The 57,671-nt window shown below is 32.1% G+C and carries 51 protein-coding genes and 9 tRNA genes (1 of these 60 running past the window's edge); 23 read left to right on the top strand and 37 right to left on the bottom strand.

Annotation, left to right across the window (positions count from 1 at the left end):
* The 6 genes in view from T329_RS0102725 to T329_RS0102700 are tightly spaced (at most 21 nt apart) and all read right to left on the bottom strand, a layout consistent with a single transcriptional unit that may run on beyond the window.
* A protein-coding gene (locus T329_RS0102725) for a dUTP diphosphatase (RefSeq protein ID WP_029608905.1) crosses the window boundary here: on the bottom strand, positions 1-332 show its 5' portion. 160 nt of this gene lie to the left of the window's left edge; 332 of the gene's 492 nt are visible here — the first part of the coding sequence; the start codon lies at positions 330-332; its stop codon lies beyond the left edge, outside the window.
* Positions 333-341: 9 nt separating this feature from the next.
* Positions 342-1,112, bottom strand: coding sequence for a Nif3-like dinuclear metal center hexameric protein (locus T329_RS0102720; RefSeq protein ID WP_029608904.1), 771 nt, complete (start codon positions 1,110-1,112; stop codon positions 342-344).
* Positions 1,112-2,608 (bottom strand): RNA polymerase sigma factor, encoded by a 1,497-nt coding sequence (locus T329_RS0102715; protein WP_029608903.1) that lies wholly within the window; start codon positions 2,606-2,608, stop codon positions 1,112-1,114. Before T329_RS0102715 ends, T329_RS0102720 begins: the two co-directional genes overlap by 1 nt.
* Positions 2,608-4,488, bottom strand: a complete 1,881-nt coding sequence (gene dnaG, locus T329_RS0102710; protein ID WP_029608902.1) for a DNA primase — start codon at positions 4,486-4,488, stop codon at positions 2,608-2,610. The genes T329_RS0102715 and dnaG overlap by 1 nt, the downstream gene beginning before the upstream one ends.
* A gap of 1 nt (position 4,489) precedes the next feature.
* Entirely contained in the window at positions 4,490-5,848 is a 1,359-nt protein-coding gene (locus tag T329_RS0102705; protein WP_029608901.1) for a glycine--tRNA ligase, read from the bottom strand.
* Between the two features lie 21 nt (positions 5,849-5,869).
* On the bottom strand, positions 5,870-7,285 hold the full coding sequence (locus T329_RS0102700) for a hypothetical protein (RefSeq protein WP_029608900.1): 1,416 nt from the start codon (positions 7,283-7,285) through the stop codon (positions 5,870-5,872).
* A gap of 222 nt (positions 7,286-7,507) precedes the next feature.
* Here T329_RS0102700 and T329_RS0102695 point away from each other — a divergent pair, with 222 nt between their 5' ends.
* From T329_RS0102695 to T329_RS0102685, 3 genes are read left to right on the top strand one after another with little or no spacing between them, the layout of a single operon-like run.
* Positions 7,508-7,858, top strand: a complete 351-nt coding sequence (locus T329_RS0102695) for a S1 domain-containing protein (protein ID WP_029608899.1) — start codon at positions 7,508-7,510, stop codon at positions 7,856-7,858.
* The gene (locus T329_RS0102690; RefSeq protein WP_029608898.1) at positions 7,858-9,099 is read left to right on the top strand and encodes a hypothetical protein; all 1,242 of its coding nucleotides are present in this window, start codon (positions 7,858-7,860) and stop codon (positions 9,097-9,099) included. The genes T329_RS0102695 and T329_RS0102690 overlap by 1 nt, the downstream gene beginning before the upstream one ends.
* 8 nt (positions 9,100-9,107) lie before the next feature.
* Positions 9,108-10,397, top strand: coding sequence for a glucose-6-phosphate isomerase (locus T329_RS0102685; RefSeq protein ID WP_029608897.1), 1,290 nt, complete (start codon positions 9,108-9,110; stop codon positions 10,395-10,397).
* Between the two features lie 20 nt (positions 10,398-10,417).
* On the opposite strand, the gene T329_RS0102680 is transcribed toward T329_RS0102685, so the two are convergent.
* The 3 genes from T329_RS0102680 to T329_RS0102670 all read right to left on the bottom strand — a co-directional run bounded on the left by T329_RS0102680 (position 10,418) and on the right by T329_RS0102670 (position 16,629).
* The gene (locus T329_RS0102680; RefSeq protein WP_029608896.1) at positions 10,418-14,122 is read right to left on the bottom strand and encodes a DEAD/DEAH box helicase; all 3,705 of its coding nucleotides are present in this window, start codon (positions 14,120-14,122) and stop codon (positions 10,418-10,420) included.
* Between the two features lie 122 nt (positions 14,123-14,244).
* Positions 14,245-15,558 carry a hypothetical protein gene (locus T329_RS0102675; RefSeq protein WP_029608895.1) on the bottom strand — a complete coding sequence of 438 codons (1,314 nt, stop codon included), beginning with the start codon at positions 15,556-15,558 and terminating at the stop codon, positions 14,245-14,247.
* Between the two features lie 342 nt (positions 15,559-15,900).
* Positions 15,901-16,629 (bottom strand): phosphotransferase, encoded by a 729-nt coding sequence (locus T329_RS0102670; protein WP_029608894.1) that lies wholly within the window; start codon positions 16,627-16,629, stop codon positions 15,901-15,903.
* A gap of 84 nt (positions 16,630-16,713) precedes the next feature.
* Between T329_RS0102670 and lepA the strand changes: the two genes are divergently transcribed.
* From lepA to hpt, 15 genes are all read left to right on the top strand, one after another.
* Entirely contained in the window at positions 16,714-18,507 is a 1,794-nt protein-coding gene (gene lepA, locus T329_RS0102665; protein WP_029608893.1) for a translation elongation factor 4, read from the top strand.
* Positions 18,508-18,563: 56 nt separating this feature from the next.
* The gene (locus T329_RS0102660) at positions 18,564-20,351 is read left to right on the top strand and encodes an MAG1210 family protein (protein WP_051630144.1); all 1,788 of its coding nucleotides are present in this window, start codon (positions 18,564-18,566) and stop codon (positions 20,349-20,351) included.
* 30 nt (positions 20,352-20,381) lie between these two features.
* Positions 20,382-21,050, top strand: a complete 669-nt coding sequence (locus tag T329_RS0102655) for a LemA family protein (RefSeq protein WP_029608891.1) — start codon at positions 20,382-20,384, stop codon at positions 21,048-21,050.
* Between the two features lie 165 nt (positions 21,051-21,215).
* Entirely contained in the window at positions 21,216-22,235 is a 1,020-nt protein-coding gene (locus T329_RS0102650; RefSeq protein ID WP_029608890.1) for a nicotinate phosphoribosyltransferase, read from the top strand.
* A complete protein-coding gene (gene plsY / locus T329_RS0102645) occupies positions 22,228-22,968 on the top strand; it encodes a glycerol-3-phosphate 1-O-acyltransferase PlsY (RefSeq protein WP_029608889.1) in 741 nt (246 codons plus the stop codon). Before T329_RS0102650 ends, plsY begins: the two co-directional genes overlap by 8 nt.
* 109 nt (positions 22,969-23,077) lie before the next feature.
* A complete protein-coding gene (gene efp, locus T329_RS0102640; protein ID WP_029608888.1) occupies positions 23,078-23,641 on the top strand; it encodes an elongation factor P in 564 nt (187 codons plus the stop codon).
* Positions 23,641-23,943, top strand: coding sequence for an MMB_0454 family protein (locus T329_RS0102635; protein WP_029608887.1), 303 nt, complete (start codon positions 23,641-23,643; stop codon positions 23,941-23,943). The genes efp and T329_RS0102635 overlap by 1 nt, the downstream gene beginning before the upstream one ends.
* A 61-nt stretch (positions 23,944-24,004) precedes the next feature.
* Positions 24,005-25,126, top strand: a complete 1,122-nt coding sequence (mnmA, locus tag T329_RS0102630; protein ID WP_029608886.1) for a tRNA 2-thiouridine(34) synthase MnmA — start codon at positions 24,005-24,007, stop codon at positions 25,124-25,126.
* 8 nt (positions 25,127-25,134) lie between these two features.
* On the top strand, positions 25,135-27,753 hold the full coding sequence (gene alaS, locus T329_RS0102625; RefSeq protein ID WP_029608885.1) for an alanine--tRNA ligase: 2,619 nt from the start codon (positions 25,135-25,137) through the stop codon (positions 27,751-27,753).
* Positions 27,746-28,174, top strand: a complete 429-nt coding sequence (gene ruvX, locus T329_RS0102620) for a Holliday junction resolvase RuvX (protein ID WP_029608884.1) — start codon at positions 27,746-27,748, stop codon at positions 28,172-28,174. Before alaS ends, ruvX begins: the two co-directional genes overlap by 8 nt.
* Complete coding sequence (locus tag T329_RS0102615) at positions 28,174-28,866, top strand: BC85_0335 family putative methyltransferase (RefSeq protein ID WP_029608883.1); 693 nt, start codon at positions 28,174-28,176, stop codon at positions 28,864-28,866. Before ruvX ends, T329_RS0102615 begins: the two co-directional genes overlap by 1 nt.
* A 58-nt stretch (positions 28,867-28,924) precedes the next feature.
* Entirely contained in the window at positions 28,925-29,413 is a 489-nt protein-coding gene (greA, locus tag T329_RS0102610) for a transcription elongation factor GreA (RefSeq protein ID WP_029608882.1), read from the top strand.
* 42 nt (positions 29,414-29,455) lie between these two features.
* On the top strand, positions 29,456-30,127 hold the full coding sequence (locus T329_RS0102605; RefSeq protein ID WP_029608881.1) for a deoxynucleoside kinase: 672 nt from the start codon (positions 29,456-29,458) through the stop codon (positions 30,125-30,127).
* The gene (locus T329_RS0102600) at positions 30,127-30,807 is read left to right on the top strand and encodes a deoxynucleoside kinase (protein ID WP_029608880.1); all 681 of its coding nucleotides are present in this window, start codon (positions 30,127-30,129) and stop codon (positions 30,805-30,807) included. The genes T329_RS0102605 and T329_RS0102600 overlap by 1 nt, the downstream gene beginning before the upstream one ends.
* 11 nt (positions 30,808-30,818) lie before the next feature.
* Positions 30,819-31,358, top strand: a complete 540-nt coding sequence (gene hpt, locus T329_RS0102595) for a hypoxanthine phosphoribosyltransferase (protein WP_029608879.1) — start codon at positions 30,819-30,821, stop codon at positions 31,356-31,358.
* Positions 31,359-31,395: 37 nt separating this feature from the next.
* Here the strand turns inward: hpt and T329_RS0102590 are convergent, their stop codons facing one another.
* The 18 genes from T329_RS0102590 to T329_RS0102505 all read right to left on the bottom strand — a co-directional run bounded on the left by T329_RS0102590 (position 31,396) and on the right by T329_RS0102505 (position 43,353).
* Positions 31,396-32,757: an FAD-dependent oxidoreductase gene (locus tag T329_RS0102590; RefSeq protein ID WP_029608878.1), complete on the bottom strand. Its 1,362-nt coding sequence runs from the start codon at positions 32,755-32,757 to the stop codon at positions 31,396-31,398.
* A gap of 109 nt (positions 32,758-32,866) precedes the next feature.
* On the bottom strand, positions 32,867-34,492 hold the full coding sequence (argS, locus tag T329_RS0102585) for an arginine--tRNA ligase (RefSeq protein WP_029608877.1): 1,626 nt from the start codon (positions 34,490-34,492) through the stop codon (positions 32,867-32,869).
* Positions 34,493-34,551: 59 nt separating this feature from the next.
* Positions 34,552-34,818, bottom strand: coding sequence for a 30S ribosomal protein S15 (rpsO, locus tag T329_RS0102580; RefSeq protein ID WP_029608876.1), 267 nt, complete (start codon positions 34,816-34,818; stop codon positions 34,552-34,554).
* Positions 34,819-34,987: 169 nt separating this feature from the next.
* Positions 34,988-35,860, bottom strand: a complete 873-nt coding sequence (locus T329_RS0102575) for an FAD synthase (protein ID WP_051630143.1) — start codon at positions 35,858-35,860, stop codon at positions 34,988-34,990.
* A 13-nt stretch (positions 35,861-35,873) separates the two neighbouring features.
* Complete coding sequence (locus T329_RS0102570) at positions 35,874-36,713, bottom strand: YcsE-related riboflavin metabolism phosphatase (RefSeq protein WP_029608874.1); 840 nt, start codon at positions 36,711-36,713, stop codon at positions 35,874-35,876.
* A 9-nt stretch (positions 36,714-36,722) separates the two neighbouring features.
* Complete coding sequence (truB, locus tag T329_RS0102565) at positions 36,723-37,565, bottom strand: tRNA pseudouridine(55) synthase TruB (protein ID WP_029608873.1); 843 nt, start codon at positions 37,563-37,565, stop codon at positions 36,723-36,725.
* Between the two features lie 37 nt (positions 37,566-37,602).
* Positions 37,603-40,161: a protein translocase subunit SecDF gene (gene secDF / locus T329_RS0102560; RefSeq protein WP_169734332.1), complete on the bottom strand. Its 2,559-nt coding sequence runs from the start codon at positions 40,159-40,161 to the stop codon at positions 37,603-37,605.
* 220 nt (positions 40,162-40,381) lie between these two features.
* Positions 40,382-41,353 (bottom strand): Holliday junction branch migration DNA helicase RuvB, encoded by a 972-nt coding sequence (gene ruvB / locus T329_RS0102555; protein WP_029608871.1) that lies wholly within the window; start codon positions 41,351-41,353, stop codon positions 40,382-40,384.
* Positions 41,325-41,936: a Holliday junction branch migration protein RuvA gene (gene ruvA, locus T329_RS0102550; protein WP_029608870.1), complete on the bottom strand. Its 612-nt coding sequence runs from the start codon at positions 41,934-41,936 to the stop codon at positions 41,325-41,327. Before ruvA ends, ruvB begins: the two co-directional genes overlap by 29 nt.
* Positions 41,937-41,977: 41 nt before the next feature.
* A complete protein-coding gene (locus T329_RS03870; protein WP_156933790.1) occupies positions 41,978-42,124 on the bottom strand; it encodes a hypothetical protein in 147 nt (48 codons plus the stop codon).
* A 299-nt stretch (positions 42,125-42,423) separates the two neighbouring features.
* Positions 42,424-42,508 (bottom strand) — tRNA-Leu (locus T329_RS0102540).
* Position 42,509: 1 nt separating this feature from the next.
* Positions 42,510-42,585, bottom strand: a tRNA-Thr gene (locus T329_RS0102535).
* A 95-nt stretch (positions 42,586-42,680) separates the two neighbouring features.
* Positions 42,681-42,756 (bottom strand) — tRNA-Val (locus T329_RS0102530).
* A 3-nt stretch (positions 42,757-42,759) separates the two neighbouring features.
* Positions 42,760-42,835, bottom strand: a tRNA-Glu gene (locus T329_RS0102525).
* A gap of 5 nt (positions 42,836-42,840) precedes the next feature.
* Positions 42,841-42,915 (bottom strand) — tRNA-Asn (locus tag T329_RS0102520).
* Between the two features lie 113 nt (positions 42,916-43,028).
* Positions 43,029-43,102, bottom strand: a tRNA-Gly gene (locus T329_RS0102515).
* 94 nt (positions 43,103-43,196) lie between these two features.
* Positions 43,197-43,273: transfer RNA gene (locus T329_RS0102510), tRNA-Arg, on the bottom strand.
* A gap of 5 nt (positions 43,274-43,278) precedes the next feature.
* Positions 43,279-43,353: transfer RNA gene (locus T329_RS0102505), tRNA-Cys, on the bottom strand.
* 296 nt (positions 43,354-43,649) lie between these two features.
* On the opposite strand from T329_RS0102505, the gene T329_RS0102500 reads away from it, so the two are divergent.
* Complete coding sequence (locus T329_RS0102500; RefSeq protein WP_029608869.1) at positions 43,650-44,480, top strand: LlaMI family restriction endonuclease; 831 nt, start codon at positions 43,650-43,652, stop codon at positions 44,478-44,480.
* Between the two features lie 26 nt (positions 44,481-44,506).
* Here the strand turns inward: T329_RS0102500 and T329_RS0102495 are convergent, their stop codons facing one another.
* From T329_RS0102495 to deoD, 9 genes are all read right to left on the bottom strand, one after another.
* A complete protein-coding gene (locus tag T329_RS0102495; protein ID WP_029608868.1) occupies positions 44,507-45,508 on the bottom strand; it encodes an NAD(P)H-dependent glycerol-3-phosphate dehydrogenase in 1,002 nt (333 codons plus the stop codon).
* A 13-nt stretch (positions 45,509-45,521) separates the two neighbouring features.
* On the bottom strand, positions 45,522-45,893 hold the full coding sequence (locus tag T329_RS0102490) for a hypothetical protein (protein ID WP_029608867.1): 372 nt from the start codon (positions 45,891-45,893) through the stop codon (positions 45,522-45,524).
* Positions 45,893-46,669, bottom strand: coding sequence for a 16S rRNA (adenine(1518)-N(6)/adenine(1519)-N(6))-dimethyltransferase RsmA (gene rsmA, locus T329_RS0102485; RefSeq protein ID WP_029608866.1), 777 nt, complete (start codon positions 46,667-46,669; stop codon positions 45,893-45,895). Before rsmA ends, T329_RS0102490 begins: the two co-directional genes overlap by 1 nt.
* Complete coding sequence (locus tag T329_RS0102480) at positions 46,656-47,423, bottom strand: TatD family hydrolase (RefSeq protein ID WP_029608865.1); 768 nt, start codon at positions 47,421-47,423, stop codon at positions 46,656-46,658. Before T329_RS0102480 ends, rsmA begins: the two co-directional genes overlap by 14 nt.
* A gap of 6 nt (positions 47,424-47,429) precedes the next feature.
* Positions 47,430-48,767, bottom strand: a complete 1,338-nt coding sequence (gene mnmE, locus T329_RS0102475; protein ID WP_029608864.1) for a tRNA uridine-5-carboxymethylaminomethyl(34) synthesis GTPase MnmE — start codon at positions 48,765-48,767, stop codon at positions 47,430-47,432.
* Positions 48,768-48,835: 68 nt separating this feature from the next.
* A tRNA-Gly gene (locus tag T329_RS0102470) sits at positions 48,836-48,909 on the bottom strand.
* Between the two features lie 71 nt (positions 48,910-48,980).
* Positions 48,981-49,643: a deoxyribose-phosphate aldolase gene (deoC, locus tag T329_RS0102465; protein WP_029608863.1), complete on the bottom strand. Its 663-nt coding sequence runs from the start codon at positions 49,641-49,643 to the stop codon at positions 48,981-48,983.
* Positions 49,644-49,651: 8 nt separating this feature from the next.
* Complete coding sequence (locus T329_RS0102460; protein WP_029608862.1) at positions 49,652-50,950, bottom strand: pyrimidine-nucleoside phosphorylase; 1,299 nt, start codon at positions 50,948-50,950, stop codon at positions 49,652-49,654.
* 2 nt (positions 50,951-50,952) lie between these two features.
* Entirely contained in the window at positions 50,953-51,660 is a 708-nt protein-coding gene (gene deoD, locus T329_RS0102455) for a purine-nucleoside phosphorylase (RefSeq protein ID WP_029608861.1), read from the bottom strand.
* Between the two features lie 381 nt (positions 51,661-52,041).
* Here deoD and T329_RS0102450 point away from each other — a divergent pair, with 381 nt between their 5' ends.
* Both T329_RS0102450 and obgE read left to right on the top strand, forming a co-directional pair.
* Positions 52,042-52,890, top strand: coding sequence for an HAD-IIB family hydrolase (locus T329_RS0102450; protein ID WP_029608860.1), 849 nt, complete (start codon positions 52,042-52,044; stop codon positions 52,888-52,890).
* A 23-nt stretch (positions 52,891-52,913) separates the two neighbouring features.
* Entirely contained in the window at positions 52,914-54,179 is a 1,266-nt protein-coding gene (gene obgE, locus T329_RS0102445; RefSeq protein WP_029608859.1) for a GTPase ObgE, read from the top strand.
* A gap of 33 nt (positions 54,180-54,212) precedes the next feature.
* On the opposite strand, the gene hisS is transcribed toward obgE, so the two are convergent.
* Positions 54,213-55,523, bottom strand: coding sequence for a histidine--tRNA ligase (hisS, locus tag T329_RS0102440; protein WP_029608858.1), 1,311 nt, complete (start codon positions 55,521-55,523; stop codon positions 54,213-54,215).
* A 106-nt stretch (positions 55,524-55,629) separates the two neighbouring features.
* On the opposite strand from hisS, the gene T329_RS03945 reads away from it, so the two are divergent.
* Together T329_RS03945 and T329_RS03675 are read left to right on the top strand one after the other, a co-directional pair.
* Positions 55,630-55,908: an amino acid permease gene (locus tag T329_RS03945; RefSeq protein ID WP_051630142.1), complete on the top strand. Its 279-nt coding sequence runs from the start codon at positions 55,630-55,632 to the stop codon at positions 55,906-55,908.
* A gap of 30 nt (positions 55,909-55,938) precedes the next feature.
* The gene (locus T329_RS03675; RefSeq protein ID WP_051630141.1) at positions 55,939-57,321 is read left to right on the top strand and encodes an amino acid permease; all 1,383 of its coding nucleotides are present in this window, start codon (positions 55,939-55,941) and stop codon (positions 57,319-57,321) included.
* Positions 57,322-57,671 lie beyond the last annotated feature (350 nt).

Here is a 57,671-nt window from a genome sequence, read left to right as displayed (position 1 = left end):
GCAATTCTGAATATTTCAAGAATTTGATCTGTAGGAAATTTTGAGACAATTTTAGGTTCAATAATTGGGTTTACATCAAGTTGGTAAGCGTATGAACCTAAAAAATGTAGCACGTCGGCAAATTCTTCTAAAACAGCATCATGATTGACATTTATATGTTTTTTTCAGTATTTAAAGCATTGAACTTCATTGGCGAATTCAGCAAATTCGACCAGCAAGGCTAAAGATCATTTAGCTTGTCATTCGGTGTGGTCAACATGATGCAAATCATCGCGGGAGTTAATAGCATGATCTAGCTCTTTTTGCATTCTAAATATTCTTGAAAAATCCATATTTAACTCCTAAAAATTCTTATATGGTTCCTGCATTAAAACAGGAATAATTGATAAATCGTTAAATTCACGGCTTAGTTGTTGACAAATATGATGCACAAAAACTTGTTCATCTAAATGCGAAACTTCTAGCACATCAATGTTGTGTTCGCGGTATAAAAGTCATTCATTTCATTTAATATCGCTAGTGATAATTAATTCAACCTTGTTTTGGCTTAATTCATAAGCTAAATCAGCTCCACCTGAGCCTGATAAAAACGCTATTTTTCTGTATTTTTTGGCTGTATCATTGACATTTGTACGCATTTGCTTAAGATTTAGTAAATGTTCAAATTTCATTTTTAGCTCACTTAAGCCAGTGAAGGCTTCAACTACACTTGGGTAAGGCTTTTTATACGAAACAATAGAATTGCCAAAACCTAGTTTTTTAGCTATTTGGTGCGAAGTTCCATTGGTATTATTGTCATAGTTTGTGTGCAAAGCTAATACACTGATGCGATATTTTTTTAATTGCTCGTAGATTTTTTTCTTGTAAGGAGCTAATTTAAACTCATCTTGTCAAGTTTCTGCGAATCTAAATGGGTGGTGAACAATTATTAAATTAGCTTTTGATTTAATAGCTTGTTGAAGCACATCAGTTGTTAAATCAATTGCAACAACTGCTCCTTTAATGGTTTCACTTAGGGCGAATTTAGGAGCAAAACCTACAGGGTCTCATTCTTCCGCGTTGCTCAGTGGGTATAAACCTAAAAGAAATGAAGTAACTTTTTTAATTTGCATTATCTAAAAAAATCCTTTAAATGTTTGCCTTTACGAGTGCAATTCTTAAGTTTTCTCAATATTTTGTTTTCGATTTGACGAATTCTTTCCTTAGAAACGTTACGTTCTTTGGCTAATTCTTCTAATGGAGTGATGCTATATTTATTACCATTTTCATCTACACCAACGCCATAACGTTTACAGATTAATTTTTTCTCGTCTGGGTCTAATGATTCATTTAAGATTTCATTTAACATGTCAACCAATTCTTCTTGTGAAGCATAATCAATTGGGTTGACAACACTTTCATCTTTAACAAAATCTGAAAATGATGAATCATTTTCTTTACCAATTTGCTTGTCTAGCGAAATTGGATCGATATTGATTTTACGAATGTATCTAACTTTTTCTGCTGTATAGCCTTGACCATATCTTGCTGCTATTTCCTCATCAGAAGGTTCGGTACCATTTTCTTGGTGCAATTCACGTTCAATTTTGGTGATTTTGTTGATAGTTTCAACCATGTGTACTGGTACACGGATAGTTCTAGCTTGGTCCGCAACAGCGCGAGTGATGGCTTGACGAATTCATCAAGTAGCATAAGTAGAGAATTTAAAGCCTTTGCTTACATTGTATTTTTGAACAGCCTTAACAATTCCCGAGTTACCTTCAGAAATTAAGTCAATAAAGCTTAAACCTCTATTTTTGTATTTTTTGGCATTATTGATAACCAAACGCAAATTACGTTTGATTAGCTTGTCACGCGCTCTTTTGCCTCTAAAACCACCTTTTTCCATCTCTAGGGCAAGTTTTTCTTCTTCTTCTTTGGTTAAAAGTTTACCGTATTTACCAATTCAACGCATGTATCATTTAACAATGTCGTTAGTTTCAGTTAGCTTGTTTCTTAGTTCGTTGGCTGAAACTGAGCCATCATCTTTTGAAAGGTCAATTTCTTCATCATCATATGTTTCAATTTCTAAATCTTCGTCAGTAATATCTTTTGAACTTTTACGTTTTGATTCTTTTTTAGTATTTTTTCTTTCTTTACGCTCAATTAGTTCTTCTTCATCTTCCTCAGCGTAACTTGAATCATCTGAATATTCATAATCATCACTAAAACCATATTCCGATGTGTAATCATCATCATAATCATCAATGTTGATTGAAGAGTCAATATCTTCATCTACGTCAAATTCTTCTTCTTGCACATCGGTACGTTTTTTAAAGCCTTGCTCGTCTTCATCACTTACTTCGGCGCTTTCGTCATCACCATTCTCGTTGATTTCGCCAATAATATCGTCTTCGCCAACTTCTTCTTCATCGCCAGCGTCAACATCATCAGCAATAACACCTCTTTCGTGTAGAAGCTCTAACATCTCGTCCATTAATTCGTCAGGTATTTCAACCTTAATTTCATCAAGATACTCATAAACTTGAGCTTGTGAAAGTTGTTGATTTTCTTCTTTTTTGGCGTGTTTTTCAACTAATTTAACGACAGTTTCTAATTCATTTGCCATTATTTTTTCCTCCTATTAATGCGTAGCATTGTTTGTGTGTGTTCCTCAAACATTTCGGCATTAGCTGAAATAGTTTGGATTAATTTAGGATTTTTCGTTGTCTCAATATATTTATCATCACATTCTCTTAAAGCGTTTGTATAAAGCAAATCTAAATTGATTTGTAAATTATGCAAATCTGCTTTATTTTGTGTAAAATCATTCATAAATTGTTCATATTCTTCTAAATATTCATTATTGTGAGTTAATTTATTTTTGCTGTCCTGCAATTGTTCAGCATTCATCTGACCAGATTTTAATTGCTCATAAATATCTTGCTTATAATCATCAAAAACTCTCAAATTCATTATGTCTTTAGATTCGCGCTCCAAAAATAAAGATATTAAATTAGGATGTTCAAGCAACACATAAAACAAGCGATCTACTCAGCCAAGGGTTATTTTTTTATTAGACTGAAGCGATTTATTTACAAGTGTATAGGTGTTAGGGTCAAATGAATCTTTTATGTCGCTTTGTGGCACATAATCAGGTACAAAATCATGTGCTAAAAATTCACCAGTATCAACAAAATCATATTCATTTGGTAAGCTGTATTCATCTGAGTCTGAATTGATATTTGCATCAAAATTAACTTCAAAATTAAAATCGTTTTTTATTCGCGAAGCATAAAAATGAGCAATATTTTGTTTTACGCCTTTTAAATACGGTTCAAAACTGCTAATAAAGTTTTGAATGCTATTTAAATTGTTATTTTGCCCAGCAACTAAATTGAATTGCGTTTTAAAGTAATCATAAATAAAATCTAATGCATTTGGAGCTTGCTTTAGTAAATCATTAAGATATTGGGGTCCATATTGAATAATAATTTCATCAGGATCTAAACGCGTTTTATTGACAACAATTTTAACGTCGTAACCATGTTCGATTAAAAATTTTGCGTTTTTTAGCGAAGCGTTTTGACCTGCTTGATCGCCATCTAAAAATATTGTGATTTGTTTATTATTAAGCAAACGTAAATGTTTAGTGGTGAGCGCTGTTCCCATTAGGGCAACGGAATTATAAATACCAATTTTATGCAGAGCTATAACATCAAAAAAGCCTTCAACAATTATTAGTGAATTTTGATCAAAATGAGACTTTGTTCTATAAAAATTGTATAAAAGTTCTGATTTTTGAAATAAATTTGACTCCGCTGAATTTACATACTTAGGTTTAATATCCTTTTGCAGAGCACGTGCACTAAAACCAACAATTTTACCTTCGCTATTTCTAATCCCAAATATCACGCGGTTATAAAAAAGTGCTAATTTATTTTCGGGATTAATTAATCCTGCCTTAACAAATAAAAATGGATTGGCTTCTAATTCACTTTTGAAAAAATTAAGGAAATTTTCGCCACTGGCGTAGCCAATATCAAAATCGTTTATTAAATCATTATCAAGTTTTCTACTTGTAAAAAACTCATTTAGTTCAGTATTTTTGAGTCTTTTGAACTCAAGTTTATAAAATGAGTTAACTTTTTCAAGTAAATCCAAAACTGCTAAATCTTGTTCAGTGTATTTGCTTTTAGGTTCATAAAACAGATTTGAACTTACTTCAATATTATGTTCCAAAGCGAGTTGTTTTAATGTATCAACATAGCTGGTTTTTTTGAATCTAGAAACAAAGCTAACAACATCACCTCCAACACCACACGCAAAACATTTGAATATTTGTTTACTTGAACTTACGTTCATTGAAGGTGAAGAGTCATCATGAAAAGGACATAAACAAACATAACTTTGACCTTTTTTAGACAAAGTTATGTATTTGCTAACTTCCTCAACAATATCTAGTTGAGAAACAATTTGTTCATGTAACGATTTCAGGCTTGAATTCATATTAAATGTAGTTTAAAATTTCGCTAATTTTTACTCTTTTTTGTTCCATACTATCACGATCTCTTAAAGTAACGCATTCGTCTTCAAGAGAGTCAAAATCAACTGTAATACATGTAGGAGTACCAATTGCGTCTTGTCTACGGTATCTTTTACCTATTGACGCAGTTTCATCATAAACAGCATCAATACCTTGAGCTAATAATTGCTCATAAATTTGTTGTGCTTTATCATTAAGTTTTTTAACAAGCGGAAGCACTGCGACTTTATAAGGAGCCAATTGTTTGCTTAATCTAAGCACGACTCTAGTTTCATTTTCTAAAACTTCTTCGTCGTAAGCTTCAATTAAAAGAGCAAACATTAATCTATCTAGACCCATTGAAGGTTCAATAACATAAGGAATATATTTTTCATTTGTGGTTGGATCTAAATACTCTAAACTTTCGCCAGTTGCCTTTTGGTGTGCACTTAAGTCAAAATTAGTTCTGTTAGCAATCCCTAATAACTCGCCTCAACCAAATGGGAACAAGTATTCAATATCACTTGTGGCTGAAGAGTAGTGTGAAAGCTCTTTTTCATCGTGTTTTCTAAGACGTGTGTTTTGCTCACTTAAGCCTAATAAACGAACAAAATCAACCGATTTTTGTACATAATAGTCAAATAGTTGATCTGCTTGCGCGGGATGACAAAAGACTTCAAGTTCCATTTGTTCAAATTCACGTGTTCTAAAAATAAAGTTTCCAGGTGTTACTTCGTTTCTAAAACTTTTACCAACTTGCCCTATTCCCATGGGCATTTTTGCACGCATTGCACGTTGAACATTTTTAAAGTTCACCATAATTCCTTGGGTAGTTTCTGGACGCAAGTAAATTTTTGATTTAGTTTCTTCAGTTACACCTTGTTTAGTTTCAAACATCAAGTTGAATTTACGAACATCACTTCATTTAGTTTTAGCACCCTCGTATTCGTGTAAATGTTGCTCTAAAAATTGCTTCATTTCTTCAAAAGTCAATGTTTCAGCAACAATAGTTGGGTCAATTTGTTCAATTAACTTATCAGCACGATATCTTTTGCCATTCACCTGGTTTTCAATTAATGGGTCATTAAAATTAACAACGTGACCAGATGTAACTCAAACTTGAGGATTCATTAAAATTTTAGAATCTAGTAAAAAGTTATTTTTTTCACTTTTAATAAAGAAACGTTTTCAAACAGCTTCAATATTGTCTTTAAGAGTTGCTCCTAGTGGGCCGTAATCTCAAGTATTTGCCAAACCACCATAAATTTCACTTCCTTGAAAAACAAAACCAGAAGATTTTAGGTGATTAATAAGAGTGGTAACGTTTTTGTCTTTATTTAGCATAATGCCCCCTAGTTTATTTAATTATTGGAATAGTGATGTATTTGTCAAGATTTCAAATGTTCTTAAACCAACAACGATTACTAATACTATCAACATAATAACAGCGATTGTAATTCATAATCAGTTTCATCTTGATTTTTCAGTTGAGACATAAGAACCTAAATATACTTGTTGATCCCCTTCAACCTCGTATGTTTCAACAGGATATTCAGTAATTTCAAAGTCGTTAATACTGATTTGAGAAGCTTCATCTATTGTTTGTTCAACAACTGCAGGTTCAGTGGCTTTTACAACTTCTTCTGAAACTAAAACTTCGTCTTGAACTTGTTCATCACATTTGCATGAATCATTTTGAGTTGCACAATTGCAGTTGTCGCCACATTTGCAATCTGAACATTCTTGTGAACATTTTTGTTCGCTCTCGTGTGATTGTTCACAGGCAGAAACTTTAAATCCTTGGCAAGTATTTTCGCAATCGTTCACACATGCATAAACTACGCATGATTGTTCTTTGCAACATTGTTGAGAGTCTTTTGACTCACAAGTTGTTTTTTCTTCTGCTAATTCGCATTCATCTTTTGAACATGATTGTGAGCAAGATGAAACATTAGCATGAGAGATGTTAGTTTTACCACAATCTAAATCACAGGCAGAAATGTATCCTTTTTTCTCATATGTTCATTCACTTGCTTCAGTGTCTTTAGCACATTCTTTTTCCTGTGCACATTTTGAGCCACATGATTGTTCTTCAGATTTATTTACAGTCTCATCAACGCAGGCTTTAATTTCGCAGTGAGCAAAATCAGTTTTTTGGCATGAACCTTCGCATGCTCCAACATATGAAGATTTATCGATTGCAAATTCAACATCAGCTTCTTTTTGTTCCAAAGCACATTCTGATTTACATGAAGATTCACAAACTTGTTCTTTTTTCAGTAAGTCTTGTTGAACATCCTCTTTAGTTTCTTCCGTTTGTACAATGTTAGTCAAAATTACATATTTGTAGTCGTGTACTGGTTCAAAGATGATGAATTGGTCGCCTAAAACCACATAAGATGTTTCATAAGCTATTGATTTGTATTGTTCATTTTCAGATTTGTAAGATGCTTGAGTTGTTGCAGAATCTTGTGTTGTATAGTCAATGCAAAGCAACGACAAAATATTTTTGAAGATATCTTTAAACTCTGCAAAAAGTGCGCTAGTTTGTTCAGTAAATCTATAGCTTTTAATTGTTAATAAATCGTCGATTAAATCTTCTACAAGGTTGTAGTTATGTTTAATTCTAAAGTAGTCGATTTGGCTAACTTGTTGGTGTTGTAGAGCTGAATTGATTGTTTTTAATTTTTGCACATATAGTGCAAATGAATCAAAAATTTCTTGTTGGCTTAGAGAAATGTAATAGCTAGTTCTTAATGGCAATGTAATTTCTTTTTTCATATATGTCCTTTTACTTAACTTAAGTATGTTATTGAATAAAATTTAATATTTAAATTATAATATAAAACTTAATTTTTGGCTCCCTTAGTTGTATACAATTTTTTGCCCTATAAACTCAGTATTTTTGAGTTAAACATTGACACTATTTCCACGATATTTTTTAGCTCACTGCTCAAAATCGATATTCAATTAAATCTAATAAAATGCTTTATAATTTAAACTATGAATAAAAAAGGCGATATCTTATTTGGCAAAATAATTCACATTTGTAACGATGGCTTAACAGTAATCACTAATAAAAAATATATATTTGATATTCCTAAAAAATTGGTTACTGATTGAGCTTGAAAAAATTTATACGCCGAATTTAAACTTAAAGACAAAATTAATTTTTACGTTGAAGAAATTGATCACAATAATAAAACTGGTGTAGGAAACTTTAAAGTTAATCACAGCTACTATGCTCGCTCACCTTTTAGCGAAGAATTAAAAGAAACCAAACATGGTTTTAAAACTTTATTTAAGTCTGTGCAAAATGAAATTGAATGCTGAAGTAAAAATCGGAGCCAATAATGCCCAAAATAAAATTACAAGCATATAATTATTATCCAGATTTTAATAATGAAAATTTGATTAAAAAGGGAGTTGACATTGTCAACGGGATAAATTGAAAAAATATTGCAGGCTTTGAAAATTTTGGTTTTCATGAATTAGCATTAAATTTTAGCTCGCAAAATATTCATGAAATTACTCAATTAGCTCAACAATTAAGTGATTTAAATATTGAAAATATTGTGATTTTTTCTGATTTAGAAGTGGAGCAAAATTTTAAAGCTGGCTATCATTTTGTTTTGGAAAATGATTTATTACAAAACAATAAAATAAATTATTTCTTTATAAATTCTGATAATCCAACCCACACTTGATTTGATCAATTAGCAAATTTAGCTTCACACATCGATCTAAATAAAACGGCGTATATTTTTGCAAAATTGAGTCTTTATACTCAGTCTTTTATTGAATTTATCAAAATTTTTGTAAATTTTGTGCAACAAAAAATAGGCTATTATCGTTGCTTAAACCAAATGTTCATTGTTGCTAAAGAAGCGTGCGAAGAGCAACTTTTATTCCTAGAAATTGATGAAGAAAACAAACTAATCATACCTAATATTTTGCATCAAAAATACTCATTTTTCAGTGAAATTAACCTGCTTTTGCTGTTTGTAAAAGGTATAGATATAAGTCAGGTTTTGGACGGATATACATCCGCAAGTATTGATTTTGCTTCCGATAGAATTAAGGATAATTTAGCTTTTCAATATGGTTATATTTGTTCAATGCTTTCGCAAGATAAAAATTCAGCACTGCAAATTGGGTCTGATGATTTACTAAAAGGAATTTTAGCATTGCATTCTCGCTTTAAAAATGAACATTATTTTCCACAACAAAAATGAAGTTCATTTACTATATTCCCGCAAGAAATCTATACTTATGCGCCTTATACAATTGGTATGAGTAATACATATTACGCATCATTTTTTGAGGTCAATAAATTGCGCCACGACTACAGAATTACCCCAGAATTAAATATTAACGATGGGGTTGAAAAATACAAGCAAAACCGTTTAAGCGAGTTTACTTTAATTAATAATGAAGGAATAGTAACCACTCTTTCGAGTGTTGCCAACGTACCTTTAATCAGAATTACTTTAGATAGCAACAACGAAGCTGTTTTGGGAGCTTTAATTTGCTTTTTGTACTGATCAAATATATTTGAATGTTATATTAAACAACTCAATCCATTTAAAAACTAAGGAGTTATATGAAACCGATAAAATTAAGATTAAACCACGCAGTCAATATTGATCAGTTAAGCAAATACCAAGATCGCGTAAGTAAAATTCATTCAGCTATCAAAAACAAAGAAGTTAGTGAAAAGGATTGATTGGGTTGACTAGAACTGCCATTTAAATTGAATAATGAAGAGTACAAAAAAATGGAATTTTTGAGTACAAAATGAAAAAATATGAACATAGAAACAGTAGTTGTTATTGGCGTAGGTGGATCTTATTTAGGGGCAGCTGCTGGATATGAGTTCATGTATGGATTTCCTTCGATTGATAAGCCTAAAATTGAATTAATTTTTAGCGGAAATAATGTGAGTTCAGAGAGTTTAGCTGCTCAATTAAGTTATGTTGAAAACAAGCGTTTTGCAATCAATGTGATCAGCAAAAGCGGTAAAACCTTAGAAACTGCTATTGCCTTTAGAGAATTTAGAAAATTGCTAGAAACTAAAGTTGGTGCAATGAGGGCTAAAGATTTGGTGGTGGTGACCACTGATGCCAACAACGGCGTGTTGTTTGATTTAGCTAATCAAAAAGGTTATGAAAAATTAATCATTCCTGATGATGTCGGTGGGCGTTTTAGCGTGATGTCACCAGTTGGTTTATTCCCGTTCATGTGTGCGGGTTTAAACACTCAACAATTATTGTTAGGCGCCCAACAAGCATTGAATGATAATTCATCAGATCAATTAGCTGCAAATGATGCTTATAAATATGCAGTTTCACGTTATTTAATGTACAAAAACAATTACAATATTGAGTTACTTGTGAGTTATGAGCCAAAATTAAGATTTTTCCAAGAGTGATGAAAACAATTATTCGCTGAAAGCGAAGGCAAGAATGGTCGCGGACTGTTTCCAGCTTCATCTCAGTTTTCTACCGATTTACATTCATTAGGGCAATTCATTCAAGATGGAAGTAAAATACTCTTTGAAACTAGTTTATTTGTCAAAAATCCAATGCATAATTACATATTAACTAAAGATGAAGAAAATATTGACAAAATTGCATATTTAGACGGCAAAGATTTACATAAGGTCAATTGAGCAATTTTTGAAGCCAGCTTGCAAGCACACTCACAAAGCTCAAAAATACCAAACATTGTTGTTGAATTCGACAAAATGGATGAGTACAATTTAGGATACTTATTCATGTTCTTCATGATTTCGTTGACTATGTCAGCGTACTTGCTAGGCGTTAATCCTTTTAATCAACCAGCCGTTGGTGTTTATAAAGCCAATATGGTTAAAACATTATCTAAAATATAAAAAGCCCGCGCGGGCTTTTTCTAGTCTTTATATTCATCTGCTTGCGAATCAAATATTGCATTCATTGCATCTAATTCGGCGGTTAGAGACATTTCATCATTTTCTGCTGTGTCGACTGAGTTATTTGTTGAATTATCTAATTGTTGCACTGGCGCTTGAACCTCAATTACTCTTGTTTTTTCAACAATAATTTTTTCGCTTTCCTTAACAACAATATTTTGGGTTGGTAAAGCAAGTGGAAGTGGCATTTTAGGTTCAATTTCTTCAATTGATATATCAATATCATTTGATGATGGAACATTTGGATCAACTGAATTTAAAGCCGGAACGTTTGACACTGTATTATCAGTCTTTTCGTCTAAATGTTGAACTGGATTTTCGTCAACTTCATCAATAGGTAAAACTGGTAAATTATCTTTTTGTACTGAAGAAGCAAGTTCAATAGTGTCTTCAGAAAAGACAATGTTTTCAACAGGTTCATCTGTTAAAGTATTATCATCTTCGTCAATTTCAATTTGATTTTGCTCTTCTTCATAATCTTCGATGATATTTGTGTGAACATTGCTTTGTTCTATATTTTCGACTAATGTTTGCTCAAATGGCTTATTATCAGTTGGTTCTAACTCAACTATTAAATCGTTTAACTGTGATTTAAATTGCTCTCATTTGATGCGATCTAATACATATAGATTGTAGTTTTTTGATTTGATAAAGTTATTCAAGTCATTAAATTCTAAATATTTTAATGGACTGTTTGCGTAGGCATAATCATCAACCATAATTGCAAATTTACGGCCATTATGACTTGTGATCATAAAATCAACATTAATTGTTCCTAAGGCAAAATCTTGAATTAGATTTATTCCACCTAAATTTGAGATTTTTTCAGTTAAATAATCATTAATTTCAGTAAATAGCTCCGATTTAGGGGCAATTGGTTCATCTAGTTCAATTTCACGTGTGCGCTGAATATCCATTGTTAAAAATTCTCTGCGCTCTTGTTCACTCAATTCAAGAAACTCAAGTCATTTTTTGAATGTTAAAACATCATCATTGTCTGTGGTCATAACCACATCTTGAGAATGAATAGATTTAACAACAATCATTTTGTCTTTGGCACGTGAAATGGCAACGTTTAAAGCGTTTTTACCGCCCGGGCGTCCAACATATGTAGAGTAAATTTTAGCACTAGAATCATAACCTAATGTTGCAATAACTAAGTCCGCTTCGTCACCTTGAATATTTTCAATATTTCTCAGTAATAACTGATTATTTCTCAGTGCTTTTTCTAGATTAGGCTCTTGTTCAAAAATACGTTTAGTGATTGATTCTTGTTGTTTAGCATTAAAGCAAAGAAGAATAATTTTGCTGTAATTGCTTAAATTTTGGTTCACTAAATCTAGAACAATTTGTTCTTCAACTAGGTTTTGGCTATCAATTCATTGACCATTAGCTTCGATAACCTCGATAGCGTTTTCATTTAAATTAGCGTTAGCTGAGTCAATTACATCTAGCTTTGAATTATAGAAATGTTTAGAGCTAAAAGTCATTAAAGCTGCTTGGTGTGAACGGTAATTTTTATTTAGTAAAATGCTATGCACACCTAAACCAATTCCATAATCAAGCAATGATTCTGTGATTCCGTACACTGACTCGTCATCGCTCACTCTAATTCCAAATCAATTCGAAGGCTTCATTTGTTGATCATCACCAGCTAAAACTTTTGTTTTAGCTAAATATAAAACAGGTAAACCTTTTTCAATAAAAATCTGACTTGACTCATCTAAAATAGCGTAATCAAACTCATTTTTTTCTCAAGCTGATAAATCAACATCTGGTGTAGCGATAATAACTGGGAAAAGTTTTTTGATAATATGAGCATATTTATTAATGAATTTATATGGCTCAGTTTTACCAATTCTTATAGTTAGTGCAAATTCACCATAGTCGGCTTTTTCTTGCTCACTTAATTTATCGTAGCGATCAACAATCAATTTGGCAACAAATTTTCTGATTTCATTTTGATCACTAATATTGTCTTTGTTTTCGGGTGGAAGTATTGAAATTAAGTGCAAAATGGCCTGGTAATCGCTAAATTCTAGATCTTTAGTGATGCCTTTAAGCTCAGATAGATTTATTCCATTAGTTCCAAAATTCTCAAAGATTATTTTTGCATACTTTAGCACTGCTTTGCGCTTACGAGAAAACAATTTTCAGCTCAGTTTATTTTTATGTAGCATTCATTTTTGTAGCTGTTTTAGTGTTTCAAAATTTAGCTCGGCTGGATAGCTTAAAAACTCAGGTAGACTTAGCAATACTTCTCAGTTATTTTGGTTTAAAAACGGCAAGAATTTATTGATTAATGGCAATACTTTTGCAATAGATTTGAAATTTACTTCATTAGCTAATTGCGCAATATTATTAATGTATTTAAGCTCTTGTGTGCTTAAAATCCTTAAGGCTTTAAGTTTATTAGGTTTGTTAAAATGTTCTAAGTAATCAATGTATTCACGTAAAGGTTTATAAAATGTTTTTTTACTTACATCAGCAACATTTAGCATAAACAAACAAAATTGTTTTAGCTCACCCATTCTATTTCTAATCACTTCTAATGCGGCTTTTTTTTGCGAACAAACTAAGGCAGTTTTGCCATAAATTAAAATATTTGCCAGTAAATTAACGATTGTTTGCGATTTTCCAGTTCCTGGTGGACCTCAAATCACAGTATTTTGCAGCAATGAAGACGCAATTGCTTTATCTTGGCTAAAGTTTGTTGGTGTAATTTTGAAAAGGCTTTTTTTAGGATCTAAAATAAAGTCTTCAATTCTACTTGTATAGACTTGCTTTTTAAATTCGACAGGAATAATTTTGTTTAGTTCGTCATTTTTAATTATTTCCATCATACGATTGCGGATATAGCCACCTGAAGGTTGGAATAAACCTAGAATGATGCCGGGACAAAATTCTAATGATTCATTAGTTATATTTTCGGGACTTAGTGGAGTAAATTCAGCGTTTATGTTAGCTATATTTGGATAAATTTGCTTTCATTCTTCTTTAATTTGCTCAAATAATTTTTTAATACTTAAATTTGAAATACTAATGTTTGTATTGATGTCAAAATTTGCATTATTCAGCAAAAATAATAGCTTTTCATTGGGTTTGATTTCACTTTTTGATGAAAGTTTGGGTCTAGAATTTTCAATTGTTAAATTCGCTTCCTTTAAAAATAAAGGCGCATATATTGATTTGCCATCAATATTTACTTTCACATACATAAATCCTATATGAATAGGTCAAATATTTGTTTGCTCATGAATTTCCTTGGCACGGTTTAAAAACATAGCTCATTTAACTGATTGTTTTTGATATTGCAAAATCAACTCATCTACAATTTTATTCACGTTTGATTTAAAATCTTTTTTAAGTTGACGCAACTTATAATCATTAATTTTTACATTGTTACGAGTCAGGATTTCAATAGCATTTTCATAGCTATTTGAAAGTTTAATTTGTTCAGCAACTAATTTTAATTTTTCTTCAATTATGTCAATATTAAACTCATTTTTTGTATAAATTTCATTAAAAAGCGCTTCGCCAAACAATTTATAAAAATCAAAAAAATAGGTGTTATCTACCTTGGTGAAAATTACTTTATCATTGGGACTAACATCAAGCAGATTATTAAGAATGGATTTGTATCTTTTTTCATTATCACTAAACATAACTTACTCCTATAAACATTTTCTAAATCAGTATTTATTATTTTATATTAATATCAATAATGACTTGAAAATTAATACAAAAAATTCAGGCATGTGCCTGAATTGATGGTATTTACTTTTTACTAAGCTGCTGCGGCTGGAGTTGCAGATGGTTGACCTTCAGTAGTTGTTGAACCACTTGCTGATGAACCTGGTTGTGCTTCGCTTCCTGGTTGTGAAGGTGTGGCAGGAGCTTCGGGTTGGGGTTGAGAAGCTACTGAATCAGTTGCACTTCCACCAATAAATATGAAGAATAGTTTATCTTGATCTTTACCATGTAAGTAAATGTGTTCAAAACTATATGTTTTGCCTTCAGTTACAAATTCATTTTGTGGCAAGTTAGTGATGGTTATTTGATCTTCACCTAATTTAAACACGCCTGTTAATCCTTGCTCGTCTTTAGATACAAATTTTAGATTTGATAAGTTTACAAGTCTATAAAGTTTTGCATCTTCAACATTAACACTTGAAAGTGTTTCAACAGGTACTTCAGGTTGTTCGCCATCATAGAATTTTATAAAATCGCCTTTTATGAATTTTAACCCTCTTCCATCTTCTGGTGTATTAACAACAGTTACAGTTAATCTAACTTTATTTCTTGCGTTAACAAGTTTATCAGATTCAAGTGATTTAAAGTTGTCACCTTCTAATTGGATAAAGTATGCGGCAAATCCGTCAGGAGTACTAATTACATATGTATCAGCAGCTTGGCCGGTAGAATCTTTAATTGTTGAAATAATTTGACCCTCAACAGTAACTTTTTGGCCATTTGTAAATGCACTAAAGTTAGATAGAGACGCCAATGCTAAGAAACCAGTGATTTCTTTAGTTACATCCATTGATTTGTCACCTTCTGTAACTGTTAGAGTAACAACTAATGTTGTTGGTTCATTTTCTTTAACCGCAACCGATTTTACAGCTGTTTTTAAGCCAGCTTCTGTAGTTGATGGGGTAATATCTGTTGTTTGAACTTCGCTTGCTTGTTTTGATTTTTTAAGTTCATCTGTAATTGATAATGTTATAAGTGAAGCATAGTCCTTATCTGAAGTTGCTTTAAATCCTTTAATTTCTTTAGTAATGATTGTACAATCGTCTTTGCCTTCACCAAATTTTACTTTAACGCCAACGTTAATTGCTGTAGCGTCATTTTTACTTACTTCAATTTTTTGAACTGATAATTTGTATTTTTTACCTTCTTTAAGAGTTAATGTTACATCTGTAGCTACAACATCTTTTGCTTGTTTAGAAGCCTTAATTGAATCTGCGACTGTAGCGTCGAAATATTTGCCAAAGTCGATTTTTTCTTTTGTGTGACCACATGCAGAAGCTATTAATGGTAAAGCAGTAAATGCACTTGCTGAACCAAGAGCTAATGTAAGTTTTAGAGATTTTTTCATATCATATTCCTTTCGAGTAATATAAATTATTATATAAAAACAATTTTAAAAATAAAGTTTTTGAATTTGTATTTTTCAGTAAAATAATTAATTAATATTTTTTCAAAAAATGCAGATTTTTCCCCATTTTTTGCGTTTTTAAGACAAAAACCAGCAAATATTAGTTTTGAATTTTTAAATTTGTTTTTTAAAAAAAATAAATATTTTTAATTTTTTGGCCAAAATTAATTTTTTTATTTCAAAAAAACTTATTCAACTATAAAAAAGTTGTATGGGGTAAAAACCTAATTACTTTTTTATTTTTAATTGATTCATTTATAAAAAAAGATAATGATTTGATCATTATCCATTTAATAATTTTTGCAGTTGAGAATCTAGTTCCAAAATCCGTTTTTCATATTTATCTGTATCAAAAGGAGGTTGAGTTTGAGTGTGAACTCATAAAATAACTAAATAATTAACAAGTATTTTGTGTCTTAATAAATATAGTGGAGAATATGAACCATATGCTTGTAAAAAAGCCTGTTCACATTCTGAATCCATACCAGAAGCTTCAATAATATAAGCGAGCTCAAAGTGCTTGTCACCCATTGTGGCATATTCTCAGTCTACAAAATAAATCTTTTCACTAGTTTGAATCATGTTAAAAGGTCACAAATCATTATGTAACGGTGTAGATTTATCCATTTTTGCTAAGGTTTGATTTATTGGTCGAAAGAATTTTTCTAGCACAGGAACTGTGCGTGACAATTCTTTCATTTGCCTACGGTACTGTTTAACTCTAGCGGCATGATTAGATGGTGGAAATTTTAGATTGCTTTGGTGAATTTGTCTAACTTGTTGAGCAATTATTGAAGCATTAGTTAGATTAATAGTGGGCTCAACACCTTCAATAAATTCTCACTTGATTAAATCAGTATCATTTGAAATTAACATGGGTACAAAATCAAAATTACTTAGCAATTGATAATCAATTTTATGGTTAAATCCATTATAAACTTTTTCTTGCACAAATACATTGCCCTCTTGAAAAGAACGATTTGTGTGCCCTTTTTGAATTCTTATTTTCATATTTACCTCGCAATATAATAAAATAATGTAAAATTTTTTTTATTATATACAATTTGATATTTATGTTTATTAATTAGGAGCCTTATGGATAAAAGTAAAATTAGAAACTTTGCAATCATTGCCCACATTGATCATGGTAAAAGCACGCTAGCAGATAGAATTTTAGAATTAACTAATACGGTGGCTAAGCGTGATCTAGAAGAACAAATTCTAGATACTATGGATCTAGAACGTGAACGTGGAATCACAATTAAGCTAAATGCAGTACAAATTCAGTATAAAGACTACATTTTTCACTTAATTGATACCCCAGGTCACGTTGATTTTACTTACGAAGTTTCGCGTTCATTAGCTGCTACCGAAGGGGCTTTATTAATTGTTGATGCCACTCAAGGAATTGAAGCTCAAACACTGGCAAACGTGTATTTGGCTCTTGAAAATAATTTAACCATTATTCCTGTAATCAATAAAATTGACTTGCCTTCTGCCGATGTAGAGCGTACTAAAGCGGAAATTGAACGTGTAATTGGCCTACCTTGCGATAACGCGGTAGCTATTTCAGCTAAAACTGGTATTAACATTGATAAAGTACTAGAGGCTATTGAACAATATATTCCTGCTCCTAAAGATGCTGATGATGATAAACCACTAAAAGCATTGATTTTTGACTCATATTTTGATGAATATAGGGGTGTGGTTATGCTTGTGAGAATCATGCAAGGTAAACTAGCTCGCAACGATAAAATTATGTTTATGTCTTCAGGTAAAACTAATCAAGTGGCCGAACTTGGTGTAAAAAGCCCTTGAGAAGTTAAAAAAGAATACTTGCAAGCTGGTGAAGTTGGTTGAGTAGCAGCTACTATTAGAGACGCAAGAGAAGTTAGCGTAGGTGATACAATCACATTAGTAAACAATCCTGCGGATAAACCTTTAGACGGTTACAAGAAAAAACAACCAGTGGTCTTTACTGGATTTTATCCAATTGATACACGTGATTACATGGAACTAAAAGAAAGTCTTGAAAAAATCGCTCTAAGTGATAGTTCAATTTCTTGAGAACAAGAAACATCTAAAGCACTTGGGTTTGGCTTTAGAGTTGGATTTTTGGGTATGTTGCATATGGAGATTTTGCAAGAAAGGCTAAATCGCGAACACCACATTGAAGTTATAGCAACCAGCCCCTCAGTAGAGTATAAAGTTTACAGAACAGATGGTACACTAGAAATGGTTTCTAACCCTTCGCTTTTACCAGACCGCACATACATTGACAGAATTGAAGAACCTTACATTTTTGCAACCATTATTGTTCCTGACACCTATATTGGCAATGTTATGGAACTGTGCCAAAATAAACGTGGCGTTTATCGTGATATGGAATCACTAGATGGCAACAGAAGCAAAATAACTTACGAAATGCCGCTAGCCGAAATTGTAGTTGACTTTTTTGATCGCTTAAAAAGCTCAACTAAAGGTTATGCTTCATTTGAATATGATCTATTTGGCTACAAAGAAACTGATTTGGTAAAGGTTGACGTTTTATTAAATGGGGATAAAATTGACGCTTTTACAATTATTACACACAGAGATAATGCATATCCTAGAGCCAGAGAATTGTGTCAAAAACTTAAAGATGCAATTCCACGTCAAAACTTTGAGGTCCCAGTACAAGCTGCAATAGGTGGAAAAATTATTGCTCGTGAAACAATTAAAGCGTATCGTAAAGATGTTACAGCCAAACTATATGGTGGTGACGTGACTCGTCGTCAAAAACTTCTAAAAAAACAAAAAGAAGGTAAAAAACGTATGAAAATGTTGGGTTCTGTAGAGGTTCCTCAAGAAGCCTTTCTTAAAATTTTGAAAACTAATATTGACAACTAATGAGAATAGCTCATTTTTTTTACAAAAAACAAATATAATTAGCTGGAAAGGAGATTATGGAAGAAATTAAATATGTTGATCAACCATTAAAGGAATATGACTCTTATAAAAGTTTACATACTGAAAAAACTAAAGAATATTTCGATAAATTGGTTGAAAAATCACAAATTAATGTTGAAGAAAACAAAGCTTTAAATAAAAAAATTGAACAAAACCAAGATAAAGCAAGTAAAGAAAGCTCAACTTTAAAAAAATTAAAATTCGGTAAAGCTGTAAATATAATTATTATAGTTTTGGCTGCTTTAACAATAATTGGCTCAAGTGTAGCTATTCATTTGATTAAATCGCAAACAGCTTTTACAAATTCTAGTTATCTTGGTCCATCATTAGCATTGTCTTTTAGCATTGTTATATTCATTGCCTTAATCATTGTGCAAATATTGGTTATTAATAAAAGAATCAAACAAAGAGCACAAATTTTAGCGCAGTTGAACGAAAAAATAAGTTCGCAAATTCAAAAAGCATATGAGCAACTAGCACCGCTAGTAGACATGTTTAAATTTGGAATGAAACTAACTATTTTTAATCAAACAATGCCTTTTGTTAAGTTAGACAAATATTTTTCAAATGAAAAATTAGCTAAACTTAAAGAAGAATACGGCTTTGTTCCTAAAGATAGCAACGAATCAATGGTAGTGGGGCTTCAATCTGGCTCAATCTATGGAAACCCATTTGTATACAAAAGAGATTTAAATCACAAACTAGGAACTAAAACCTACTATGGAAGCATAACAATTAGCTGAGTAACATACGTTTTAAACTCAGAAGGTCGTAGAGTGCCACACACTCATACCCAAACCTTAACTGCAAGCCTAGATAAGCCTTATCCATATTATTCAGGCAAAACAACATTGCTATTTGGTTCGCACGCCGCACCTGATTTATCATTCAAGCGCGAAGCCCAAAAAATACATGCTTTAACTGAAAAACAAAGAGCAAAATTGGTTAAAAATACTGAAAAAATACTGAAAAAACGTCAAGAAAAGCAAACTTCATTCACTGCTTTATCAAACACAAAATTCGAAACTTACTGAAATGCACTTGATAGAGATAATGAACAACAATACCGTTTATTATTCACGCCGCTAGCACAAAATAACATTTGCGAGTTGCTAACCGATAATGAAAAAGGATACGGTGATGACTTTAGTTTTAGAAAATTAAGAGAAATGAACTTTATTAGATCTGAAAGTCTTACTGATTTTGAGTTTATTGAAGATTTACAAAGACTTAAAGATTACAATTTTGATCGCATTCAAAATGAATTTAATAGACAAAATAGTGAATACTTTAAACATATTTACTTTTCATTAGCACCATACTTTTCAATTCCGATTTATCAGCAAACTAAATCATTAGATTTTATATACAAAGATTGATCAAAAGGTAAAATGAGCAAATATGAACATGAATACCAATTGAGCTTTTTAGATCGCGATCTATTCAAGCACAGAAAAGTTAAAACCGAAATCATTATGAAAACTCAATTTATTGACAATAAAGATGGTTTTGAGAACTTAAAAGTTCATTCGTTTGGTTATGATATTGTTCCGCGCACTGAATACGTATTGATGCGTGGAGGCGATGGAAAAATGCACAATGTTCCTGTTCATTGAGACGAATATATTCGTTACGATAACGAAGTTAAAGCCAAAATTCACCCAATGGAATCATTGATGTCAGATGAAAATTATGCTGAAGAATTCTTTGAATTTGACGGTAAACACCCAGAGCAAAGTGCAAGCAAATTAATGACACTCAACGCTCTAGTAAATGTAATATAATTAAAAACTATAAAGAAACTAAGGAGAAATATGTCACAACAATTAGACGAATTCAATGACCCAATTCTAGAACAAGGTCACGATATTAACGTAATTAACAAAAAATTACTTGTTAAAACTGGCGTTGGTTCAATCATTTTTGAAGTTATTTTATGATTATTTATTATTCCTGGCTTAATCTTTTTATTCAGAAAGATAAGTGCACAAAAATATTTATCAAAATTGCAACAAAAAATTCAACACAACGCATCACAAATTGATAACTACCTAGAACAAAGAGGGCAAATTATGCAAAACGTTGCTTCTCTAGTTGAAAAATCAATCAAACTAGACGAAAACGTGATGACAACAGTAGCGGCTTATCGTTCAGGAGTAAATTTAACTGATGAAACTAGATCACAAGCTGCTCAACAAGTTGACAGTGCAATGAGAGGTTTAGCTATTCAAATTGAAAGATACCCAGAATTGCAAGCACACGGTGCATTAAGAGATGCATTGCAACAAAACTCATACTTGCAAAAAGAAATTACTGCTGCTAGAGAACTATACAACGACTCAGTTCTTGAGTGAAATGAAGCTATTTTTGATTGACCAGCAAAAATGATTGTTGCTGCTAAAAAAAGATACACAACAAGAATTCCTTTTGCAATCAGCACAGAAGCTAAAGAATTTGCTAGATCTAATTTCTTTGCAAAATAATCTTAAACACGTATAAAAACGTGTTTTTTATACGTTTTTTCAGAATTTATATAAAAAAACGCCAGTGTTTTTGGCTTAAAGCTAAAAACACACATTTTTTGGTGCTAGGTATATAATAATGTCGCTATAAAACGTATAAATTAGCAAATTTTGAAAGGGTAAAATATGAGCACCAAATACGATAGATATATTTCTTCATACTTTCACCGTGCCGAAGAAATTATTAGACAAACCAATCCAAACAACGTAATTAAATTACAATTCTTCCAACGTACAGATAATTGTTTAGTTGCAGGGATGAATGAAGTACTTGAACTATTGAAAAACAATACAGATACGTCAAAATATACAATTAGATATGTACCCGAAGGTACAGTTGTTAATGCCTTGGAAATTGTTTTAGAATTAGAAGGCCACTACCAAGATTTTGGTAAATATGAAGGAATGATTGATGGCATTTTAACTCGTTCATCAAACATTGCAACTAACGCACGTAATTGTGTTTTAGCCGCTAAAGGTAAAGACATTATTTACATGGGTGATAGAATGGACCACTGAATGATGCAAGAAATTGATGGTAAAGCAGCTACCTTAGGTGGTTGTGCATCAATGTCAACTGATGCACAAAATGTTGTTCCAAGTGAAACAACATTTGGTTCAGTTCCACACTGTTTAATTCAAAACTTTAATGGTGATACAGCAGCTGCCATGAAAGCTTACCAAAAAGTATTCCCACAAGATTCATTGATTTCTTTAGTTGACTACCACAACAACGTAATTAGAGAATCACTTGCTTCTTATGAAGCTATTGGCGACAAATTGTGAGGTGTGCGTATTGACACTTCAAAAAACATGAAAGATCACATGTTTGACAATGAACCTGATAATCCAGAATACTACGGTGTTAACATTGAGCAAGTTAAACGTTTAAGAAAAGCGCTAGATGAAGCTGGTGCAACTAATGTAAAAATTGTAATTAGCAGTGGCTTAAACGCTGAAAAAATTGCTAAATTTGAAGCAGCAAACGCACCTGTTGATGCTTATGGTGTTGGTCAAGCAATGTTTAAACCTATTGTTTCATTCTCAGCTGATGCAACAATGCTAAATGATCACAACCAAGCTAAAGAAGGTAGATACTACCGTACAAATGACAAATTAATCGTTTACAAAGGTTCAAATGATTAATTACCCACAATCACAAACACAAGTTTGAGCAATAATTGGATTAAATTTAGCTTTAATATTATTTGGCTACATTATTGGTTCATTCAACACCTCAATTATTTTGTCTCGTAAATACAAAAAAAGCGATATAAGAAATTATTATTCACGTAATGCGGGTGCAACTAATTCGTTGCGTACATATGGCAAAAAGTTTGCCTTAATTGTATATTTTGTTGATTTTTTCAAGGTTGTAATTCCCACATTAATTTTTACAAGCTTGCAAAATCATGTTTTCAAAGAATTTGCGCAAACATACTGAATGAGCCCTCAATCTATTGGGCTAGGCGTAATCATTGGACACTGCTGACCTGTCTTTTTCAAATTTAAAGGTGGCAAAGGCGCAGCCTGCACTTCAGCATTTATTTTAATGATTAACCCAATTTTATTCCTAGTGGCTTTTATTACCTTTTTTGGCACTGTTTTAATTAGCAAAAAGGTATCACTAGGTTCAATTCTAACTGCAGTTGTAATTAGCCCATTGGCTTTAATTCCTTGATTTACACAAGGAATTAGTGGATATTGATTGAATTTCATTAATTATTCAGACAATATTTCTTGATCTAATTTACAACCTTATTGATATGTCAGCGGAATTTACTTTTTAATTAGTGCAATTATCATTTTAGCTCTGCACAAAAGTAATATTCAACGTTTACTAGCTGGCAATGAGTCAACTTTATCGCTTAAAAAATAGCTCAAGGCAAATAAGCCTTGGCTTTTTTAAAATTTGTGTGTTGATTTTTACATATTTAATATAAAATTTGAATATTAATATTTAACAAGCTAAAAATAGGAGAATAATCATGATAAACGTTAACACATTTAAGGGCGGAATCACATTTGAAGACGAAGGCGAAATTTTTGTAGTTATTGAAGCTCAACACTCAAAACAAGGTCGTGGGCAAGCTAACGTTAAGGCCAAAGTTAAAAACCTAAGAACAGGAGCCATCACCATCAAATCATACACTGGTGGAACAATGATTAAAAAGGCTCACATTGACAAAAGACCAATGAATTATCTATATTCAGATGGCAATAACATCATTTTAATGGATAATGAAACATACGAACAAGTTGAAATTCCAACTTCACACGTAGAATGAGAATTGAACTTTTTAAAAGAAGGTGCAAGCGTAAAAATTCGTAAATTTGGCGAAGAAATTCTTGACATTGAGCTTGAATCTTCAGTAAATTTAGTTGTAACTGAAGCCCCAGAAGCAGTTAAAGGAAACACAACCACCAACCCACAAAAAAGAGTTAAAGTTGAAACAGGCTATGAATTAGACACTCCAATGTTTATTAAAGAAGGTGACACCATCACTATTTCAACTGAGACAGGTAAATACCTAAGTAGAGGCAAAGAGTAATGAACGTGATTACAGTTTCTTGTGGATACAACCAGTCTTATTCTGTTTCAGAAGAAGCTTTGCAACAATTAATTCAACAATGTGCTAGCGATACAAAATTTTTAAAATTAGACGGCACACCTAGAATTGTATTTAGCAAAGATAACTCAAACGCATCATTTATTATCGATGTCAAAATCAAGAAAAATAAAAGTTTTTATGACATTATTGAAGGATTTTCAAAAGAATTTGAAACTCGTTTTGTTAGTTTAATTGACATTAAACCACAAGATATTAGGGTGTGTTTTACAGGAAATTATTAAATTTTTACCAACCACCAATTGTGGTTGGATTTATTATTTATATTTAAAGTAAAGGAGGCATATGGACAAAAAAATAAAGGTTATTTTAGGCATGTCTGGTGGCGTTGATTCTTCAGTTGCTGCTGCATTGCTACTTGAACAAGGCTATGAAGTTGAAGGCTTATTCATGCGTAATTGAGACTCATTTGTCAACAATGATTTTTTAGGCAACGAAGATATTTCCAAAGATATTTGCCCACAAGAACAAGATTATCAAGATGCGCTTAAAGTTGCTCAAAAACTTGGTATCAAATTGCACAGAGTAGACTTTATTAAAGAATACTGAGACAATGTGTTTGAAAATTTTATTTCTGAATACAAAAAAGGACGCACGCCTAATCCAGATATTTTGTGCAACAAGCACATTAAATTCAACGCCTTTGCCAATCATGCTTTTAATGTGCTAGGAGCCGACTTAATCGCAATGGGCCATTATGCCGATGTACAAAATGGACACTTATACAGAGCAAAAGACCAAAATAAAGATCAAACATACTTTTTAGCACAATTAAGTCATCAGCAATTACAAAAAGTTATTATGCCTCTTGCTCAATATACCAAAGATCAAATTCGCGAAATTGCTGCTAAACTTGATTTAGCAACAGCCTCTAAAAAAGATTCAACTGGAATTTGCTTTATTGGCGAAAGAAATTTCACAAAATTTTTACAAAACTATATTCCAGCTCAACCCGGCAACATACATTCAATAATCGATAATAAAATTGTTGGCAAACACGAAGGTTGCTATTACTATACATTAGGTCAAAGAAAAGGTCTTAATTTGGGTGGAATGAATGAGCCTCACTATGTTTGCGGACATGATGTAGCCAAAAATATAGTTTACGTTGCGCCTGCTTCTGATATTTCTTATCTAGAATCAGATGAGTTATTAGCAAGTGGGTTAACGCTTAATAATACCGATTATGATCCCAATAATTTAAGCGCAAAATTTAGATACCGTCAGCAAGATATTGCTGTAAAGATTGAAATTTTGCCAAATAATTTTGTAAAAGTATTTTATCCAACTAAATCACAAGCCGTCACACCAGGTCAACAAGTAGTACTTTACGATGGTCAAAAATGTTTAGGTGGAGCAACAATCGAAAAAATTTATTTAAACAATCAAGAAAAAACATATGTTTAGGAGTAAATATGGACTCAAAATTAATTAGAGAAAAATGATTAAAGTTCTTTGAATCAAAAGACCACTTAATCGTTGAAAGCAAGAGCTTAATTCCAGTTAATGACCCTTCATTACTTTGAATTAACTCTGGAGTTGCAACCTTAAAAGACTATTTTAGTGGCAAAAAAATTCCACCCAAAAATCGTTTAACAAACTCACAAAAAGCAATTAGAACCAATGATATTGAAAATGTTGGCGTAACTTCACGTCACCATACATTTTTCGAAATGCTTGGTAATTTCAGTATTGGCGATTATTTTAAACCTGAAGCTATTGAGCTAGCTTATGAATTTTTGACCACTGTGCTTAAACTAGATTTAAGTAGACTTTACTTTACTTATTTCAATGAAGATGAAGAAACCAAAGCAAAATGATTATCTTTAGGAATTGACCCAACACATTTGATTCCAGGTGGCAAAGATACCAACTTTTGAGACGTTGGTGCTGGACCATGTGGGCCATGTACTGAAATTTTTTACGACCGTGGCGAAAAATATGATGCAAGGGGTGCTGAATTAATTAGAGAAGATATTGAAAACGATCGTTTTATTGAAATTTGAAATATTGTCTTTAGCCAATTCAACAATGAAGGTGACAACAAATACACTGAATTGGCGCAAAAAAATATTGATACTGGTGCTGGATTTGAAAGAATTGTTTCAATTATGCAAGATGCCCCAACAAACTACGATTCAGATTTATTCCAAAACATCATTCACGAAATTGAAAAATACACCAGCTTTAAATATGACGTAAATAACTACTTCACTAAAGAAGAACGTCAAAGAGAAATCAATACTAACTTCAAAATTATTGCTGACCACATTCGTACAGTAGCTAACGCATTAGGCGATGGCGAAACTATTTCAAATGTTGGTCGTGGGTACATTATTCGTAGATTAATCAGACGCTCTATTTACAAAGGAATGCAACTGGGTATTAAGGGCTTATTCTTATACAAACTTGTGCCGGTTGTTAAAGACTCATTGCCGTTTGAATACGATGTTGAATTAGTTCAATCAGCAATTAAGGAAGAAGAAGAAATTTTTGCAAAAACAATTGAAAATGGTAAAGAACTGCTAGAAAGCCACATTGAACAAGGGGCTAAAACTTTTGATGGTGCTACAGCATTTCACCTACTGGAAACATACGGCTTCCCAATTGAGTTAACTATTGAAATTTTAGCTAAAAAAGGAATTGAAGTAGACTTAGCAGGCTTTGAACAGGCTAAACAAAAACACATTGAAGCTAGCCGTGGAAACAAACAAGGTGGAATGGAAAAAGCCATTAACTCATTAGCTTTAATTGAAGGTAAAATTAGCGAATTTGTAGGCTATGATTACACACAGTATAAATCAAGAATTATTGAACTTTTTGACACTGAAAAACGTGTAGATAGCATTGACGGCGTTGCTTATGCACTGCTAGATAAAACTCCTTTTTATGCAACAAGTGGTGGTCAAAAACACGATGAAGGCTACATCATTCAAAGCGGTAATAAAATCAAGATTATTGACGTGTTTAAAGATAAATTTGGTAACCATGTTCACGTTTTAGAAGGCAAAATCAACACCAAAGACGAATTAGAGTGCTTTGTTGATGAATATGTGCGTATCAATTGTGCGCGTAACCACTCAGCAACACACTTAATGTTCTCGGTTATGAGAAAAGTTTTAGGTCCCCACATCAAACAATTGGGTTCAGATATCAATGAAAATAGATTCACTTTCGACTTCCCGGGCGATACTAAACCTACCCCTGAACAAGTTGAACAAATTGAGCAAGAAATGAAAAACATTATTGCTCGCGACATCAAGCGTGAATACATTATTGCTACAATTGAAGAAGCAAAAAATCAACACGCAGTTATGACGATTGAAGAAGATCAATACATGGATCCTAAAGCCGTGAGAATTGTTAAATGAGCTGATGTAACTAGTGATTTATGTGGTGGTACACACTTGCCTCACAGTAGCGTCATGGAAGATTTCAAAATCACAGAAGTTGAGAAAAAACAAGCTGGTGTGTACCGTTTCAGAGTTGTAACTTCTGCTAAATTGGTAAAACAATGATTTATGGAACAATTAGAAATTGCACTTGATGAATTCAATAACTCAGTAGCTAAAGTTCAATCATTAGAACCTTCATACAGCTTTGGATTAGTTCTAGTTGATGATCTTAAAGAAAATTTAGCTATGATACAACGTGCAATCAACAGCGTTCGTGAAGACTACAAACGTATATACAAGGAAATATCAGTTGTTGAATTTGACTATGATTCAGTAGTTTTAGAAAAAATAAACAACATTGATGTTTACATTAATTTAGATGTAGACGCTAACAACATTAAAGTAACCGCTTCAACTCTAAGAGAAAAACACCCTGAATCAATCATTTTTCTAGCGAGCCCAAGCGCTGAACAAACTTTATTAGCAATTGCCTCAAAAAATCACGATGCTAATGCATTGTTTAAATTAATAGCCACAAAAACAAATGGACGTGGTGGTGGTTCCGCAATTTTAGCTATGGGTAAAATCGCTAACGTTTCAAACTTAAAAGAAATTATTATTGAATCTTTAAATGCGTAAATTAGCTTTTGACTTGGGCACTAAAACATGTGGTTTTGCGATTAGTGACTCATCAGCAATTATTGCAAGTGCTCTTACAACAATAACTTTTGAAGAACAAAAATTTGAAAATGTTATTGAGCAAGTAAACAAGTTTATTAATGAATATAAGGATATTGATAGTTTTATTTTAGGTTATCCACTTCGTAGTAATGGCAACAAGAGCGAACGCACAATAATGGTTGAAGATTTTGCAAAATTATTGCATCAACACTTTGACCAAAATGTGTATTTTGTCAATGAATACGGAACAACTATACAAGCCGAAAACACATTAAAAAGCACCAAAATGAGTGCAAAAAAACGTAAACAAGTTAAAGACACTGTTTCAGCCGTTATTATTTTGCAAGAGTTTTTAAACTATGGAGGAATTAAAGCTTAATGAATTTTAAAGTTACAGTTCCTAGCTGAGTTAGTTGAACCTTATTTGCTTCAATGATACTAGTTGCTATTTTGGGTGTAAGCGTATTCTTTTGATCAAGATGAAAAGTCAATCAACTAAAATCCAAATACAAAACAGAGCAAGAAAAATTAAATCAACAGCGTTTAATTGAAATTAGAGGCGAAAACTGAAATAAAGTGCCAGAAGAATTAAAACTAGCTTTTAATAGCGAAGTTGATCAAAATGATATTGAAAACATTGTTAACACTGTGATTTTGAACAATTATTCTACAATCTTAATCGCTTCGACAAATCATGAATATGAAGCTTCTAGCTTACTATATTTAACGGACGCTAATGTTTATATTCCTAATTCAAACTTAAACGTTAGCTTATGAAATATCGTTATAACAATGCAACCACAGTATTTTAAAAGAAGCTTAAATATAATTGATTTAGCTTCCACGCAATCAACATATGATTTAATTCTAGCCACAAATAAAAATAAACAAAATATTGATATTTTTGAATCTTTTTTCAATAAATTAAATCAAAATGGTATGTTAATGATTCGTCAAGACATCACTGATAAATCTGAATTAAATTCAACATTGAAAACTTTAAAAATGGCTCAAGTGCCACACGAAGTTATGAAAATTAAAGCCAAATATTTACTTATTGTAAAAAAATAATTTTAAAACTATAAATTTAAGACAACTTGATAAAATAAATGAAATATAAGGAGCAATTATGACAGATAAAAGACAAGACAAAATTTATTTAGCTCAAGAAACTCTTGATAAATATAATGCAGAATATCAAGAATTAGTTAATGTAAAAAGAAAAGAAGTGCAACAAGCACTTAAGGAAGCTCGTGCACAGGGTGACTTGTCAGAAAACGCCGAATACGATGCAGCTAGAGAATTGCAAGGTGCTGTTGAAGGCAGAATTAGAGAGCTTGAAGCTATCCTTGAACGTGCTGAAGTTATTACAAACGAAGACGCAAGAGGTACAACAAAAATTGGTGTTGGTGCTACAGTAACATATGAAAAAGTAGACTCTGGTGAAATCAAAAAAGTAACAATCATGGGTGTACACGATAGCGATCCACTAAATAATAAAATTTCTAATGAATCTGCTTTAGCAGTTGCTTTAGCTGATGCTAAAATTGGTCAAATTGTTGAAGTTGACGTTGCTTCAAAATATTCAATTAAAATCATAGACGTCGAATACAAGTAATTATTTTAATTACTTTTTTTGTCAAAATTTTGGAGGTAAACAATGTTAATAGGTATTAGCGGAATGATAGGAAGCGGCAAAAGTGTGCTTACAAAAAAACTTTTGCAACACTATCCTAGTTCAATTATGTTAAAAGAGTTTGAAGAAGATGATGAAGTATTCAATCAATTCCTGGAATGACTTTACAATAAAACGCCAAATTTAACAATTGGTTTTCAATCATATGTAGTTGAATCACACACATCAAAATTAGCTGAATTAATGCAAAAATTCAATGAATTGGGTAAAAAACACTCAAAAGATCACGTCTTCCTAGATCGCTTTAGCATTGAACACTACATTTTTGCAAATGTTAATCTAACTCCAAAAGGGCAAAGATATCTAGACGGTTATGATGCTTTGTTTAATGAGTTGATTACCGAAGATGAAACACCAGATTTAGCAATTTATTTAGATATGAGTTTTGAAACATTCAAAAAACGTTTATTTGCGCGTGGTCGTGAAGTAGAAACTCAAAATTATGCTCAAAATGAAGAGTATTTTAAACATTTACACAGTGTTTATCGCACAATTTTTGAATCGCAAGCCAAAAAATTCGGCATGGATTATATTATTATTGACACCAATAACTTAAGCGAAGAGGAAGTGCTTCAAAAAGCAGTGCAAATCATTAGTGATTTTGATTTTTCAAGCAAAAAAAGGTTTTTAAAATAATGATAATCGGAATTAGTGGAATGATAAGTTGTGGTAAAAGCACGTTGAGTAAAAATCTAGTCAATCACTACAAAAATTCCATTTTATTGGAAGAATTTGAAGAAAATGACCCTGTTTTCAACACATTTTTAAGATGATTTTATGAGCAAAAACCTAATATTGAATTAGGATTTCAATCATACATTATTGAAAGTTTATCAAATTCATTTCAAGAATGCATGGCGCAATATCAACTAAAAAATTTAAATCCTAAAACTGATCACATTTTTTTAGATCGCTTTAATTTAGAGCACTATATTTTTGCTTTGATCACGCTGAAAACTAAGCCCAAAAAATATTTGTTAGCTTATGATAAAATGTTTGCACATTTGGTTGATAGAAGTGAAAATCCTGATTTTGCAATCTTTATTGATATAGACTTTGAAACTTTTAAAGAACGAATTTTTGCACGTGGTCGCCAAAGTGAAATTGATAACTATAAGCAAAATGAAGAATATTTTAAAGAACTACATGCATTATATAAAGATTTATATGTCAAGTTGATGCAAACTTACGATATTCCTTTTGCTGTTATTGATGCAAACAACAAAAATGAGTACGAAGTGTTAGGCGAAGCCATCAAAATTATTGAAAATATTGACTTTTCTGAGTCAAAACGGTATAATTGTAATCAAAAATAAGGGGAGTTAATATGGATCCAAGATTTACCAAGATACTTTATACACGCGAGCAAATCGAAAGCAAGATTAAAGAATTAGCTCAGTGAGTTAATGAAACATATCGTGATTCCAAAGATTTGGTTCTTGTTGGCTTATTGAAAGGTGCAGTTCCTTTTATGGCTCAATTAATTAAGGATATTACCGTGGAAAATGAAATGGCATTTATGATTGCTTCTAGTTATGCAGGTGGAACAGCTTCAACTGGTAATGTGAAAATTATTATGGATATTGAAACAGATATTCAAGGCAAAGATGTGCTTGTGGTTGAAGATATTATTGACTCTGGAATTACATTGCATAAAATTTCAAATATTTTGCGTAACAGAAATCCAAAATCTTACCGTATTATCACTTTATTAGATAAGCCACATCATCGCAAGGTTGATTTAACACCAGACAAAGCAGCTTTTGTGGTTGAAGATTCATTCCTTGTGGGTTATGGGCTTGATTATGATGAAAAATTAAGAGGTGTGCCTTTTATTGGCGTCTTTGATCCAAATTTAAAAAAATAATGTACAAAAAACGGCTTTAACGAGCCGTTTTTAAGTTTTATTTGTAGCTAATACCTAAAGCTTTTAGCATAGGAACTAGGAAGAAGTTGAATGGTTTGTTGAAGTGAGGTAAGAAGAATACGTCTGTTAGAGCAATTTCAGGTAAGGTTAAGCCTTTTTGAATTGCTAATGCAAACATGTAAATTGTTTCAGCGTGCAATGTTTTGCCTCATGAACCTAATTGAACACCAAGTAATTTGAATGTTTTTGAATCATAAACTACTGTAATTGCAACTTTTTCAGCTTCACGCATGAATTCTGGTCTATCCATGTCTTCTCAGTGAACTGAAGCAGCATCTGCAAAACCATTGGCTTTAGCAGCTTCTAAAGTAAATCCTGTACCTGCGTAGTGGCAATCAAACACGTTAATAGCGTTTGTTCCTGCTACACCTGGGAAAGGAACGTTAACACCCGCAATGTGAAGAGCTGCAACTAGACCTGATTTAACAGCGTTAGTTGCTAAAGCAACGTGTCTGTTGTCACCTGTAACAACGTGTTTTAGCGCACATGAGTCACCAATTGCGTAGATATCTTGATTTGAAACTGATCTTTGGAATTCATCAACAATAATTGCACCGTTTGGAAGTTTTTCAAGTTCAACAAAATCTGTTCTTGGTTTAAAACCAACACACATTACTACTAAATCAGTTTTGTATTCGCCTTTATCTGTTACAACTGAAGAAACGTCTTTGCCGTTTTGTGATCTAAATTCAACAACTTTTTCGCCTAAAGCAAGGGTAACACCTTCTTTACGCATGTTTTCTTCCATCACTGATGTAAATTCTTCACCAAAGTAGTTGCTTGCAACTCTTTTGTTAACATCAATTAAAGTAACTTTTTTACCTTTTAGTTTGAAAGCTTCAACTAGTTCAACACCAATGTAACCTGCACCAACGATTGTTACATCTCTAATGTCTTTGTCGTTAGCATATTCAATTAATTTTTGTGCGTGTTGGTATAGTTTTGAAAGCACAATATTGTTGTATTCAATACCTTTAATTTTAGGTTCGATTGGTCAAGTACCACCAGCGAACACTAATTTGTCATAGCTATCAACAAATGTTGTGCCATCTTCTAAGTTACGAACTGTTACTTGTTTTTTATCCTTATCTACCGCAACAACTTCGTGGCTTGTTTTTAAGTTTACGCCATAGTCGTTTCTTAAACTTTCAGGTGAAGAGTAGAATAATCCGCCCGGTTCATCAAATTCACCAGCAACTCAAACAGCAATACCACAACCTAAAAATGAAGTGTTTGTATTTCTGTCATAAGCTGTAATTTCAACATCTTTATTAACATTTTTCAATGTTCTAATAAACGATGTTCCTGCGTGGTTTGCACCAACTAAAATAATTTTCATATAATTTCCTTTCAGTCTTATGAAATATTTATATTTCAATTATAAAATTAATGCGGTTTTATGGTAATAAAAAAGCAAATTTTAGTGATTGATATAAAAAGCAAGGTTGTTAAACCTTGCGTGGAATTGAAATACCTAGTAGGGCTAGTCCATTTTCCAAAACAATGTTGACAGCTCTCACGAGTGCACTAGCACTATTTTTGTCTTCACGTTCTAGAATTTTTTCAGTATTTGAATATCAAGAGTTGAACTCTTTAGCAACCTTAATAATGTATTGAGTAAGCGTGTTGGTTGATAACTTATCTACTGATTTTTCAATGATATTTGGAAATTCTAGTAGCAATGAAATTAGTTTAATATCTGCTTCATCTGAGTAGTGTTCGGCTTGTAAAGCGTCTAGATTAATACCAACTTTGTCTAATAAAGCAATTGCTCTAGCATTGGCGTATTGAACTAAAAATGATGGGTTGTCATTGGTTTTAGCTGTTGCTAAATCAATGTCAAAGTCTAATTTAGTATTCGTTGTACGATCCAACAAAATAAAACGAGCAGAATCTGTGCCAACTAAATCAATAAATTCACGTAATCAAAAGCTTGTACCTTTACGTTTTGACATTTTAAACTCTTCGCCGTCTTTAATCAAACGAACAAGTTGCATGCATAAAACGTGTAATTTGCTTGAATCATTGCCTAAATTTTTCATCGCCGATTCCATACGTTTAATGTAGCCAGAGTGATCCGCACCTCACACGTTTAAAATGGTTGGATTGGTGCCATTATTGTGAAATTTGTAGTCATGGTAAGCAATATCGGGTAAAAAGTAGGTAAATGAACCATCAGATTTAATTAAAACACGGTCTTTGTCGTCACCATCTAGAGTTGTTTTCAATCAAAGAGCTCCGTCTTGCTCATATGTGTTTTGTAATTTTGCGACTGTATCGTGAATTATTTTTGAATTATTAGTATATAGGCTTTTTTCACTGAAAAAACGGTCAAAATGTACATTAAAACGACTTAAATCGTGTTTAATTTGACCTAAAAACAGCTCAGTTCCCTCAGTTTTAAATAATTCTAAAACATCATCTTTTAGCTCAACATTTACAAATTTATCTCCATGTTTTTTATTAAATTCTTGAGCTGCTCAAACAATATCCTCGCCACGATAGGAATCTTCAGGCATAGCAAAATCTGGCTTAAAAATTTGTTGATAACGAGCATAAATACTTTCAGCCAATAAATTAATTTGATTTCCAGCATCATTGATGTAGTATTCACGAGTTACATTTAAACCGCTAAATTCACAAATATTAGCAATTGTTGAACCAATTGCGGCATTACGCGCGTGTCCCACGTGCATAAAACCAGTGGGATTGGCTGAAACTCACTCAATATTGATGTTGCCTGAACGATTGCCTTTACCGTAGTTTTTGCCTAGTGAAATTATTTGATTTACACCATCAGCTAAATAATCATGAGAAAGGAAAAAGTTAATAAAGCCAGGTCCAGCCACTTCAATGTCTTTAATTTGAAGCTCTTTTTTAAATGGTTCTAGCTGCTCAATAATTTGACTCGCTAATTGTTGTGGGTTTAATCCTTTATTACCCATTGCCATATTGGTTGTGAAATCGCCATGTTCTTTTGGTTCAATTAAAACAACTTGACGCTCAATATTTAAATTATTTGCAATTTGAGTTAATTTGTTCAATAATAAGTCTTTAATCTGTGATTTATTCATTATTTAATTATACTAAATGCCACTGATTAAAAAAGAAAACTCGCCGGGGCGAGTTAGAACTATTTTCTTAGGTTTAGTTCGTTTAGAGCTTTGGTGTATAGATCAAAGTTTTCTTGTTTTAGGTGAGCTAAAAGAACACGACGTTTTGAAATTTTAGCCATGAAACCACGACGTGAGTGGTTGTCTTTAGGATTGTTTTGGAAGTGTTTTTTTAGGTCTTCAATTTCAGCTGTTAAAATAGCAATTTGAACAAATGAACTACCTGTGTCTTTTGAATCTTTACCGTATTTAGCTACTAATTGTGCTTTTTGTTCTTTTGTAATCATAATAACTCCTTTATTATGTTTTGTCCAAGCATAAATTCATTGATTTAACCTAGAGCAAAAATTATTTAAATTAACGTGTTAATTTTAGCACAAAATCAATAAATTTACTGAAATAAATTTAAAAAATATTGGTCATGTAAACACCTATAAACTCAGTGTATATGTAAATTTATTGACATTTACTCAAGAATGCAAAATACTCTTTTGAACGTGTAAGATCATCATCGTTGCTTTCTTGATTTGAATTTTCATAAAAAGGTCTTAATAACATATTAACAGTCACTTTGCATTGGTGTGTATCAAGACTAGTTCAGTTAAAATCAATCATTTCAATGTTTCTAGTACCATCAGTTTTAACCAAAAGTAAACAATAATAATACATTTCGTTAATTTCGATGTTAGCACAATAAACGCCCGGACGCATTGGCATTAATTTTTCAGGTACGTGAAGCTCCAAAAAATTGCTAATTTTAGTGATAGAACAATTAAAACCATATTTAAATAAGGAAAGTAAATTGACTAAGTCAAAATCGCCAGCCCCAACCAATTCTTTGATAAAGGATGTGGAAACTTTTTGGTCATTGTTTAATTTCATCACATCAACTGCGTGATAATTTTGGCCATATTGTTGGGCGAGTAAAGCAGAATTTCCTGATGCGTTAACGCCAAATTTAAAATCTGTGCCAGTAATAATATCAAAATCTTCTTGGTTTTTAGTTAGCTGTGTTAGAAAATCAAGTGGTCAAATGTGTCTAATTGCTAAATATTTTAAACGCAAAGCGTGTTCAATGCCGATACCTGCGTATGCTTGCAGTCTAAACATTTCATCTGTTAGAAAAACACCATTATTTTTAGGCATATTTTCCACATCAGCAAAATAAACTATGACAATGTCGCGCTCATATTCGCTTGCAGCTTGCAGCTGTTTTGCTTTTTCAAAAAGCATATTGTGACCGATGTGAAAAGATTCAAAAGAGCCAATCATAAAGATTGGCTGTTTTAGTTTGGGTAAATTAGTTAAAGAATATACATGTAAAGCCATGACGATATTATACTTAAATTAGGTTTAATTCTTTTAATTTTCAGTAAACTCCATCACTTTTTACACTTTTAGCAATGTCTTTAGCTACTTGTTTTAAATGTTCATCAGCTTCTTCCATTACTACGCCTCAAGCGGCATTGCTTACCATTTCAAAATCGTTGGAGCTATCGCCAAAAGCTATAACATTTTCGCCATTTTTTAGGCCTAAATATTGACAAAGTCAATCAATTGTGTCAGATTTGGTTACGCCTTTAGGGCAGATGAATAATCCCCTGTGTCAAGTTGCATTAATTTCAAGATTTAGGTTTTTTTCTTTAATAATTTGTTTCATTTTAGCAACAACTATATCCGTGTTTTCTTGTGAGTGGGTTTGAATTGTAATGATATGAATGTGCTCTTGGTCAATAGCATCAAAATCAATGTGTTTCATTTTAGCATGATGTGGAGTTAAAAATCATGTATCTATATTCATGCCCTGAGAATAATAACATCAGTCAAGATCGGTAACAGTCATACCGTCTGCTTCATCAATATTGAGTGTAGCATCATAAATTATTTTTAGTTCATTTAGTGCAATTGTTTTTTCAAAAATAATTTTTTTGTTCGCAAAATCATAAACAAACATTCCGTTTGCGCCTATAAAATAGTCTAAATCTGGCGTTTTATTCATCAAGTTACCAATGGTGATAAATTCACGAGCAGTTGCTAAAACACTGTATATTTTTTTGTGTTTAAGCTCTTTAATCATTTGTGTAACTTGGTCGCTAAATTGCCTTTGTGCGTATGGTAAAAGTGTGCCGTCGATATCAAAAGCAGCTAGTTTGATGTTTTGTTTAAGTAATGCTTGTGTCATAATGCTCCTTTACAATCTTGAGCCAAATAGTTTTTTTACCTTAAGCATGTTATTTTCTACAATACCAATGCCAATGACAGTATTGGCATCACTTTGGTGAGTTAACAAATAGGTTTTAGGTGCTAAAGCAAAATCTAAAGTCAATCCATTTTGTAGAACTTTTACTTGCTCAGGTTTTAGGCTGATTGTTTCCATATCAAACAAAGATAGGGCATTAATTATAGCAATATAATTATCTTTAACAATATTTTTTTTATCAAAACCAGAGATAGCTGTGCGCTCAAGCTCTTTCATATATGAGCAAGTGTTGAACGCATGACCTAAATCGTGTGATAATGAACGAATATATGTGCCATTTGACACAGTCAATTCCACGTCTAGCAGTTGATTTGGTTCATCAAAATTGTGTATTTTAACTGAGCTAATATTGATTTTTTGTTGATTTAATTCAACTTTGATGTTTTGGCGGGCTAATTCGTAGCTTCGCTTGCCGTTAATTTTTTTAGCGCTAAAAGCAGGTGGTAATTGTGTGTGTTGATTTAAAAATCAATACTCAATTTCTTTTAGCATAGAAGGCGTGATTTTGTTGTCACTTTGCTCAATAATTTCGCCTTCAGAATCATATGTTGATCTGGCTTGGCCAAAAGCGATTTGGGCGATGTATGTTTTTTGTTTGTTGGCAATATAATCCAATAATTTAGTATCTTCATCGGTTGCTAAAAGCAATAATCCGCTAGCCAGTGGGTCTAAAGTGCCACTGTGGCCTATTTTTTTAATGCCGTGTTCACGAGCAAATTTTTTGATGCAGTTAAATGAAGAAATGCCTTTGGGTTTGAATAATAAATAAAACATGTTTACTCCATAAAAAAACCGCTCAAAGCGGTCAAAATTAAGCTATAAAATCGTTAATGCCAGGAAAAACTTGTTCATCTTCGCCTGGTAGAACTCAGTACTTGCTGTGGTAACGTTTTTTAATACCGTTTTGGCGTTTAGATTCAAGTTTAACTCATAGCGAAGCTAGAACAAAGTAATTGATTGCAAAAGTTATTGCTGAAGTTAAAATGATAATTGAACCAAATGAATAATCAATTGCACCTACTAAAGCTAAAGCAACAATGCCGATTAAAACATAAATTAAGCTAGCATACAAGCTACGTTTTAAATTTGCACGTAATGCTTGGTTGGAAATTGCAAGCACTTGATGAGCTGAAATAAAATCATTATGATTAAGTGTAGCTAAATTTTCCTTAATACGATTGATCAAAATCACTTTATCACTTAGTGAAATTAATAATCAAGCAGCTAGTGCGATGATGGCTATGGAATTAATTTGAATTCTAGTTAAAACAATTAATAAAATCATTAAAATAAATTCAAGTGCTAGTGAAGCTAGCAGTGCAATTGCGTAAGTTCATTTAAATCTAATTAATGCATAAACAAACACAATTGCTAATGAAGCTATCAGTGCATAAAATGAGTTTAATACAAAACTAATTGACTCGCTTGGACTTACACCAAAGCTAACAATATCTAAGCTTTCTTTAAAGGTTGCAAGAATATCTTTTTTAATTAAGTCAATTTGGCTAGCTGAAATCACTTGCGAAGTTTTTAAAACAAGGCTATAAGCACTATTTTGATCATTTAACGAATTGATACTGATTACTTGCTCGGGATTCAATATGCCAAAGCGTGAAGAGTTATTAATTAAGTATGAGTTAATTTTTTGGGCTAAATCGGCGTTAATGTTGACTCCTAAAGCTTGTTTGCCTTGGATTGTAATGTTGGTTCCACCTTGGAACTCAAGTGAGCGTGAAAAACCTTGAGCTCAATGTTGATTATAGATTGCAAAAACACTAAAAACAATTATTGAAATTACAGTGATTATTGCAAAAGCAACAAAGAATCATTTTGTTTGTTTAGCAAAATTAACATCTTTAAATTTAGCTTGATAACTGGCGTGAAGTTTTTTAGAACGCAATCCTAATAAAGCGGGTTTATTAATGAAAGCTTTGGTGTTAACAAGTAAATTAGTGCAAATTCGAACAAGTAGCACAGTCGAAAAGGCAATACCAATAATTGAAAGCACTACGCCAATACTGAAATCTCTTAAACCTTGCGATCCCAAATAAAACATCATGAATGAAGCTAGAATTAGCAAAATATTTACGTCAACTAAATAAGGCAAACTTGAGCGAGCGGTTGTTGCTGTTGCTTTACGCATTTTTTCGCCTTTATAAAGCTCTTGTTTTAGACGTGAATATGACAGGGCAATAATATTAAAACATAGACCTAAGCCAACAAGAATTGAAGCTAAAGCAACTGGAGAGTATTGACCTTTTAATACGCCAAATAAGCTAAATACTACAAAAAGATATAGTGCAATAGCTAAGGAAGCAATTAAGCCTAAAATTGAGTAATTAGCAATTAAAAAGATTGAAATTATTGCAAAAACAATACCAATTGCTATTAATGAAAACACAAAAGCATTATTTGTTTGTTGTGCAGGAATGAAGTTGCTTGACAAAATACTTAGAGAGTAATTAGATGTACCGAATGAAATTTCATCGGCTAATTTTTTAGAAGTAGCTTGTGTTAAGGCTTCACCACTAGCTGTAGATGGGATACTAAATCTATCGCCGCTTAGTGGTCGATTAACACCAACTTTATTTACTAAATAATTATCAGCTTTAACAGAGTGGATTTTTAAAACTCCTTGGCCATTATTTAGTGATGGATCCTCATTCACGTATATAAAACGATATGGGTTTTTGCCTGTATTTTGTCATTCTGCAGCATATTTATCTTTTGCAATTCGAATTAGTTCATCAATGTTTAATCAAGTTAATAAATATTTTTCGTTTTCATTTTGTTTTTCTGATAAATATTTGGTTAGTTTGGTTCACTCAATTTCGGCATCTTTGTTACGTAATTCAACATCTACAACAAAGTTTTTGCCATTACCAAAAGAACTAAAGTTAGGTCTAGCTCCTTTAATTGGTGGAACAAATGAATTTAATTTTTCTGGATCTAAAATAACTTCTTCTCAATCAATTTTATTGTTTTCATTTGGTTCTACAAAAACACCGTTTCTAAACAAAGGTTGACCTGAAGTATCGGTAAAAATCAAATATGATTTTGTGGTTATTAAACTTTCAAATAAAGCTCTATTTTCAGGAGTTAAAAGACCAGTTTTTGAAATTTTAACTTTGTCTTTGCTTTCAACAACTACATCAGATTCACCAAAATCATTGCCTCCATTTATACGGTTTTGAATAGATTTTGCAACCTCTGACGAGGAAATGTTGGCTGTGGAATCCTTACCTTCAATTGAAATTAAAAATTCTTGACCGCCACCGTACTCAATTGATTTATTGATGTTTTGCGATGTGTATAAAGTTGTGCCCACACTAATAGCCACAACTGATGAAGTCAGAATGAAAAAAGACAAAAATCATCTTTTCCATGATTTAAGGTCAAATATTTTTTTTCAAGTTGAGAGCGAGAAAATTTTTCTGAAAAATTGTTTAAAGTTATTCATATTTTGCAATTATATATTATTATCATATTTTACCTTCATATATTAATGATAGCTAGGTAATATTTAGACGTGACGTATATGCCTATAAAATGAGTATATATGGAAAAATATTGAACAAAAAAACTGACGTTTAGTCAGTCTTTTGTGTTTCGTGGCGATAATTATTTAATAGATAATCTATCCCTTTGGTTGTGATCTTACGACCTCGCGGACTTTTTTCAATTAGTTTAAAATATAAAAGTAAAGGTTCAATTTCATATAGTATATTTTCTTTTTGGTAGTTTAAAATTCCAGAAAGCGAATCAAGAGATGCACTTTTGTCATTAAAAGTGTCGCTTAACACACGCAGATACTCTAAATGCTCTCGATTTAGGCCTTTTTCAAAAAGATCTAGATGTTTAAATGTTTCTAATACAGTTTCTTTGGTTATTACACTTTCATTTTTGTTGATTGAAAAATCATTAATCCTTTTGAGTAAATGTATAGCTACTCGCGGCGTTGCCTTAGAGTATTCTGCAACAAGTTCCAAGACTTGATGATTTGCCTTTATTGCTAAGGTTATTTGAACATTTTCTATTATTTTAAGTATATCAGCTGTTGTATATGGGTTTAATCTACCTATGAACCCAAATCTATCTCTTAATGGTTGGCTTAATAAATTTAGTTTTGTCGTTGCACCAATAAGGGTAAATGGGTTTAGATTCATACGCATGACCTTGGAGTTGCCTTCAGGGCCTATAATTATATCTATTTTAAAATCTTCCATTGCTGAATATAAAAGTTCTTCGACGTTTTTATTAATGCTGTGTATTTCATCGATAAAAACTATGTCTCCTGTATTAATTTGTGCAAAAACACTGAGAATATCAGATTTTTTCTCCAGCAATGATCCTTGTAAGTAATGAACTTTGCTTGTAAGTTCATTTCCAATAATGCTAGCAAGACTTGTTTTACCAGTTCCTGGCGGGCCATAAAAAAGTATGTGGTCCAAAGGTTCATCGCGGTGAAGTGCCCCTGCAAGCATTGTTTTTAAGGTTGTAACTAATTTACTTTGCCCAATAAAATTTTCAAAATTAGTTGGTCGCAGTATTTGTATTTTCATTTTCTAAGCTTTTGCCAGTCATTGCAAACATGGCTTGTTGAATTATTGTTTCTACATCATTTGACATTGGGATCGAATTTAAAGCTTGATCGATTTGGTTTGCTTTAAACCCTAAGGTTTTAAGTGTTACTTTAGCTTCATCGATAACGTTATGAGCGGCTGTGATTTGGCTGGCTTTTTTCATATTAATCATCTTTGATCACTTATCGCTTAAATCAGCAATGGCTAATCTAGCAATCTTAGGATTTAAATATGGAGTTTTACAAATTCCATCTATATCACCTGTTGCAATCATTGCCGCTAATTTTTCTCAGCCAACATTAAGCATATTAAAGGCTACTTTCGGTCCTACTCCATTTAATGAAATAAGATCGATGAATAAAAGTCTTTCTTTAAAATCTTTAAATGCGTATGTAGCTTTATAATAATCGTTATTAATGTCAAATAAGTATAGTTTTAATTTAGTTTTAGCTTCTACTCGATTGTGATCAGGCATAATTAGGCTATAGCCAACGCCTGAAGATTCGAAAATGATATTTGAACCATTTTTATAAATAATTTCACCTATTCTGTATAGTATCAAATTACTCCTTTGCGTTTATTTTTTTGTAGAGGAAATTAACATTAATAGTTATTTGAAAGTAAGTAATTAAAGAACGGTAGAAAATTTAAAGAATCTTCAATATCATCTGTCGAACTATCGAATACCAAGCTTTTTAATTTATTTATTTCATTTGGTTTTTCGAGTTGTTTTTGATACTGTTTGTACATTGTTGCCTTTTTTAATTCCTCTACAACCATATTGTAACAATTTAAAACGCATTTTTTATATGGTCAAATTCCTATTTTTTACCGAGGAAGTCAAAGCAAATAATTTTTTTTAATATAATTTTGTTTTTGACATATTTAACTTAGTTATAGTATTATTTGAAAATTATTTTTTAAATCGCTATTCATCTTTTTCTATTTTTGTGCTTTCTATCTACGAGGTCACTTTTTTATTTTGAATTTTTGCTGGCAAATTTTTATAAAAAAATGCCCGCAAAATGGGGCATGGTGTAAAAAACATTTGGTGCGCAAGGAGGGACTTGAACCCTCACGCCGTGAAGCACTAGAGCCTAAATCTAGCGTGTCTGCCAATTTCACCACTCGCGCATGGTGCCGGCTATAGGACTCGAACCTACGACCTACTGATTACAAGTCAGTTGCTCTACCAACTGAGCTAAGCCGGCATACTTGATTATTATACACCAAAAATATTTTTAGATAAGAAAAAAATATTTTTTTATAAAAAAACTAGCAATTGCTAGTGGCGCATATAAACAAATGGTGGAGAATAAGGGGCTCGAACCCATGACCTACGCCTTGTAAGGGCGCCGCTCTCCCAACTGAGCTAATTCTCCAAATGGCAGTCTGTACGGGGATCGAACCCGTGTATGCATGGATGAAAACCATGTGTGTTAACCGCTTCACCAACAGACCATATATGGCGCCGATTGCGGGGATCGAACCTGCGACCAACTGGTTAACAGCCAGCTGCTCTACCGCTGAGCTAAATCGGCATTGCAAAATATGCTACATTATTATATACAATATTTTTAAAAACAAAAATATTTTTTATGTTTCATATTTTGCCCAATTTAATAGATTAAATCTACTTAGGTGTTTTCACAAATGGAGCAAACGAGGGGAATCGAACCCCCATTACTAGCATGGCAAGCTAGAATTTTGCCATTAAATTACGTTTGCATTTGCATACTAATAATATACTATTTTTTAAAAATAGAAAATATTTTTTTAAATAAAAAAGATGCAATAGCATCTTACATGGTGTGATTACATATGGCGCGTCCGGCAGGAGTTGAACCCACAACCTCTTGGGCCGTAACCAAGCGCTCTGTCCAGTTGAGCTACGGACGCATATATGGAGGCACCAACCGGATTCGAACCGGTAATCAAGGTGTTGCAGACCTATGCCTTGGCCGTTTGGCTATGGTGCCGAAAAATTGAATGCAACTATAATGGTGCTAATACATTATACTATAAGTGTAACACTGCGTAAACAAAATTAAAATATTTATTCAGATTCCGATTGTACGTGTACTATATTTATAATATTAACCCAAATATTAGCTACTTTTTACCTTTTGTTAGGCCCAAAAAGACGGTTTCTGCAAAATTTTCCACATTATTCAGTGAATTTCAATAAAAAATTAAAAATTTTCTTGTTTTATTAAAAAAAGGTATACAATAAAATTGGGTAAAGAAATGAAAACGTGTCGAAATAGGACGTAATATGAGAAAAATCGAGAAGATCGAATTTATAATGGATCTTTTTAGACGTAAAATTAAAGGACGAAAACCAGAAACACTTTGATATAAATATGGCCATACTGGTCGAAGAGGTCACTGACTTGAATTAATGTTTGGTATAAACATTAATGGATTATCAAAACCTGATATGTTTGGATATGAATTAAAGATTGAAAGTGAATATATAACTAGTTTTGGTGATTGATCACCAAACTATTATATTTACAACCAACCCCAGTATAAACATATATTTGACAAAGATGATCAAATTGCTAACCGAAATATATTTTTATATATGTTTGCAAGAAAAAATCAAACTATACCCGGTAGATATTCTTGAACAGGCGAATCTGCACCTAAAATTGATAGATGAAATACATTTGGACAAAAATTATTTGTTGCCAAAAATAAAGATATTAGCATAATTTATGATTTCCAACAGGATCAAAGACCTAATAAAGAACTAAAAGTGCCTAATGAGTTTAGAAATGGCGAAATAGTTTTAGCCAAATGATATGGGCGCAGGTTACCAATATATAAAAATTCAGTTTATCATGGACGCTCGTTAAAAGACAGAGTAGAGGGAAAATTTGGTGTTGAAGGTTTTTGCATAGCAAAAACCAATAAACACGGTTATTTCAACTCTATGAAATTTGGGCCGGCCATAACTTATGAACATTTTGTTTCACAAGTTGAAAAAGGAATAGTTTTCTTTAGTTGCGGCATGAACAATCAAAATCACAGGTCATATTGCCATTGACAAGCTAGAAATGATCAATTTTGAGATAAATTAGCTACTGAAGAATACTTTTAAAAAACACGCTTTTTAACGAGCGTGTTTTATATTCTAAAGAATCATAATATTTTTTTAGGATCCATTTTGTAAAGTAAAATTTCTAAAATAGTTCTAAAAAACGGTATATCCAATCAACCTAAATCCCATATGAAACGGTCTAGCGTTTTGGCAGTGTTATATCCTTCCACAGTTTTAGTATTAGCAGCTAGTGCTTTTTTAACGCCAATTTGTGCTACTTGCAAACCAAAACTATAATTACGGCTAGAAGTGTTTAAGCAAGTTAAAACAATGTCGCCTATGGCCGCTAATTCATAGCCAACTGTATTATCAACTGGTGGAAATACTACCTTAGCAATGGACATAATTTCCTTCATGCCAAGCGAAATTAGAGCTGGTGCAAGATTTTTCGCACTATGTAAACCACTAGCAATTCCAATACCTATGGCCAATACATTTTTTAAAGCTGCGTATGCTTGAGCACCATTTTCATCTTCATTTGGAATTAACACAAAGCTATCATTGCAGAACAAATCTTGTATTCTCTTCAAGAATACAGGGTTTTTACCCACGACATTAATCATTGTTTTATGGTTATAAAAAACTTCATCCGCAAAAGACGGACCAATTAATGAACAAACGTCAACCACATTAGGGGCTAGTTTTTTTCTAATAACTTCAGTAAAGAATTTTTTACTTTTTGGCTCAATACCTTTGGCAACATTAATTACATTCACAAGTTTTTTGCCAATAACTTCTTTTATTTGACCTAAAACATCAACAATTGCGGGCGTAGGAACAGCAATAACAATAGTATTTACACCACGCAATGCGTATGCAAGATTACTTGTTGCTTTAATTAAATGCGGGTTATTGAACTTTTCTTCCCCAAAATATTTTGAATTGATGCCATTATTAATATCATTAATTTCTTGCTCATCAATTCCTCACATTTTGACTTCGACACCGTTTTTAGTTAGCATTGAAGCAAGTGCTGAAGCTCACGCACCTGTACCAATAAAGGCTATTTTTTTGATTTTTAATTGCATATTTACCTACATTTTACCTTAAAGTCATTTTTTTAAAACAAGTTCAGTCAAAAATAAATATTTTATAAAGCTCAAAAGCTTTTTTTGCGTGCTTTTTATTCAAATTATCAGTATTTCTAGTAAATTTTTTGTAAAAAACAAAGGCCAAAAACACTGAAAGCGAATATAAATATGCAAACACACTAATTAAAGTTACTATAATTAAAATCGATTTATGTAAGGCGGTATCAAATTTAACATAAAAATACAAAACTGCTGTCATTACATGTATTAAAATTGACACAATTATAAAAAATTCAAACCGTTTAAAGAGTGCCTTGGATTTTGGTGATCATGCTTGCTCATTATTTATTTCGTTATCAAAATCAAAATCAACAATTCTCATTATGAATTTAGCTCCTTGAATAAATTCAGTATTTGTTCAAGACTTAACTGCTGAATTCTAATGTTGTCTTCAAAACCAAGTTTTGAATAAGCATTGCTAATTTGCTCCAATTTATACGCTCGCTTTAGTGAAAAAGACAATTTTTTGCGACGTGCTAGAAAACACAACTTGAAAAAATCCTTAATATTTTCATAATTATCATCATGCTGATGTTTAAATTTAATAGTTACAATTGCTGAATCCACTTTTGGAATCGGTTCAAAGTACTTTTTATCAACAAAAAGTACTTTTTCAACATCAGCAACATATTGACATGTCAAAGAAAGCTTTGAATAATCGTGCGAATTTGGTTTAGCAACCAAACGATTAGCCACTTCATCTTGCACCATTAATGTAAATTGATTAAAATTGTGTCTGTGATCAAAAATTTTCAATAATATTTCGCTAGTTATGTAATATGGAATATTCCCAACAATATCATAATTTTTGAAATTAGCTAAATCAGCAGTTAGAAAATCTTGATTTACAATTTGCTCGGTGGTCAAAATTTTGTTCAAAAGTAAATGTTCAACCATATCGGGATCAATTTCAAATGCTTTAAAAATATTGGCTTTATTTGCCAAATGTTGAGTTAGCGCACCCAATCCAGGACCAATTTCGATTATATTTTTGCCTTCTGGTTGAACAAAATCAATAATTTTTCCAATCAATTTAGGATCAGAAATAAAGTTTTGACCATATTTTTTCTTTGCAATCACACTATTATTTTTTTTCATTTAATTTAAAGAATTCCTTTGCATTTTTATAAACTTGCTTAACAAAATTTTCTGGTGGCATTTTTTTAATTCCAGCAATAAAAATTGCTGTTTCTTTCACATTTTCACTAACATTTTGACTACCGCGCTGACTAGCAGGCGACAGGTAAGGTGCATCCGTTTCGGTTAAGATTTTGTCAACTGGTAATCAATCAATAACTTCAATAGTTTTTAAAGCATTTTTGTATGTAGCAACACCACTAAAGCTAAAATAAACCCCTAGTTCATTGAATTTTTGAGCTCAATATAAATCTCCACTATATGTATGAATCATAAATTTAACATCAGGGTATTTAAGTAAAATTTCATATAAATCAGCATATGAATCACGCATATGAATAACAACAGGAAGATTATATTTTTTTGCCAAATCTATTTGTGCACAAAATGAGTCAATTTGTACTTGTTTTGGTACACTATCTCAATAAAAATCAAGACCAATTTCACCAATTGCCTTTACATTGGGCGTAATTTGTTTTTCAAGTAGTTGAGCATCAATTGAACCTTTTGCATTATTTGGGTGTACACCTATGACTGGAAAAGTAAAGTTATATTTGGCACAAGTTTTTAAAACTTCTTTATTTTCCTCAAGCGAACAGCCTGTCACCATCATAACCGCAACGCCGTTGCTGTTTGCGCGCTTAATCACTAAATCTGTATCCTCGTAGTACTCTTTAAGAGGGTGCGTGTGTACATCAACAAATTTCATTGACATCGATACCTACTTTCCTAAGCAAAAATTCTTAAACATATCATCTAATAATTGCTCATTGTCAGCTCTACCTGTTATATCAACCAAATTAGCTCAAGCCTGGTGGATATCAACAATAACTAAGTCTGAATATAAGCCATTTTGCAATGAATTTATTGCTTCATCTACGTTGTTTTTTGCTTTTTTGATTAAAGATAATTGCCGCGCGTTTGATAAAAACTCTTTATTATTTAAATCAATGTTAGCAAATAAATTGACTAAAGCGTTTTGCAACTCATCAATATCTTCTTGTTTTGCACTAACTGAAATATGTTTTGTTGGAGTGTTCAATAAATCTTTTTTATTGTAAACTTGAATCAGATTTTTGTGAAATTGCGTCGCCAATTCACTCACTTTATAGTCAAATTCATCAAATTCTTGAGTTGGATCCAGTACGTGAACAACAACATCTGCATCTTTTAATTGTTGAAAACTTTTTTCAATTCCAATTTGTTCCGCTTTTGCACTTGCATGACGCATTCCGGCAGTGTCAACTAACTTAAATAGCATACCTTTATATTGTCAACTAGCTTCAACAATATCTCTAGTAGTTCCCGCTTCGTCAGTAACAATTGCCTTTTGTTCACCTAAAAGGCAATTTAGTATTGAACTTTTACCCACATTAGGTTTACCCACAATCGCAACCTTAATTCCATCAAAAATTAGTCTTGAATTTTCACTTTGTAAAATTAATTCTTGCATTTGGTTTTGAATTTGAATTAATTCCTCAAGTAGACCTTTATCCAATATTTTTTCAACGTCGTCATACTCAGGATAGTCAATATTAACTTCAATTCTGCCGATTAAATTCATCAATCAATCACGCAATTTATCAATTAATTTACTGGTTTTTCCGTCAAATTTTTTAACAGCTAACTCAGTTTGGCTTAATGATTGAGCGTGAATTAAATCGTTAATGGCTTCAGCTTTAATTAAATCCATTTTACCGTTTAAAAAGCTTCGTCTACTAAATTCGCCGGGAAGTGCTAAACGTGCACCATTTTGCAAAATTAACTCAAGAATTCGGTTTGTAATTACCACTCCACCGTGACAATTTATTTCTACAGTTGTTTCGCCAGTAAATGTGTTAGAACCAATAAATCACATCACTAAAACTTCATCAAGAACAGTATTTTTATTGAAATTATCAATAATATTGCCAAATGTTATTGTGTTTTTTGTCCCGATTTTGCCAGTAAAAATTTTAGAAACTATCTCTACGCTTTGTTCACCGCTAATGCGTATAATCGAGATAGCTTGGTTTATTTTACCGCCCGAAGAAATTGCTGCTATTGTGTCATTAATCATAATATTTATTTTACCTTATTTAGTTGTAATAAAAAAAGCAGATTTCTGCTTTGGTGTAATTAAACAAATGGAGCGGATGACGGGAATCGAACCCGCATAATCAGCTTGGAAGGCTGGAGTTCTACCATTGAACTACATCCGCATTTGCTAATTTATTATATTACAAAAATTTTTTTACGCTAAAAAATAAATAAAAAAATGCATTGCTGCATTTTAGTATCCTTCGTTTGACTCTTTGCCTTCAATAATGGCAATTGAACGACTTGTTCCAAATCTATTTGCACCCGCTTTGACCATAGCCACTAGGTCATCTTTGTTGCTAATACCGCCAGCTGCTTTGATTAATAATTTATCACCGCAAACAGATTTCATTATTTGAACATCCTCTAAATTAGCACCACGCGTTGAAAAACCTGTAGAAGTTTTAATAAATTCGGCACCTGAAGCCATTACAATTTCAGTAACTTTAATAATTTCTTCTTTGGTCAATAATGCTGTTTCCACAATAACTTTTAAAACATTGTGTGGCAATGCCGCTTTAACTGCTTTAATGTCTTCTAAAACATAATCATAGTCACCTTGTTTCATTTTGCCAATGTTGATAACCATATCAATTTCATCAGCTCCTGCTTTAACTGCTTCAGCAGCCTCAAAAGCTTTAACATTACTTAAACACGCACCTAATGGAAAGCCAATAACTGAAGTGATTCCTACATTTGTGCCTTGTAGTTTTTCTTTTGCGTAAGCAACTCACGATGAGTTAACGCAAATTGTTTTAAAATCGTATTTAATAGCTTCAGCAATTAATTTGTCAATTTCTTTAACAGTCGCATCTGCTTTTAAATATGTGTGGTCAATCATTTTATTGTAGTTCATTGTTTCTCCTATCCTAATTTAGCAATTATTATTTTATTTTCAACTTTATTTTGGTTGAATTTGTAAGAATTTTTTAGTTCATCAATTAAGCTTGGCTCAATTGGTTTTGATGAGTATAATGTGAATAAAACATCATCTTTTTGTACAAAATCATTGGTTTTTTTGTTCAAAGTAATTCCCGCTTCAAAATCAATAGAGTCTTCTTTTTTGGCTCTACCCGCACCTAATTTCATTGCCACCAAACCAAAAGTGAATGAATCAAAGATTTCTAAATAGCCTTCATTTTGCGATTTAACTTCTAGTTTATAAGCAGGGTTTCAAAATTCACTTTCACGACGTAAAATTTGATCATCTCCACCTTGTAAACGCACTAATTCAAAGAATTTTTCTAAGGCTTTACCGTTAGCAATAACTTCATCAACTTTACGTTTAGCCTCTTCATAATCAGAACAAATTTTAGCTTGCAATAGAATTGTTGCTGAAGAAGATTTAACTAACTCATTAAAATCATTGCTTCCTTTACCTTGCAATGTTCAAATTGCCTCTAAAACTTCATTTTTATTCCCAATTTCACGACCTATTGGTCTATTCATATTAGTTATTTCTGCACGCACATCTACATTTAATGACTTACCGATTTGAATCATTGTTTGAGCTAAATCAATTGCATCATCTTCATTTTTCATGAATGCGCCATTACCACATTTAACATCAAGCAATATAGCATCTGAACCAGTCGCTAATTTTTTAGACATTATTGATGATGCAATTAAAGGAATTGATTGAACGCAATTAACTACATCTCTAAGCGCATAAAGTTTTTTATCAGCTGGAACTAATTGGCCAGTTTGACCAATAATGGCAATGCCATGTTTTTTCACTTGCTCTATAAATTCTTTTTCTGTGTAGTCAAATCTAAAGCCAGGAATTGATTCAAGTTTATCTAGCGTTCCACCTGTGTGCGCTAAACCTCTACCGCTCATTTTAGCAACAGGTGCTCCACAAGCTGCGACGATAGGAGCCACGGCTAAAGTGGTTTTATCGCCCACACCACCAGTTGAGTGCTTATCTACTTTTATGCCTGGAATCGAACTTAAATCAATAACATCGCCTGAGTTCATCATTGTTTTAGTAAAAACAGCTATTTCTTCTTTACTCATTCCATTGAACATTACCGCCATTAAAAAGGCTGCCATTTGATAATCGGGTGTGTCCCCAGCAACATATGAATTAATTAAAAATTCAATTTCTTCAGCGTTTAAACTATTATTTAAACGTTTTTTAGCTATTAAATCAACAATACGCATAATTATAGAGTACCTAACGCAACTTTCATCATGTTAGTGAACGCTGTTTGTCTTTCTTCTGGAGTAGTTTCTTCATGAGTTGCTATATTATCTGATACAGTCAATAAACATGCGGCTTTTTTACCTAATTTTTCAGCGTTTGTAAATAGAGCAACTGACTCCATTTCTACACAAATTGCATTTGTTTCGTCAATTCTTTGTTGAAGACTTTGCGATGAATAAAACACATCTGATGAGTGCACAATACCTTCAACTAAATGAATGTTTTGTCTTTGAGCTGACTCTTTAATTTGTTCATTTAGTTCTTTTGAAGGCAATGAAATTTTTGAAGCAAATTCTTCGCCTAAAACTAATCTTCTAAAGTGGTCGCTATCAGCTACTGCCTGAGTTGCTAAAACAGTGTCATAAAGCTTCAGTTCTTTGACGTATGCTCCTGTAGATCCAATTCTAATGATATTTTCTACGTCGTAAAATGCATATAGCTCATAGCTGTAAATTCCAATTGAAGGACAGCCCATTCCTGATCCAGCAATTGAAACTTCTTTCCCTTGGTATTTTCCAGTGTAAATAAACATATTTCTAACGGTATTTACCAATTTAAAACCTGGTTCTAGGAAAGTTTCTGCGATAAATTTGGCTCTTAGAGGATCTCCCGGCATTAAAACAGTCTTGGCAATTTCGCCTTTTTTAGCGTGAATGTGTGGTGTCATAAATTCTCCTTTGTGCGAAAGTCTAGTGAAACCTGATAAAGTGCGATTTATATATACTATCTTTCATATGTAAATATAAAATATTGTTATGGAATAATTTTACCATTTTTTCACACATTTTTTGGACTTAAGCTTAAATAATGTATATCGTGAGAATATTATTTATTTCAATATCCTATTCAATGTTTTTACTTATCAGCCTATAAAATGAATATATACGACACGCATATTTTGTTCAATTTTTAAAAAAGTTGATTTTATTTGCAATACATTTGAAATCAGCGATCAATAAAAATTAATAATACATAGTATTATTGTGCGAAAATACCAAAAATCGTGTATTATTTACTAGCATTTACGAAAAATGTCATAAGGAGCCCAATGAAAAAGAAACCAATAGTTTTTAGTGATGTTGATGGGACAATCTACACCAGCAATGGTTATGTGTCAATTTACAACCTAAACATTATCAAAAACAATGAACTAAGCTTTAACATCGCAACAGGTAATCCAATTTGTCCAAAAATGTTTAAATTAGCCAAACTTACAAATGCTGATTACATTATTGGCTCAAGTGGAGTGCAAATTTATGATTTTAAACACTACAAGTTTGTGCGCGAAGAATTTATTTTGCCAGCAGATGTTAAGAAAATTTTTGACTTATTTAGAAAACTAAAAGTGTCAGCCGCAGGCTGAAGCTCTGATGCATTCTACATTTTCCGTGAAGATGACAAAGAATTTTTAAACAGAATTTATTTTAAATATGAAAACTTTGACCAATTCGAATTATATGAAGGTCAAGAGATTAAAAACGTTTCAAAAATTGAAGTTTACTTCGAAATGACTGAAAATGTTGATGAATTAATTGAAATTTTGAAAAATTATGATGTTAAATTAATTAAAACACATATGAACCTTGAGATTTTACCAAAAGGTGCTTCAAAAGGTAGAGCAATACACTGAATGCTTCAAAATATCTTCAAAACCCATTCAACAAATGACGTAATGGTTATTGGTGATAGCGAAAACGATTTTAGTATGTTTAAGCGTTTTAATTATTCATACGCGATGGATAATTCAAAAGATTTTGTTAAAGAAAAAGCAAAATATGTAACTAGATCTGTTCAAGAACACGGTTTAGGTATAGCTATCATGGATTATTTATCAAAATTCAATAGTTCACAAGACAGCGGCGAACAGCAACAATTAATCGAGGAAGATGACGATTAAAATTACTCAAATTAGGGGGTTAAATGGCTAGATTTATTGATGAAATTAAAATTCAATTAGTGGCCGGTAAAGGTGGAGACGGGATGATTTCATTCCGTCGCGAGGCACACGTTGATAAAGGTGGGCCTGACGGTGGTGATGGTGGCCGTGGTGGTAACATCTATTTTGTGGGAGATTTAGGAAAAAACACGCTTCTTTCACTGTATGGCAACAAAAAAATTACGGCTGAAGATGGTGTAAACGGTGGACCTAAAAACCTGTATGGCGCAGCTGGAAAAGATAAATTTATTCCAGTTCCAATTGGCACTGTTGTGTATAAAGATGGCAAAGTTGTTGCCGATATTATTGAGCCTAAAGAATATTTAGTTGCACGTGGTGGCCAAGGTGGACGTGGTAATATGAAATTTAAATCACCGCGTAACACAGCCCCAAGGATTAGTGAAAACGGAACCAAGGGCGAAAGATATGACGCACACATTGTTTTAAAAATTATGTCAGATGTGGGTGTAGTTGGTAAGCCTTCAGCGGGTAAAAGTACATTGCTAAGTGCAATCAGTAATGCTAAAGCTAAAATTGCCGATTATGAATTTACAACCCTTGTTCCTCAATTGGGAATGGTTAAATACTACGATAAATCTTTTGTTATTGCCGATTTACCAGGCCTAATTGAAGGCGCTTCATCAGGAAAAGGTTTAGGGATTCAGTTTCTTAAACATATTGAAAGATGTCGTGTAATTGCACATATTATTGACTTTGGTGATGAATTTAAAGACCCAATTGCCGATTATGAAATTATCAACCAAGAATTAAAAGCATATAGCTTAAATCTTGAAAATAAAGACCAATTAGTTATTGCTAACAAGAGTGATCTTGAGTCATTTAGCAAACACTTAGCTGCCTTTAAAAACAAATACCCTGATGTAAAAGTTGTATCAATTTCAGCATTAAGCGCTGAAAATCTTGATGAAGTTAAAAAAGAACTGCTTGAATTAATTGAGGCAAACAAACTAAAACCTGTTGAAGTGGTTGAGGATGATTCTGTAGTTGAAATCAAACTTGAAGAAGAATATACAGTCACATCTCCATATGCTGGTTTTTATGAAATTAGCGGTCCAAAAATTCAGCAACTTTATGACCGTATTCCATTGGTGAGCTATGATAACTTATTGAGATTTAACAATATTTTGAAAAAACTTGGCGTTTGAGATGATTTAATCAAAAAAGGCATCCAACCAGGTGATAGCGTTAGAATCTTTGAATACGAATTTGAATGAGATGGTGAATATTAAAAAAACAACAAAGCATTTAAACTTTGTTGTTTTTTAATCAATCATTAACTCTAAATCTTCAAGAGCTTGCAATCCGTTTTGCGATAAAAATTCTAACAGATCAATAAAACCCTCTTCACTGTGAGCAAAATTCATTTTGTCACCTTGGGCAAGATTTTTAACTAAAAATAAGTTATTTTGCTCAGCTTGATCATCAAAAATTACGAATTTAGCACTCAATTTTTTAGCTTTATCAAAGATTTTTTTACTTTTGCTTGCCTCTTTAACAAACTCAATTTTAACCCCATAAGATCTTAATTCATTGGCTAAATTAAATAAAGTCAATGAATTTTGTTCATTTGTATAGGCAACTAAAATGTCAACTACTTCTACATCTTCATTGCTAAATTCGATTGCTTCTTCCAGCATTAAATCGGCAATACGGTCCACACCAAAACCTCAACCACTCGCACCTAGTTCGGGACCTCCTAAATCAGAAATCAATTTAGAATATCTACCGCCACCTATTAATGTAGATTGCGAACCAGCATTTTTAGAAACCAAAATAAATTCATAAACAATTTCATCGTAATAGTCTAGGCCACGAACAAGTGAATAATCAACTTGATATTTAATTCCTGCTGAATCAAGAATGTTTAACAGATTTGCAAAGTAATCCTGGCTTTGTTTTGTTAAAAATTTATTGATTTTTGGGGCTTTTTTAACAAATTCTTTTTGCGAGTCGACTTTGTCGTCTAGAATTCTTAAAACATTATTATCAAGTCTTTTTTGCGAATCTTCGCTTAGTTGATCACGATAAGATGCAAAATATTTTTTCAATTCTTGCTGGTAGTTTTCACGTGAAGTTATATCACCAATTGAATTAATTTTTAAAACAAAATTTACCCCTAAAACACTCAAAATATTGTGTGCTAGAATGATTAATTCCGCATCTGCAAAAACATTTGATTCACCCACAGCTTCAACACACGCTTGATAAAATTGTCTGTAACGACCTTTTTGTGGTTGTTCGTATCTGAACATTGGTCCAAAATAAGCGAATTTAGGTGTTTTTAGCGTTGCGTATCATTTGTTTTCAATTAAAGCACGCACAAATCCAGCTGTTCCTTCAGGTCTAAGAGCTATTTCTCTATCCCCTTTGTCTTTGAATTCATACATTTCCTTATTAACAATATCGCTTCCAGCTACCGAACGTTTATACAGTGAAGCACTTTCAATAATTGGAGTTTCAATCAAGTTAAAATTATAGCTTGCAACTGTTTTAGTGAATACATTACGAATATACTCTTGTAAATTCATTTGCACTGGTGAAAGATCTCTTGTACCTTTAATTTTAGTTATCATCTTTGCCCCTTTCGTGACTTTTTAATTTAAAAATTTAAATAATTATATATCATATTTAATACTAATATTTAACTTAAATATTAAATAAAGAAATTATAGGAGCAACATGGAAACCCAAAAACTAGGATTGGCAAATGCAAGCAAGCGGAAAAAAATTGGCTTTTTTTCTTCAATGCTTATTGTAATGGGCAGTTCCATTGGTGCTGGTATTTTTTTTAAATCTGAAGAGGTGTTAATTAACTCGCGCGGGAACTTAATTTTGGCAATAATTTGTTGAATTTTGGCTTCAATTTCAGTAATTTCAATGGCTATTGCACTAGTTGAAGTTTCTGGCGTAAAAAAAGACAACTTGTCTTTAATTGGTTGAAATAGAATTTTTAACTAACGTTGAGTTGCTCAAGCATCAAAAAACTTTATGGTTTACTTAACCTTGCCTTTAACTATTTTTTATATGCCTATTTATACCATTATGGTTTTACAAGATGGTATTGGAGCTTTAAACAACCAAGAAGCATTGACATTTGGAACCAACCACGATTGATTGATCTGGTTAGTTATCACAACATTGATGGGTATATATTTTTTAACGCTTCCAAGCCTGTATTCAAAAGTAGGTAACGCACACAACATTATTGTATTAACAATCAAATTTATACCTTTAATCTTCATCACTATCATTGGTTTTGTGCTTGCTTTTACCGGTAAGGGTGGCACAAACGAGATTAATGTAACTTCTTTAGCATCTGATCAAAACATTAAAACTGGTGGCGATTTTATTCATTATGGTGGTTTAGGTGGCTTTATTGGAATTTTTATGTCAATAGGCTCAATCTTTTTTGCTTACGATGGCTTTTATATAGCTGCAGGAATGCAAAAAGATATGAAAAAACCCGAAAAAACCAGCTTAGCATTATCTTTAGGGTTAGTCATAATTACCATAATTTATGTATTAATTGCGATCGCAATGTCAATAAATGGTGGATCGTTTTCAAAAATGCGAGACTATATTGAAAGTCTAATGGGTGCAAAACCAGGCCGCATTATTTTTGGTTTAATAAACATAGCTATTGCTATTGGCGTATTGGGCGTATTGAATGATTTTTCTATGTGAATGCCACGCTATATTGAGACTTTATTAGCAGAAGGGCAATTACCATTTTGAAGATTAAGTATTGGCAAATTAAACGAGAATAGGCCAGTTGTGGGTGTTATTTATTCACTAGTAATTGGCGTGGGTGCTAACATAATTTTTACAATAGTTGGTTCATTATTGTATTTACCTACCAATGAAGCCTACTTTATCTATAGCAATGATGCGTTTAGGTCAATGGCACGTTTATATGCCTTTACCGATTTAATCGCTAACTGAATAACCGTATTTACCTTTGTTTTTATCGCTTTAGCAATTTTGGGAGCTATCAAAAATCGTAAAAGTGGCAAAATTGAAATTAAAAGAAAAGTTAAATTTTTCAAGTTCTTTGCGTATATAACAGTCATTTTTGTATCTTTAGCAATGATTGCTCAAGTGCTTGTGCCAATTCTAGATTTAATAGTCACATTTTATTTTGACAAAGAGCTATACATGCAAACATATAATGCAACAATAGAGCAAGCAAACGAATTTTATGTTTCATTAATCGTTGGTCGAAGCATGCTAGTAGTGATGTTGATTGTGTTTCATTTAGTTGTATTTTTACCTTCGCCAATTGAAGATAAAATCCATATTCGCAAATATGGTTCACTTGAAAAATACCGTGAATATAGAGAAAATTTATTGAAAAATAACTCAAAAATTTAAAAAACAGTAATCTGTTTGGATTACTGTTCCTATAATGAAGGTTCAAGTGCAACACTTACTTTTATTATATTACAACGTGCAAACTCATGGTTGAGCACGTTGTTTTTTATTTATTTTAATTAGAAAATTCTCGGTTTGTAAAACCGACATAAATTTGTGCAACAAATTTTCTTAGTGTGCTTACACACTAACAGAAGAATAACGTTGAAAAACTTCTTTGGATGTTTTTCAACCTAAAATTTCTCTTGGCATATTGTTTATTGAATCGATGTACTCGTTAAGCTCTTCTTCAGACAATAGATTAAAGTCAAATCCTTTCTTATATTTTCTTCTGATTAATCCATTGAAAT

The organism is Mycoplasma simbae ATCC 49888 (assembly GCF_000702705.1).
Classification (GTDB): Bacteria; Bacillota_I; Bacilli_A; order Mycoplasmatales; family Metamycoplasmataceae; genus Mycoplasmopsis; species Mycoplasmopsis simbae.
Note: the sequence above shows the minus strand (reverse complement) of the source record. Positions and strands in the feature narration are given on the sequence as shown.